Source organism: Desulfatibacillum alkenivorans DSM 16219 (assembly GCF_900142135.1).
GTDB lineage: Bacteria > Desulfobacterota > Desulfobacteria > Desulfobacterales > Desulfatibacillaceae > Desulfatibacillum > Desulfatibacillum alkenivorans.
The window spans coordinates 1-57,671 of sequence record NZ_FQZU01000015.1; the positions used below are offsets into that span (position 1 = coordinate 1).

At 55.7% G+C, this 57,671-nt stretch carries 37 protein-coding genes; 15 read left to right on the top strand and 22 right to left on the bottom strand.

The window, feature by feature from the left end:
• The 3 genes from BUE18_RS28775 to BUE18_RS13130 form a co-directional block, all read right to left on the bottom strand.
• A partial coding sequence (locus BUE18_RS28775) for a transposase (protein ID WP_170868360.1) occupies window positions 1–154 on the bottom strand: 154 nt, incomplete at its 3' end.
• Between the two features lie 144 nt (window positions 155–298).
• Complete coding sequence (locus BUE18_RS13125; protein WP_073476416.1) at window positions 299–2,929, bottom strand: amino acid permease; 2,631 nt, start codon at window positions 2,927–2,929, stop codon at window positions 299–301.
• A 33-nt stretch (window positions 2,930–2,962) separates the two neighbouring features.
• Complete coding sequence (locus BUE18_RS13130) at window positions 2,963–4,345, bottom strand: sigma-54 interaction domain-containing protein (RefSeq protein WP_073476418.1); 1,383 nt, start codon at window positions 4,343–4,345, stop codon at window positions 2,963–2,965.
• 586 nt (window positions 4,346–4,931) lie between these two features.
• Between BUE18_RS13130 and BUE18_RS13135 the strand changes: the two genes are divergently transcribed.
• The 8 genes from BUE18_RS13135 (at window position 4,932) to BUE18_RS13180 (ending at window position 15,170) form a co-directional block, all read left to right on the top strand.
• Window positions 4,932–5,804, top strand: a complete 873-nt coding sequence (locus BUE18_RS13135; RefSeq protein WP_073476420.1) for a 3-hydroxyacyl-CoA dehydrogenase family protein — start codon at window positions 4,932–4,934, stop codon at window positions 5,802–5,804.
• A 317-nt stretch (window positions 5,805–6,121) separates the two neighbouring features.
• Entirely contained in the window at window positions 6,122–7,909 is a 1,788-nt protein-coding gene (locus tag BUE18_RS13145) for an acyl-CoA dehydrogenase family protein (RefSeq protein WP_073476424.1), read from the top strand.
• A gap of 18 nt (window positions 7,910–7,927) precedes the next feature.
• Window positions 7,928–9,172, top strand: a complete 1,245-nt coding sequence (locus BUE18_RS13150; protein WP_073476425.1) for an acetyl-CoA C-acyltransferase — start codon at window positions 7,928–7,930, stop codon at window positions 9,170–9,172.
• 2 nt (window positions 9,173–9,174) lie between these two features.
• Window positions 9,175–10,365 (top strand): thiolase family protein, encoded by a 1,191-nt coding sequence (locus BUE18_RS13155; RefSeq protein ID WP_073476426.1) that lies wholly within the window; start codon window positions 9,175–9,177, stop codon window positions 10,363–10,365.
• Between the two features lie 45 nt (window positions 10,366–10,410).
• Window positions 10,411–11,574: a glutaryl-CoA dehydrogenase Acd gene (gene acd, locus BUE18_RS13160; RefSeq protein WP_073476427.1), complete on the top strand. Its 1,164-nt coding sequence runs from the start codon at window positions 10,411–10,413 to the stop codon at window positions 11,572–11,574.
• Between the two features lie 341 nt (window positions 11,575–11,915).
• Window positions 11,916–12,686 carry an enoyl-CoA hydratase/isomerase family protein gene (locus tag BUE18_RS13165; protein ID WP_073476429.1) on the top strand — a complete coding sequence of 257 codons (771 nt, stop codon included), beginning with the start codon at window positions 11,916–11,918 and terminating at the stop codon, window positions 12,684–12,686.
• Window positions 12,687–13,306: 620 nt separating this feature from the next.
• A complete protein-coding gene (locus BUE18_RS13175) occupies window positions 13,307–14,353 on the top strand; it encodes a CoA transferase subunit A (protein ID WP_073476433.1) in 1,047 nt (348 codons plus the stop codon).
• Window positions 14,346–15,170, top strand: coding sequence for a CoA-transferase subunit beta (locus tag BUE18_RS13180; protein WP_073476435.1), 825 nt, complete (start codon window positions 14,346–14,348; stop codon window positions 15,168–15,170). The genes BUE18_RS13175 and BUE18_RS13180 overlap by 8 nt, the downstream gene beginning before the upstream one ends.
• Window positions 15,171–15,246: 76 nt before the next feature.
• Here the strand turns inward: BUE18_RS13180 and BUE18_RS13185 are convergent, their stop codons facing one another.
• The 10 genes from BUE18_RS13185 to BUE18_RS13230 form a co-directional block, all read right to left on the bottom strand.
• Window positions 15,247–16,431, bottom strand: a complete 1,185-nt coding sequence (locus BUE18_RS13185; protein WP_073476437.1) for an ABC transporter substrate-binding protein — start codon at window positions 16,429–16,431, stop codon at window positions 15,247–15,249.
• 33 nt (window positions 16,432–16,464) lie between these two features.
• Window positions 16,465–18,282 carry an AMP-dependent synthetase/ligase gene (locus BUE18_RS13190; RefSeq protein ID WP_073476438.1) on the bottom strand — a complete coding sequence of 606 codons (1,818 nt, stop codon included), beginning with the start codon at window positions 18,280–18,282 and terminating at the stop codon, window positions 16,465–16,467.
• Window positions 18,283–18,356: 74 nt separating this feature from the next.
• A complete protein-coding gene (locus BUE18_RS13195; protein WP_073476440.1) occupies window positions 18,357–19,127 on the bottom strand; it encodes an ABC transporter ATP-binding protein in 771 nt (256 codons plus the stop codon).
• On the bottom strand, window positions 19,111–19,887 hold the full coding sequence (locus BUE18_RS13200) for an ABC transporter ATP-binding protein (RefSeq protein WP_073476442.1): 777 nt from the start codon (window positions 19,885–19,887) through the stop codon (window positions 19,111–19,113). The genes BUE18_RS13195 and BUE18_RS13200 overlap by 17 nt, the downstream gene beginning before the upstream one ends.
• Entirely contained in the window at window positions 19,888–20,961 is a 1,074-nt protein-coding gene (locus tag BUE18_RS13205) for a branched-chain amino acid ABC transporter permease (RefSeq protein ID WP_073476443.1), read from the bottom strand. It abuts the gene before it with no gap.
• A 5-nt stretch (window positions 20,962–20,966) separates the two neighbouring features.
• Window positions 20,967–21,854: a branched-chain amino acid ABC transporter permease gene (locus BUE18_RS13210; protein ID WP_073476445.1), complete on the bottom strand. Its 888-nt coding sequence runs from the start codon at window positions 21,852–21,854 to the stop codon at window positions 20,967–20,969.
• Between the two features lie 613 nt (window positions 21,855–22,467).
• Complete coding sequence (locus tag BUE18_RS13215) at window positions 22,468–24,273, bottom strand: DUF11 domain-containing protein (protein ID WP_139264733.1); 1,806 nt, start codon at window positions 24,271–24,273, stop codon at window positions 22,468–22,470.
• A gap of 40 nt (window positions 24,274–24,313) precedes the next feature.
• Complete coding sequence (locus BUE18_RS13220; RefSeq protein ID WP_083611001.1) at window positions 24,314–30,301, bottom strand: DUF7507 domain-containing protein; 5,988 nt, start codon at window positions 30,299–30,301, stop codon at window positions 24,314–24,316.
• 28 nt (window positions 30,302–30,329) lie between these two features.
• Window positions 30,330–32,087, bottom strand: a complete 1,758-nt coding sequence (locus BUE18_RS13225) for a DUF11 domain-containing protein (protein WP_073476451.1) — start codon at window positions 32,085–32,087, stop codon at window positions 30,330–30,332.
• 426 nt (window positions 32,088–32,513) lie between these two features.
• Window positions 32,514–32,750: a hypothetical protein gene (locus BUE18_RS13230; protein ID WP_139264734.1), complete on the bottom strand. Its 237-nt coding sequence runs from the start codon at window positions 32,748–32,750 to the stop codon at window positions 32,514–32,516.
• Window positions 32,751–33,146: 396 nt separating this feature from the next.
• Here BUE18_RS13230 and BUE18_RS13235 point away from each other — a divergent pair, with 396 nt between their 5' ends.
• Window positions 33,147–34,151: a peptidylprolyl isomerase gene (locus BUE18_RS13235; protein WP_073476455.1), complete on the top strand. Its 1,005-nt coding sequence runs from the start codon at window positions 33,147–33,149 to the stop codon at window positions 34,149–34,151.
• A gap of 63 nt (window positions 34,152–34,214) precedes the next feature.
• Here BUE18_RS13235 and BUE18_RS13240 read toward each other — a convergent pair whose 3' ends face one another.
• Window positions 34,215–34,916 (bottom strand): RCC1 domain-containing protein, encoded by a 702-nt coding sequence (locus BUE18_RS13240; RefSeq protein ID WP_073476457.1) that lies wholly within the window; start codon window positions 34,914–34,916, stop codon window positions 34,215–34,217.
• 344 nt (window positions 34,917–35,260) lie between these two features.
• A complete protein-coding gene (locus BUE18_RS13245) occupies window positions 35,261–35,542 on the bottom strand; it encodes a hypothetical protein (protein ID WP_073476458.1) in 282 nt (93 codons plus the stop codon).
• A gap of 533 nt (window positions 35,543–36,075) precedes the next feature.
• Here BUE18_RS13245 and BUE18_RS13250 point away from each other — a divergent pair.
• Entirely contained in the window at window positions 36,076–36,285 is a 210-nt protein-coding gene (locus BUE18_RS13250; RefSeq protein WP_012609228.1) for a hypothetical protein, read from the top strand.
• A gap of 205 nt (window positions 36,286–36,490) precedes the next feature.
• Entirely contained in the window at window positions 36,491–37,153 is a 663-nt protein-coding gene (locus BUE18_RS13255; protein WP_073476460.1) for a hypothetical protein, read from the top strand.
• Between the two features lie 116 nt (window positions 37,154–37,269).
• Here BUE18_RS13255 and BUE18_RS13260 read toward each other — a convergent pair whose 3' ends face one another.
• Complete coding sequence (locus tag BUE18_RS13260) at window positions 37,270–41,310, bottom strand: DUF7948 domain-containing protein (protein ID WP_170868361.1); 4,041 nt, start codon at window positions 41,308–41,310, stop codon at window positions 37,270–37,272.
• A gap of 857 nt (window positions 41,311–42,167) precedes the next feature.
• Here BUE18_RS13260 and BUE18_RS13270 point away from each other — a divergent pair.
• From BUE18_RS13270 to BUE18_RS13280, 3 genes are read left to right on the top strand one after another with little or no spacing between them, the layout of a single operon-like run.
• Complete coding sequence (locus tag BUE18_RS13270) at window positions 42,168–42,581, top strand: hypothetical protein (protein WP_073476465.1); 414 nt, start codon at window positions 42,168–42,170, stop codon at window positions 42,579–42,581.
• Window positions 42,520–43,527 (top strand): GNAT family N-acetyltransferase, encoded by a 1,008-nt coding sequence (locus BUE18_RS13275; protein WP_073476467.1) that lies wholly within the window; start codon window positions 42,520–42,522, stop codon window positions 43,525–43,527. The genes BUE18_RS13270 and BUE18_RS13275 overlap by 62 nt, the downstream gene beginning before the upstream one ends.
• Window positions 43,528–43,529: 2 nt before the next feature.
• Window positions 43,530–45,362, top strand: a complete 1,833-nt coding sequence (locus tag BUE18_RS13280; RefSeq protein ID WP_073476469.1) for a B12-binding domain-containing radical SAM protein — start codon at window positions 43,530–43,532, stop codon at window positions 45,360–45,362.
• Window positions 45,363–45,432: 70 nt separating this feature from the next.
• Here the strand turns inward: BUE18_RS13280 and BUE18_RS13285 are convergent, their stop codons facing one another.
• The 6 genes from BUE18_RS13285 to BUE18_RS27955 form a co-directional block, all read right to left on the bottom strand.
• Entirely contained in the window at window positions 45,433–47,781 is a 2,349-nt protein-coding gene (locus tag BUE18_RS13285; protein ID WP_073476471.1) for a hybrid sensor histidine kinase/response regulator, read from the bottom strand.
• A gap of 196 nt (window positions 47,782–47,977) precedes the next feature.
• Window positions 47,978–49,588, bottom strand: a complete 1,611-nt coding sequence (locus BUE18_RS13290) for a YncE family protein (protein ID WP_073476472.1) — start codon at window positions 49,586–49,588, stop codon at window positions 47,978–47,980.
• A 63-nt stretch (window positions 49,589–49,651) separates the two neighbouring features.
• Window positions 49,652–51,142, bottom strand: coding sequence for a B12-binding domain-containing radical SAM protein (locus BUE18_RS13295; protein WP_073476474.1), 1,491 nt, complete (start codon window positions 51,140–51,142; stop codon window positions 49,652–49,654).
• Between the two features lie 30 nt (window positions 51,143–51,172).
• Window positions 51,173–52,222 carry a radical SAM/SPASM domain-containing protein gene (locus BUE18_RS13300; protein WP_073476475.1) on the bottom strand — a complete coding sequence of 350 codons (1,050 nt, stop codon included), beginning with the start codon at window positions 52,220–52,222 and terminating at the stop codon, window positions 51,173–51,175.
• Between the two features lie 5 nt (window positions 52,223–52,227).
• The gene (locus BUE18_RS13305; protein WP_073476477.1) at window positions 52,228–53,712 is read right to left on the bottom strand and encodes a B12-binding domain-containing radical SAM protein; all 1,485 of its coding nucleotides are present in this window, start codon (window positions 53,710–53,712) and stop codon (window positions 52,228–52,230) included.
• Window positions 53,713–53,717: 5 nt separating this feature from the next.
• The gene (locus BUE18_RS27955; protein ID WP_170868362.1) at window positions 53,718–53,867 is read right to left on the bottom strand and encodes a hypothetical protein; all 150 of its coding nucleotides are present in this window, start codon (window positions 53,865–53,867) and stop codon (window positions 53,718–53,720) included.
• 627 nt (window positions 53,868–54,494) lie between these two features.
• Between BUE18_RS27955 and BUE18_RS13310 the strand changes: the two genes are divergently transcribed.
• The gene (locus tag BUE18_RS13310) at window positions 54,495–56,291 is read left to right on the top strand and encodes an RHS repeat domain-containing protein (RefSeq protein WP_073476479.1); all 1,797 of its coding nucleotides are present in this window, start codon (window positions 54,495–54,497) and stop codon (window positions 56,289–56,291) included.
• The last annotated feature ends 1,380 nt before the right edge of the window (window positions 56,292–57,671 follow it).

A 57,671-nucleotide genomic window follows, 5' to 3' on the forward strand; every position in this document is an offset into this window, starting at 1 on the left:
CTTCCGCCCCTTGTTGGGCGGAAAAGGCCCGGACGCAGTTTTCAACCTCATCGGCAATCTTGCCCTTGAGTATTTTGTAACGATACTTGGGCGTCCAAACTATGTGATACTGGCAATGCCAAATTGTTTGTGATAACTTCTTGAATCGACTCATTTGTTACTCCTTGGCTACGGTTGTGGGGACAACTCGGCCTCGGTTGTAGCAAATGAGTCGTTCAGATGGCAAAGCCACTGAACTCTGACCTTGCTCAGAGAGCAAGGTTTTTTATGTTGGAATAAACTATCCCCCGGCGGCTTTTTAATCTTCCGGTTCTATATTTTCATTCTCAGGCGTTTCGTTGTTTTCCGAATCTTCGGCCGGGGCCTCGCTTTGCTTCTTTTCCGTCTGGGGCGCCTGGGGCGCTTTGATCGTCAAGCCTAAGGACTCCATGATTCTAGCGGCTTCCTGCAGCCGGGCCTCGGCCTTGGCGGATTTTTTGAATGCTTTGGCGGCTTCGTCCCGGGCTTCCTGGGCCTGCTTGACCATGGCGGCGCGCTGGGCTGCGGCTTCCTCCGTGTTTTCCGTGGGGCAGTCAAGGAGCCGGGTTTCCGCCTTAAGAGCCTCTTCCCGGGCCATTTCCGCGTCATGCTCCAGGCTTTGGGCCTTTTTAAGGCATGCTTCATACTCGTCCATGGCTGCAGCCAGCTTGCCCGCCTCGCCTTCGTCGGGCTGGGCGGTCAGGTCCACGTCATGAGAGGCCAGGACCAGGGCGACAATGGGCAGTTTGTTGAGCAAATCCTCTATTTTACCGCCGAACTGGTTTTGCAGTTGATTGTAATGCAGCCTGAACGGGCTGAACACCAGGGCCGCGTCTCCGGACTCCTCCCGGACCGCCTGGGGATCCACCTTGGAAAGAACCACGGGTTCGGCCTTGATGCGGGCTTCCTGGAGAAAGTCCGACATGATCATGACGGCTTCCTTTTCGTCCTCTTTGCCGGCCTGGGCAAGCACCCGGATTTTGGCGTTCTCCCAGCCGGAATTCCGGGTTATCAGATAGGCCAATAAGAGCATAAGCCTGCCCGTGGCGTCGTCCTTCCACCACACGTCAATGCGCCGGTCCTCTTTGGGAATAGCGTCCAGAGCGGCCCATTCCTCCTCGCCCGCAGCTAACAGCACGATGTTCACCCCGGCCCGGAAGGCGATCCGCAGGTTGCGGCTGTAAGGGATTTCCCGGCCGCCCACGGTGCTGTACCGCTTTTCCTCAAACCAGTTCAGGACGGCGGTGTTCGCCTTGAAAGGCCCGATGCCAAAGCACTGGACCAGGGTTTCCAGCGAGGTCTGGACGTCCGAAGTGCGGATGGCCAGGGGAAAGATGGGCAGCTTTTGCTCGGCGATGGCCTGACGCAGCTCCTCCTCGGCCTCCTGCTTCATTTTGTATCCCACCGCCCCTGACTTTTCGATCACATGCACAGCAGTCACTGTGCCGCTTTTTCCTTCCAGCCAGGAGGAAAAGCGCAGCAGATTGGCCCGCCGGTCCGGCCTTTCCGTAAAGACCAAAATGTAAGGCCGCCAGTCCCGGTAATGCTCGGGTTCGTTCACCGTGGCCAGCAGATGCTTGCGCATTTCCTGCAAATGGTGGGAGCGCTGGCCGTCCGCCCAGCGTTCCGTATGGGCCGTGCGCAGCAGGTATTGATGGATGGCGAACAGCACGGCGATGGCCGCGGCGCCGGCCTTGGGGTCGATGGCCAGCATGGCGCCCAGGCAGGCCAGAAAGCCCAGCAGGCTGTAGTTTTTGTTGAAAAACTGGAACGTGGGCCGGAAGGACGGGCTGGACGCCTTGGCCTCGAAATAGGTGGCGTAATTCAACAATCCGTATGAAATCAGGAAGAACATGGAAACCACAGGGGCGATCAGGTTTAAATTACCTGTCAAGACCGTAATCAGGGCGATTCCAGCCGCCAATAACACCCCGCGCCGGGGATTGCCGCTGGCGCCCTCCCCCTTGGCGAAGGGCGTCAGAAAGGGAAAAATTTTGTCCTGCGCCAGGGATTGCAATATCCGGGGCGCTCCTAAAAAGGAGGCCATGGCTGAAGACAAGGTGGCGGCGACCACGCCGGCGTCGATCAAAACCGGCCACTTGGCGACTTTTTGCATGGCCGAATAGTCCTTGCTCAATACGTCCAGGGAACTGGTTGCAGCAAAGACCATGGCCGCGCCGAAATATACGGCGATGGAAAGAAAGACGGCCGCAAAGGTTCCCCGGGGCAGGCTCTTTATCGGGTCCTTCAGGTCCCCGGACATGCTCACCCCCTGGGTGAACCCGGTCACTGCCGGAAAAAATATGGCGAACAAAATCCAAAATCCCGGCCCGTTCGACGGCCCGGTCCAGTTTTGCGCCAGCGTGGACCCTTTCACCTGGGGCAGGCCGCCTATAAAAAAGGACGCCAGCGCCAGAACCAGCAGGGCCATGACCACAAACTGGAATTTGGTGGCCACGTCCGCGCCCAGCCAGGCGAACACAAAAAGCAGGCTCATGGCGATCAAGGCGATCATCCGGGGGGAAAGGGCGCTGCCTCCAGGCAGTATGCCTTCCAACGCCTCGCCGAAGCCGATGCAATAAAAGGCTATGGAAACCGACTGGGCCAGGAACAGCACCAGGCCTATGGCGCCGCCGAATTCCAGGCCCAAAGTCCGGGAGATCAAATAATAATCCCCGCCGCCTTTGACCTTCATGTTGGTGGCGACGGCCGACAGGCTGACGCTGGTCAATACGGATATGGCGTTGGCCAGGCCGATGATGATGAGCACCTTCCACAATCCGGCCTCGCCTACCACGTAGCCCAGACGCAGAAATAAAATGATGCCTAAAATAGTCAGGATGCTGGGGGTGAACACCCCGGCGAAGGTTCCCAACTTGCTCCCGTTTGGCTCGGCGGCTTTATTGTTCATTTCAGTTTTCCCATTTTTGGAAATTAAACTTTTTTATTCTATGCCGTGCTTTTTCATCTTTTGATACAGCCCGGTGCGATGGATGCCCAAATTCCTGGCCGCCCCGGCCCGGCTGGAAGCCTGGACCAATGCCTGCTCGATGATTTTTTTCTCCGCCTGATCCATCAGAGCCTTTAACGAGGCTTTTTCTTCAATAACCTGGGGCAAAACCTCCTGCTGGCTCAGGTCGGGCAGGTCGGCCGGCGACACCGCGTTGTCCCGGCAGACGATCAAGGCGCGCTCGGTCACGTTTCTCAACTCCCGCACATTGCCCGGCCAGGAATATTTTTCAAGGATTTCCTTGACCCCGGGCAAAATTTTCGGCGGCGTCTTCTCCCGGCCCAAAATCCGGGAAAAATGCTGGAACAGGGGAAAAATGTCGTCCCTGCAATCCCTCAGCGGCGGCAGCTTGAGGGTCATGACGTTGATGCGGTAATACAAGTCCTGGCGAAAAAGCCCCTGCCGCATGAGCCTGGCCAAATCCCGGTTGGTGGCGCAAATCAGCCGGAAGTCGATTTTTTTCGGCCGGTTGGCGCCCACGCGCTCCACTTCCCGCTCCTGGAGCACCCGCAATATTTTGATCTGCATGGGCAAAGGCATGTCTCCGATTTCGTCCAGAAAGATAGTCCCTCCGTGGGCCAGCTCGAACTTGCCGGCCTTGCCTTTTTTCCGGGCGCCGGTAAACGCCCCTTCCTCGTACCCGAACAATTCCGCCTCCAGCAATTCCCCGGGAATGGCCGCGCAATTCACCTTGACCAGGGCGCCCGAGTCCCGCTGGCTCAGTCCGTGGATGGCATGGGCGAAAAGTTCCTTGCCCGTGCCCGACTCCCCCATGATCAACACCGGAGAATCCGCCCCGGCCGCCTGTTCGGCAAGCCTCTTGGCCCGGATAATATCCGGCGAGTCTCCTAAAATGCTGTCCAGGGAATAGTTGGTGCGGTATATCTGCGCCAGTTCATCCTCGTATTTTTCCAGCCGCCGCTCCAGATGAGTGATGCGTTCGTACAACTCCTTCATCTTGCCCGGATCCATGAACAACAGCTTGCCCGCCGCGCCGATCACCTTGCCGTCCTTGCTCAGGGGAAAACGGGCCACCACCCTGGTCTTGTCGTCCAGAATCATGCTGCGTCCGATCTCCGCCTTGCCGGTGCGTATGGTCCGGTCCATGCGGCTCTTGGGCGAGACGTCATGGATGTGCCTGCCCACCGATTCCTGGGGCGTGAAAGGGTATATGCCCTCGTTGGCGCTGGACATATGGCGGATGATTCCCTGGTCGTCCACCAGAATCAGGCCTTCGTACGGGTTGTTCAAGAGGGCGTCCAGCAGATCCTGGGGGATTTTTTGGGGGGCGGCGGATTTTTTGCGGGATTGGCTCATGGGGTATTTTCTCCTGGTTTGGAGCGCCGTATAAGAAAATCTACATGTATAATATTATATACATGGACGCTATCTAGTGCAATTCCAAAATGCTAAACCATCATATTGGAAAATGTGTAGAGAAATCTATACAGATTGGTCCTGGTTTTTCACCGCAAAAATAGATAACGCAACTACATATTGTTCAAAAAATTCAACAATAAATCAAACAGTTATTTTATTATGTCGCCATTGATCCGGGTTTGGCAAGCCTTTTGCCTATTAACCAGCTGATGGGGCTCCCTATGGGGTCAAATCTACGTTTGACGTTTGAGCCATTACGGAGCGGTTTGAATGGCCAATCGGGAGCATCTAACGTTTTGTCGGGTTTGAAGTCCATCCGCGTTTTCGCCCATGTGAAGTGCAAAACCGGACTTTGCAACCCGGCGGCCAAACTTGACAGGCCGCAGGTTGGGTAGAGCTTGCGAAACCCAACAAAATCAGTCCGATAAGTTCTAACGGCAAGAGTTTTCAATCCGTAAGTTTTTTATAACAGGGAATTAACCTTTTACCTTTTTAATCAATCATCACCCTTCAGGAGGAAATCATGGCTATTAAATCAATGTTTGTGGTGGGTTCGGGACTCATGGGGGCGGGCATCGCCCAGGTGAGCGCCCAGGCCGGCATCGATGTGTTTCTGACCGACATGTCGGAAGCGGCTCTTGAAAAGGCCAAAAAAAACATCGCCTGGTCCGTGGGCAAGTTTGCGGAAAAAGGCAAGATTTCCGAAGACGTGGACACGGTCATGAAGCGCATCACGACCGTCACCGGCTATGAGGCCGCCAAGGACGTGGACCTGGCCATTGAGGTGGTTTTTGAAAACCTGGAAGTCAAGGAGGGAATCTTCAAGGCTTTGGACGAAGCCTGCGGCCCGGACGCGCTCATCGCCTCCAACACCTCGGCCATTCCCATCACCGAACTGGCCGCCGTCACCAAGCGGGAGGAACAGGTTCTGGGCATCCATTTTTTCTCTCCGGTCCCCATGATGATGGCCGTGGAGGTCATCAAGGGCGTGGCCACCACGGACGAAACCGCCCAGGCCGGCAGGGAGTATGTGCTTCAGATCGGCAAGGAGCCCATCATGGTCAACCGCGACATCGCCGGGTTTGTGATCAATCGCATCAATTTCCCTTCCAACATCGAGGCCATGCGCCTGGTGGAGCAGGGCGTGGCTTCCTGCGAAGACATTGACAAGGGCCTGCGCCTGGGTTCGGGCCGCAAGATGGGCATTTTCGAGACCGGCGACATGGTGGGCCTGGACGTGTCCTACGGCGCCATGATGGCCACCTACAAGGAAACCGGCGACCCCCGTTTTTATCCGCCCCTGCTGCTCAGGCGCAAGGTCAAGGCCGGGCACCTGGGCCGCAAGACCGGCAAGGGATGGTACGAATACAACGAAGACGGAACCCGTAAAAAATAAAACCAAATGGGGTCAAATCTACGTTTGACGTTTGAGCCAACACGAGGCGGGTTTTTATGAGTCGGCCGGGAGGAATGAACATTTTTTTGGGTGAAACTGCACAGCTTTATTGGGTTTTTAAAATTCGGAGGGAGAGCGGATGCCTTTGGATTCTACTATCCGATGTGCGGCAGAGCCGCCCAATCTGCGCCTTTTCTTATCGCGGCGCAGATTGGGTTGAGCTTGCGAAACCCAACAATAAACGTTTCTCAATGCGGATTGAACGCATACCCGCCCTCGATCAACCGCCCGCAAAAGCGGCGATAGGATGAAAAGCTATGAGCGATTTCAAAATCAATCAAAAGGATTTGTTCTTTATCCTTAAGGAGCAGTTGGGATACGGCAAGCTCTGCGAATTCGAGCGGTACGAATCCCTGAACGAAGATACTTTGGACATGCTGGTGAACGAAGCCATCCGCTTCGCCAAAGGCGTGGTCTCTCCGCTGAACGAGATCGGGGAGGAGCAGGGCGTGCATTGGGAAAACAATACGGTCACCTGCCCCAAGGAATTCAAGGCCGCCTTCAAGGCCTACGGCGAGGACGGCTGGACCGCCGCGGTGCGCGATCCCGAATTCGGCGGCCAGGGCTTCCCCACCATGATGCGCATTGTGGTCAACGATCTCATGTACGGCGCGTGCCAGTCCTTTAACATGGCGCCCAGCCTCACCCACGGCGCGGCGCACCTGATCGAGTCTTTCGGCACCGAGGAGCAGAAGCAGACCTACATTCCCAAGATGTACGGCGGCGAATGGGCGGGCACCATGGCCCTGACCGAGCCCAACGCGGGCTCCAACCTGGCGGCCCTGGAAACCATGGCCTATCCCGAAGGCGATCATTACAAAATCAAGGGAAACAAGATTTTCATCTCCTGGGGCGATCACGACCTGGCCGACAACATCGTGCATTTGGCTCTGGCCCGGATTGAAGGCGCTCCCGAGGGCGTGCGCGGCATTTCCCTGTTCATCGTGCCCAAGTACCGTGTGGACGAAAACGGAAACCCCGGCGAGTTCAACGACGTGGTTTGCACGGGCATCGAGAAAAAGCTGGGTCTCCACTCCTCGCCCACGGCCGCCCTGGCTTTCGGCAGCAAGGACGGCTGCATCGGCTATTTGTGCGGCAAGGCCAACATGGGCCTGGCCCATATGTTCCAGATGATGAACGCAGCGCGCATCAACACCGGCGTGTCCGGCATGTCCATGGCCAGTGCAGCCTACCAGCACGCCCTGGATTACACCAAAAGCCGGGTTCAGGGCCGGGATATCGCCAAACGCAAGGAAGGCTCCGTGCCCATCATCGACCATCCCGACGTCCGCCGCATGCTCTTGTGGATGAAGGGCGCCGTGGACGGCATGCGCTCCATGATTTACACCACCGCCTTCTGGGCCGACCTCGCCCAGGTGACGCCCGACCCGGAGGAAAAAGAGCGCTGCTCCATGCTCATGGAGTTCATGACCCCCATCGTCAAGGCCTATTGCTCGGACATCGGGTTCAAGGTCTGCGAGACGGCCATGCAATGCCTGGGCGGCTACGGTTTCTGCAAGGATTACCCCATTGAGCAATACCTCCGCGACTCCAAAATCATGAGCCTGTACGAAGGCACAAACGGCATTCAGTCCACCGACCTCATGGGCCGGAAGATGCACATGAACGAAGGCGCGCCCTACAAAGCCTTTCTTAAGGAGATCAACGACTTCTGCGAGAGGAACCACGCCCACCCCGGGCTGGGAAGCCAGGTGCGTTTTCTCAAGGACGTCATGGACGATCTCCAGGAGATGGCAAGGGAAATGAGCGCCCGCTATTCCGCCGATCCCCTGCAATGGGCTTCCTATACCTATCCGGCGCTCATGTGCTTTTCTGAGGTCATCATGGTTTGGCGCTTGGTGGATATGGCCATTATCGCGTATGATAGAGCCCAGAAATCCGGCAAGAAAAACGACTTTTTCCGCGGCAAGGTGGCCCAGGCGACCTTCTTCACGGACATCACCCTGCCTCACACCCAGGCCCGGGCCCGCACGTGCACGCGGGTGGACCGGGAGGTTGTGGAAATGGCCGACAACGCGTTCTAAATCCATGGAGGAAAAAGAATGACAAAGGAAATAGTGATTGTCAGCGGCGTCCGCACTCCCGTCGGGCGCTACATGGGCGCGCTCAAGACGATTGAGGCTTACGACCTGGCCGCCCTGGTTTTGAACGAAGCCATCAAAAAGGCGGGGATTAAACCGGATCAGGTGGACGAAGTGATCATGGGCCAATCCTACCAGAACGGCGAGTACGTGAACATCGCCCGCATGGGGCTGTTGAACGCAGGCTGGCCCGAGGAAATTCCCGGACTCACCATCGACCGCCGTTGCTGCACCGGCCTGGAAACCATCCGCCTTGCTTCGGCCCTGATTCAAAGCGGGCAGGCCGAGATCATCGTGGCAGGCGGCGTGGAAAGCATGTCCAACGCCGAGTTTTATTTGCCGGGAAATATCAAATGGGGCGTGGGCGGCCAAAAGGGCATGCCCCGCGGCCATGGCGATTTAGGCATCTGGGGCATGCCCATGTACGACCGCATTCAGCGGGCCAGGGTCATGAGCCAGCCCGAAAGCCGCTACGGCATATTGCCTTCCATGATGTCCTGGGCCGAGACCGGCGCCAAGGAGGAAGGCGTCACCCGGGAGGAATGCGACGAATGGGCTTTGGGCAGCCATCAAAAGGCCTGCGCCGCCCAGGAGGCGGGCAAGTTTGACGAGGAAATGATCCCCATAACCATTCCCCAGCGCAAAGGCGATCCCATTGTGGTGGACAAGGACGAAAACCCCAGGCCTGACTCGGCCATTGAAAAGCTGGCCAGGCTCAAGCCGGTTTTGGGCGGCGTTTGCACGGCGGGCAACTCCTCTACGGAAAACGACGGCGCCGCCGCCGTGGTGGTCATGACCGCCGAAAAAGCCAAGGAACTGGGCCTGGAGGTTCTGGCTTCGGTCAAGGCCGTGGCCGTGGCCGGCGCAGACCCCACCCGCACTTATCTTACCGTAGGCGCGGCCGCCCGCAAGGCATTGGCTCAGGCCGGGGTCAGCCTGGACCAGATGGAGCTGATTGAAATCCAGGAGGCCTTTGCGGCCCAGGTTCTGGCTGATCTCAAGGACATGGGCATTGGCAAGGAAGATTACGGCAAGATCAACGTCAACGGATCGGGAATATCACTGGGCCATCCCATCGCCGCCACCGGCGTGCGCGTGCTGGTTTCCCTGGTGTATGAAATGCGCCGCAGGGAGGCCAAAATGGCCCTGGAATGCATTTGCGGAGGCGGCGGCCTTGGAATTGCAGCCGTTCTCGAAAGGAAATAATCATGGCCGGAAAATTATCAGAAGTTGTCGCGGTGGACGCCGTGCGCACGGCATTCGGCAGGGCGGGGGAAAAGGGCATATTCTGGAACACCAGGGCGGAGGACCTGTGCATCCCCCTGCTGCATGCGCTTGTGGAACGCAATCCTCCGGCCAAGCCCGAAATGGTGGAAGACATCCTGTGGGGCGTCACCAATCAGATGAAAGAGCAGGGCGGAACCATAGGCCGTATGATCTCCATGCTGGCCGGCTGGGGCTGGAACGTCCCCGGCTGCAGCATTGACCGCATGTGCGCCTCCGGGCTCACCGCTCTCGGATTTGCATGCTCCATCATCGCCAGCGGCATGGTGGACTGTTTGGTGGCCGGCGGCGTGGAGCACATGGGGCACTTGCCCATGGGATTCATGCGGGATCCCCATCCCAGGGCGGAAGAGGCCATGGGGGACGCCAGCGCCTTCAATATGGGCCAGACCGCCGAAAACATCCACGACCGGTGGCCCGAGTTCACCAAGGAAATGGCCGACGCCTACGCCGTGGATTGCCAGGCCAAGGCCGCAAAAGCCATTGAAGCGGGCAAGATGAAAAGCATGATCATCCCCGTGGAAACATTGGACGCCGAAGGCAATAAGGTGGTCATCGATCGGGATCAGGCGCCGCGGCCCTCCACCACCATGGAAGGCCTGGCCAATCTCAAAACCCCGTTTCGGGAAAACGGACGGGTTACGCCGGGCAACGCCTCGGGTTTGAACGACGGCGCATCCGCAGTCCTCTTGATGGAAGCGGACAAAGCCTGGGACATGGGCCTGAAGCCGGTCATGCGGTTCGTCGCGTCCGCCGTGGCCGCCGTGGATCCCCGGGTCATGGGCATTGCGCCTGTGCCTGCTACGCAAAAAGCCTTGCAAAAAGCCGGGCTGACCATGGATGATATCGACATCATCGAGATTAACGAAGCCTTTGCCGTTCAGGCCCTGTATTGCCTGAATCGCCTGGGCGTGGAATGGAACGATCCCCGGGTGAATCCCTGGGGCGGGGCTTTGGCCTTCGGCCATCCCCTGGCGGCTTCCGGCCCTCGCTTGGCGGCCTTTATGGCGGCCCAGTTCCGCGAAAATCCCAAGGCCAGATACGGCCTGTGCACCATGTGCGTGGGAAGAGGGCAGGGCTATTCCATCATCTGGGAAAACATCGCGCAAAAATAACAAACTCAACGCCTGGGCCATAGCCCGGCATTATGGAGATAAACCATGATTTTTGAACTATCCAAAGAGCTGCAAATGCTCCAAAAGGCCGTCCGCGAGTTTGCCTCCAAGAACATCGCCCCCAATGCGGATCAATGGGACGCCGACCACTATCTGCCCATCAAGGAAGTCCTGAAGCCCATGGGCGAACTGGGCTTTTTCGGCGCCGTCGTTCCTGAAGAATACGGCGGAGAAGGCATGGGCTGGCTGGCCGCTTCCATCATCACCGAGGAAATAGCGCGGGCCTCCAGCTCCCTCCGGGTGCAGATCAACCTCTTGGGCCTGGGCTGCGCCTATCCCATCTACAAATACGGAACCGAAGAAGCCAAAAAGAAGTACGTGGAAAAACTCTGCCGCGCCGAATACCTGGGCGGCTTCGGCATTACCGAGCCCAACGCAGGATCGGACGTTTTGGCCATTGAGACGGAAGCCACGGACATGGGCGACCACTACGTGCTGAACGGCTCCAAAACCTGGATCTCCAACGCCCATCAGGCGGACGTGATCATCATCTACGCCTACACGGACAAGTCCGCCAAAACCAAGGGCCTGTCCGCGTTTATCGTGGAGCCCAGGAATTTTAACGGCATCAAGACCACGGACCTCTCCAAGATGGGCTCCCATTCCTCGCCCACCGGCGAGCTGTTCTTTGACAACACCCGGGTTCCCAAGGAAAACCTTCTGGGCAAGCCCGGCGACGGCGCCAGAATCGTGTTTTCGTCTTTGGCCAACACCCGCCTTTCCGCGGCCGCAGGCGCCGTGGGGTGCGCCCAGGCGTGCCTGGACATCGCCACAAAATACATCACCAAGCGGGAGCAGTTCGGCAAGTCCGTGGGAACCTTTCAGATGAACCAGGATTTGATCGCCCAGATGACCACGGAAATCGAGGCGGCCCGACTTTTGGTCTACAAAGCCTCGTGGCAGAAGGACCAGGGCCAGGAAAACAACGGCATGGCCGTGGCCCAGGCCAAGTACTTCGCCGGAGAAACCGCCATGAAGTGCGCCAACTACGGCATGCGGTTGATGGGCGCCTACGGGTACTCTACGGAATATCCCCTGGCCCGGTACTACCGTGACATCCCCACCTACGTGCTGGTGGAGGGTTCGGCCAACATCTGCAAGATGATCATCGCCATGGACCAGTTGGGATACCGCAAGGCCAACAGGTAGGAATGATTGGAAGGACTCAAAATCTTGTGAGTTGATTCTTGAAAGACGCTGGGTCCCCGCTTGCGGCCGATCCTGAAAAAACGGATCGGCCTTGCGGGGATGACGGGCGTTGAAGGAGCGGGCGAGATTAATCAGCGAAATAGATGTGCTGGTTGTTCAAGCGCATCCATATCCCATTTATTGCAACAACCTCAGCTCTCCGTCATCCCCGTGGAGGGATGCGGCGGGATGATTGCGGCAGTTTGCAATCATCATGACGCAATCCCGGAAACGGGGACCCAGTGTCGTGCTTTTTCGGATAGCAACCCGTTTGTTCGCACCTTGAAATAAAGGAGAAAACCATGAACCTGGAAAATATTATTTACGAGAAGAAGGGGCATATCGCCGTTATTACCTTCAACCATCCCCCGGCCAACGCCTGGAACCTGGCGGCCGTCACGGATTTCTTGGCCGCCGTGGACGAAGCGGAAAAAGATAAGGACGTGCGGGTGGTCATCCTGACCGGCGCGGGCGAAAAATGCTTTTCGGCCGGCATGGACGTTTCCGACGCCGCCAACCTGCCCAAAACCAGCCCCATGGCCAAGACCCTGTGGACCCGCATCGACCGGTTTGAAAAGCCCGTCATAGCGGCCATCAACGGCCACGCTTTGGGCGGAGGCCTGGAACTGGCCCTGTGCTGCACCTTCCGCATTATGGCCGACAATCCCAAGGCGAAAATCGGCCTGACCGAGCTGAATTTGGGCATCATCCCCGGTTGGGGCGGCACCCAGCGCCTTTCCCGGGTGGTCGGCGAAGCCAAAGCCCTGGACATGATTCTGTTTTCCAAACGCCTGGACGCCAATCAAGCCTTGGAAATAGGCTTGGTCAACCAGGTCAGCGCGCCGGAAATGCTTATGGAAGACGCCATGGCTTTCGCCGAAGCCCTGGCAAAGCGGCCTCCGGTGGCTGTGGCCATGGTGTTGAGATCCATGTCCGCCGGCGCTTACGAAGGCATTGAAAAAGGCCTGGAGGTCGAAGGGCAGGGCAGCGCAGTGGTTAAAGCCACCAAGGACAGCCAGGAGGGGTTCGCCGCATTCCTGGAAAAGCGTCCGCCCAATTTTATCGGCGAATAAATGGGGTCAAATCTACGTTTGACGTTTGAGCCTTGGCAAGGCGGGTTGTTATAAAACGCACTTGGCGACTTTTTGTTGGGTTTCGCAGGAAGAAAAAACAGTTGGATGCGATCCTTCAAAATGCAGGTTGCGGGCTTTCAATAGGTCTTTTCATCGCTCTACCCAATCTACGATCTGTCCATAAAGTTAGTAGGTTGGATAAGGCTTGCGTGGACTATCCGAACGCCAGGAACTCGTCGGGCCAATGCAGGAGACTGAGGCCTGAAGCGCCGGACGCGAAACCCAACAATCGGTTGGAGAAAATTCAAAACCGCAGGAATTTGACGGACCAAGGGGCGGAATTCGTCATGTAGCGGCGCCCCCCTGTGGGCGCCTTTGAAACGCGCAAAGCGCGTTTTGGTCAGGGAAACCCTGACCCTACGGATCGACGCCTCATTAAAATGATTACGCAGTGTAGCCGCAGGGCTTGCCCTGCTTTGGACGAAAGGATGTTCGTCCAAATCGCAACTTAAAACCCTTACCGTCCTTTGCGGGCGTCATAAAAACTCGCAGTATGAGTTTAAAAGCCTATCCCCCTTTTACCCCCACCCCTTACCCATTCACTCGAAGAGGAGACATACATGGAGGGAAAAAGATCCAAAGTCACCACCGCCCAGGAAGCCGTGCAACGGCTGATCCACGACGGCGATGAACTGGTGATCGGCAATTACACCGTAGGAACCTGCGCAGACCTTGTATGCGAAGTCATCCGCCAGGGGCGCCGCGGCCTCACCCTGTACTCCCAGTCCGGTATTTTCGACGCGGAAATTCTCACCGCCGCCGGCTGCCTGTCCCGCATGGTCAGCACCTATGTCATGCGCTCCGGCGGAAAGACCGGCGGCTCGTCCGTGGAAAGAGCCTTGCAGGACGGCAGCCTGGAACTGGAGGACTATAGCAATTTCAACTACAACGCCCGCATGGTCGCCGGCATGCACGGTTTTAGCTTCATGCAGGTGTTGGAGGGAATCCGCGAGACCGACCTTTTCACCAAACGCACTTTCATGGGCGAGGACAAATACCGGATTATCAAATGCCCCTACACGGGCAAGGAAATCCTCACCGTTCCGGCGGCCAACCCGGACGTTTGCATCGTGCACGTGCAGCGGGCCGACAAATTCGGCAACGCCCAGTACTGGGGCGCCTTGGGCAGCGTGGCCGCGGCCGCTCTCGCCAGCAAGAAGATCATCGTGTCCTGCGAGGAAATCGTGGACGAAAGCATTGTCCGCGCCAGTCCTCATTTCACCATCATCCCCGCCTACCGGGTGGACGCCGTGGTGGAAAGCCCGTGGGGCGCCCATCCCTGTGAGGTCCTGGGGTATTACAACCAGGACAAGCTCTTTTACGGCCTGATCATGGAGGCCATGAAAACCAGGGAGGGTATGGAAAAATGGCTGGATGAATGGGTTTACAACTGCCCCTCCAGGCAGGCCTATTTGGATCATTACGCCAAGGTTTTCCACATCAGCAGGCTGCAGGCATTGAAAGCCAAACCCCTGCCCAGCGCGCCCGCCAGCTACGGCGCGGCCTTCCACTCGGCCTGGGACGAAAACGGCCGCGACAGATACCTGGGAAAAACCCGGGAAGAACTGGAACTCTTGCTGGAACAAAGGGAGAAGCTCTATGGCTAAGCCGTTTACGCTCAACGAAATGCTGATCATCGCCGCGGCCCGGGAAATCAACGACGGGGAGAACATCATCCTGGGCGTAGGCCTGCCCATGACCGCCGGCGCTTTAGCCAAGGCTCTTCACGCGCCCAACGCCACCCTCATGCTGGAGTCCGGCATTGTGGATTTCGAGCCCCTGGTTCCCCTGAACCACATCGCCGACGCTCACGCCATGCGCGGCTATTCTTATAGCACAGACTTGTTTTCCATATTCACGGCCCTGTACCGGGGCTTTGTGGACGTTTGCTTTTTGGGAGTAGGGCAGGTGGACCGGTACGGCAACCTGAACACAACCACCATCGGCGACTACTACAAGCCCGATCTCCGGCTGCCAGGCTCAGGCGGCGCCGCGGACTTCATATCCTATTCCAAACGCACGGTTTTGACCATGCGCAGCGGCGAGTTCAAGGAAAAGCTGGACTACCTGACTTCCCCCGGCCATTTACGGGGCGGAAACTCCCGCAACGAAAGCGGGTATTTTCCCAAAGACAGCGGGCCTTGCGCCCTCATCACCACTCAGGGGATTTTTCATTTTGACGCGGAGACCAAGGAGATGTTTCTGGCCCGGATTCATCCGGGAGTTGAGGTGGAGGAAATCCAGGCCAAGGTTCCGTGGGAGATGAAAGTCGCCGAGGATCTGAAGGTTACGGAGCGCCCCTCGGACGAGGAAATCGCTTTTATCCGGCATTTCGCCCCCAACCAGACCATGAGCCGCGCCCTGGGCATTGAACTGGGCATCGAAAACGCCGTCGCGCAAATCAAGCAGATGCGGGGGGAGTAATTTTTTAAGGAAATAAAACGCCCGCTCTCTGCAGAAGAGGGCGGGCGTTTTGGAATGCCAAGGGTTTACGAGGCGCTTAGTCCCTGAAAGAGACGTCGGCGATTTTCACGAACTTGTTGTTCTTCACCTGGCTCAGGATGGCGTCAAAGGCGCCTTGATGCTGTTCCGAGGTGAATTCCACGTCCACGCCGCCGAAGATCGGATCTTTGTACACGCCATAGCTTTCAGCGGTATCGATCCATTTTTCCCGGGTCAGGTCCGGGCCGGCTTTTTCAGCCACCTTGATGAAATAATCCATTCCGCCCCAGCCCGCCGAGGTCGGAAGATCCGGATCCTTGCCGTACCATTCCTTATGCTTTTTGCAGAATTCGCGGATGGATTCCAACTCGCTGTCGGGATAGACGTAGTTGGACTGCCCGGTGGCGTAGAGGCCGTCCGGGGAGAAGCCGGCTTTCAGGCAAAGGCCCACCACGTAGCTGTTGTAGCCGGGGGAAAAACAGACCATGTCCACGTCCCAGTTGAGTTTTTTGGCTTCCTTGACGCCGCCCACGGTTTCGCGGATGACGGTGCCCAGGCATACCAGTTCCACGTCGGCTTTTTTCAGCTTGGCCATCTGCGAGCTGAAATCCGTGGCGCCGCGCTTGTAGGATTCGGCGGCAGCGACTTCAAGCCCGTGAACAGCCAGTTGGTCCTTCAGGCCCTTCATCATGATGTGGCCCATTTCGTCGTCCTGGTACATCATGCCGATTTTTGTATAACCTTTGTTTTCCACGAACCATTTGACGGCGGCGCGGACCTGGTCGTAATAGGGCACCCAGCCGCCGAAGCTGTACCTGTCGTAGGGGTCGAAGAACAGGGATGCCGCGGTGATGGGGAAGATCTGCGGGATTTTCTTTCCGGAGATCAGGGGTTTGGTGGCGCCCGCCGTGGGGGAGCCCATGTTGCCCACAAACATGAAAACCTTGTCGCGGGCGATGAGTTTATTGGTCACCATGATGGCCTTTTTGGGGTCGTAGGCGTTGTCTTCAATGACCAGCCTGATTTTCCGGCCATGGATGCCGCCTGCGTCGTTGCATTCCTTGGCGCGCATTTCCATGCCCAGTTTCGCCTGGGTTCCCCAGCCCGCGATGGGGCCGCTCAGGTCCAGATGGGAGCCGATGACGATTTCGTCGTCGGTAACGCCTACTTCGGCCGACGCCGTAAAAGCAAAGCCAGCTGCCATCAAAAGAGTTAATAACAGTACCACCCATTTGGTTTTCATTTTCCACCTCCACTATGGTTAGAGTTAAGGGGCTTAATACATGGATTCAATGACATCCTTGAACTTCTCGTTCACGAAATTGCGTTTGAGTTTTCCCGTGGGAGTGATTTCGTCATCGTCCGTGGTCAGCTGAATGTCGATCAAACGGAACTTCTTGATCGTCTCCACCCTTGCAAATTGTTTGTTCACTTCCTCCACTTCGTTTTGAATCAGGTCCACAACCTCCTGGGCCTTGGTAAGGCTTGCGTAAGTGGTAAAAGGCACTTTGTTTTCCTGGGCGAACTTCATGACGTTTTCGTCGTCCACCATAATGAGGGCCGTCAGGTATTTCCGGCCGTCGCCGATCACTACGGCGTCCGTGATGTAGGGGCTGAACTTGAGCTGGTTTTCGATTTCGGACGGCGTGATGTTCTTGCCTCCGGCCGTGATGATGATGTCCTTTTTCCGGTCCGTAATGATCAAATGGCCGTCTTCGTCGATTCTGCCCACGTCGCCGGTGTACAGCCATCCGTCGATGACCGTTTCGGCGGTTTTTTCAGGATCGTTGAAATAGCCCTTGAAGACATGGGGGCCTTTCAGCAAGATCTCGCCGTCCTCCGCAATCTTCACCTGGGCCCGGGGCAGGGGCTGGCCCACGGTGCCGAATTTCACCTGGCCCGAATAGTGCACCGTGGTGGGGCCGCAGTTTTCCGTCTGGCCGTACACCTCCCGAATGTCCAGGCCCAGGCCGTGGTAGAACTTCAACAGGTCCGGGGAAATGGGCGCCGCGCCGGACATGCAGTATCTGGCCCGGTTCAGGCCGATCACCTTTTTCAGGTTGCGCAAGACCGTCCAGTCCGCGAACTTGAACAGAACTTTCAGGTAGGCGGGCGGCTCCTGGCCGTGCAGGCGAATATCCGACAGTTTTTGGCCGATGCCCGTGGCCCACTTAAAGGCCAGCTTTTCGAACCGGGTGGATTCCTTCATGGTCAGAATCAGAGAGGAATAGAATTTTTCCCAGATTCGGGGCACGGCGAAGAATATGGTGGGGGACACCTCCTGCATGTTCTGGGGGATCGTGTCCATTTCCTCCACAAAGTTGATTCTGCCGCCCGTTAGCAAGGGCGCAAACACCGACACCGTTCTCTGGGCGATATGACACAGGGGCAGGAAGGAAAGGACTTCGTCCGTTTCATCCCCGGGATTCACCTCGTTTTGCATGTCCATGGTGTTCAGGATGTTGCTGTGGGTGATCATGGCCCCTTTGGGAGGCCCGGTGGTGCCGGAAGTGTAAATGAGAATGGCCGTGTCTTCCGGCTGGGGCTCGCGCAGGCGCTGTTCAAAGAGCAAGGGGTTTTCCTCGTCCATTTTCCTGCCCAGTTCCAGCAGATCGTCAAAGCTCAGGAACATGTCGTCTTCAAAATGGCGCAGGCCTTCCATGTCCATCACGATGATCTTTTTCAGGTGGGGGGTGCGCTCCCGCACTTCCAGGACCTTGTCCAACTGCTCTTCGTCTTCGGCGATGTAAAATTTCGCCTGGCAATGATTCAGGACGTACTCCACCTGTTGGGGGGAGTCCGTGGGATAAATCCCCACGGAGATGCCGCCGGCGCACATGGCGCCCATGTCGCTGAACAGCCATTCCGGGTTGTTTTCGCTGATGATCGTGACCCGATCCCCTTTTTCCAGGCCCAGGCTGATAAGGCCCAGGCCGGCGTACCTGGCTTTTTGCCCGTATTCCCTCCAGGTGATTTTTCTCCAGATGCCGTAAACCTTGGCGCGCAGGGCGGTGTTGTCCGCCCAGTCGTGTACGCGGCGCCAGAACAGGGTGGGGACCGTCTCGTTTTGGATATTGATTTGGGAAGGCGTCATTATTTTATTCCGTAAAGATAAAGATTGCGGGAAAAGCGGCTCATAGCCGCCGGACTGACTGGCCGCCGGTGGATTTAGCGCCATTTTTTCTTGCGCTTCCACCGTTTGGCGCCACGGACGCTGTCCTCCTTGATTCCCAGGTAAAACTCCTGCACGTCCTCGTTGGCCATGAGCGCCTGGCAGGTGTCGTCCATCACGATCCTGCCCAGCTCCAGAACGAATCCGTGGCTTGCAATGGACAAGGCCATGGGCGCGTTTTGCTCCACCAGCAGGATGGTGGTGTTATGCTCCTGGTTGATGCGCTCGATGATCTGGTAAATCTCCTTGACCAGCAAGGGCGAGAGGCCCAAAGACGGCTCGTCCAGCATGAGCAGCTTGGGGCGCGCCATGAGAGCGCGGCCGATGACCACCATCTGCTGCTGGCCGCCGCTCATGTCTCCGGCCAGCTGCGCTGTGCGGTCTTTCAGGATGGGAAAATAATCGTACACCATGTCGATGTCCCGTTTGATCCCGGCCCGGTCGTTGCGCAGGTAGGCGCCCATGAGCAGGTTTTCCTTGACCGTCAGGTCATGGAAAACCTCCCGGCCTTCCGGTACCTGGGAGATGCCCATGGCCACGATTTTTTCCGGAGGCAGCCCCTCGATGCGCTGGCCCATGAATTCAATGGTCCCTTTTTCCGGGTCCATGATGGAGGACAGGGTTTTTAAAATGGTGGTTTTGCCGGCGCCGTTGGCGCCCAGAATGGTGACCACCGCCCCTTCCAGTATGTCAAAGGAGACCCCCTTGATAGCCATGATGGGGCCGTAATAAGTTTCTATGTTGCGGACTTTAAGCATTACAGACATTTTCTTCCCCCAGGTAGGCTCTCATCACGTCAGGGTGGTTCAAGACTTCGTTGGTTTCTCCCTCGATAATGGTCTGCCCGAAATCAATGGCAAGCACCCGGTCCGTGGTTTGCTTGACGAACCGCATGTTGTGCTCCACCATCAGGACCGTGATGCCCAACTCCTCCTTCATGTCGTCCAGCCAAAAGGCCAGATCCTCGGATTCCTCCATGTTCAGGCCCGAGGTGGGCTCGTCCAGAAGCAAAAGCGTGGGCTCCATGGCCAGGGCCCGGCCCAGCTCCACGGTTTTCTGGACGCCGTAGGGAAGATTGACGACCAACTGGTCCCGGTGGGCTTCCAGGTCCAGGAAATCGATGATCTCCTCGGCCTTTTCCCGGCTGTTTATCTCCTGCCGTTGCACGGGCTTGAAAAAGAACATCTCCGTCAGGATGTTGGAGCGCCTTTTCCGATGCCTGCCCAGAATCAGGTTGTCCAGGACCGTCATGTTCTTGAACAACTCGATGTTCTGGAAGGTGCGGGCGATTCCCATATCGGCGATCTGGTGGGTCTTGGCGGAGCTAAGGCTTTTCCCGTCCAGCAAGAACACGCCCTCGTCCAGGTCGTAAAACCGGTTTATGCAATTGAAGATGGTGGTCTTGCCGGCGCCGTTGGGGCCTATGATGGAAAAAATCTCCCCCTTGTTGACCGTAAAGCTCACCCGGTCCAGGGCCTTTAGGCCGCCGAAGCTGATGGATATTTCCTGTGCTTGAAAAAACGCCATTTAGTGCCTCTCTGCTTTCTGGTATTTTTTCTCTCGTTTGAAGGAGTCCTTCTTGTACAAGGGAAACCACTCAAAGTAGAATTTTGTCTTAAGCCACCTGCCGTAAATGCCCATGGGCTCGAAAAGCATGACCAGGATGATCAGCAAGCCGAACAAGGCGGGCTGCAGCCCGGTCTGGTCCTGGACGAAGGACGGCAGGTAATCCTTGCTTATGATGATCAACTGGGGCAGAAATATGAAGAATATGGAGCCGTACACCGCGCCGTGGAGGCTGCCCAGCCCGCCGATGATGACAATGGCCAAAAGCTCGATGGACTGCATGATGGTGTAGCTCTCCGGGTTGATGAAAAAGATCTTGTGGGCGTACAGGCTGCCGGCTATCCCCGTAAAGAACGCGCTGATGGCGAAGGACTGGGTTTTGAAGCTGGCCAGGTTGATGCCCATGGCTTCGGCGGCGATTTCGCTGTCCCGGATGGCGATGAAAGCCCGGCCGGTGGGAGACCGGAGAATGTTTTTTGCTAGCAGTAAAACCAGTATTAGGACCACTAGTGAAAGGTAGAAAAAACGGATCTCGGTGTCAAAGCCGAACCCGAATATGGTGGGCGTATCCACCATCATGCCCATGTTGCCGTTGGTGACGCTTTCCCACCTCACCAGGATTTCCTCGATGATAAAGGCGGCGCCCATGGTGGCGATGGCCAGATACAACCCCGTCAAGTGGAGGATGGGCCTGCCGATGACGATTCCGACCAGAGCGGCCGTTACGCCGGAAGCGGGGAGCGCCAGCAAAAAGGGAACTCCCTTGGCGGTCAACACGGCCGAGGTGTACGAACCGATGGCCAGAAAGGCCGCATGCCCCATGGAGATTTGCCCGGTGAACCCGGTGAGCAGCATGAGCCCCACTCCGGCCACGGCGTAGATGCAAATAAAGGTCAACTGGGAGAGCATGTATTCGTCTATGATTTTGGGCAGCAGCACGCATCCCAGAACCAGGGCCAGATACCAGAAGAACGTGCTTCTGTACTTGAACAGCCTGATATCCTGATAATAATCCGTCTTCATTAAAAAACGCATAGTCGTTACACCTTTTTCTTTTCCTGGATGCCGAACAGGCCCTGGGGCCTAATAATGAGTACCGCAATCAAAATGATCCAAGCCGCAATGTCCTTCCAACCCTCCTCCAAATACACGCCGGCCAGGCTTTCCGTAATGCCGATGATCAGGCCGCCCACAATGGCCCCGGGAGGACTGGTGAATCCCCCCAAAACCGCGGCCGGCACGGCCTTAAGGCCGATGAAGCCCATGTTCATGTGAACAAAGGTGATGGGCGCCAGCAAGATGCCGCCGATCCCCCCCAGGGCCGCCGCAATGGTCCAGGTGAGGGAAAAAACCCGCGTCACGCTGATGCCCATGTAAACCGCAGCCAACTGGTTCTGGGAGGTCGCCCTCATGGCCGTGCCCATGCGGCTGTAGCCGAAAAAGACGAAAACCGCGGCGATCAATACCAAAGCCAAAACGACGATGGAAAGATACTCATAAGAGATGACCACGTCCCCCCAGCGGAGGAACTTATCCGTGAACGGAGTGCGGAACCCGTAGGTGTCGGTCCCCCAGCCCGGTATCATGCTTACAATGCTTCGGATAAAATAAGAAATTCCGATTGTTACAATGACAATAGCGTAGGTGGGCTCCCCCACAAGAGAGCGAAGCACAACCCGCTCCAGGATCGCGCCCACGATTCCCATGGCCAGGATGGTGACCACCAGCGCCGTCCAATAGGATAGGTGAAGCTGCGTGATTAAACTGTAGCTGATGAAGGCGCCCAGCATGAGAAGTTCCCCCTGGGCGAAGTTGATGACTTCCGTGCTTTTGTAAATAAGCACGAAGCCTAGAGCCACCATCCCGTAAATACACCCGATGGCGACCCCGTTTAAGATGGTCTGGGTGAGCTCGTTGAAAAATTCCATTCCTGTTAAACCCCTTGTGGATCAAAGTGTAACAACCGGAATCAACCGCAGCATAAACTGGAGTTGTCGCTTATAGGTGGGCCAGTTGTTGTTAAACTACAAAGACTCAACCTGCAATTTTTACAGCAACCTGCAATATGGAAAAACAAATGATACGGGTTTTTCAAGAAGCTGACGACAATGGCCGCTTTTACCCCGATAGTGCGCTATGTGTTTTGAAAGTGCGGCGCTTAGCCGCTATATGAAAATGAGTAGTCATTCTTACGATTGGAGCCCAAGTTTCACGGACGGATAAATGATACCATCAGGCATGATCTCAGTGCAATAAAGAAATAACGTTTTTTTGGAAAAATTGCATTTAATGCAAGTAAAACTTACTTTCTATTTGAAATCAATACGATCTAACCCATTAATTTGGAATCGAAAAATAAAGTTCGTCCAGGTGTTGAAAAAAATGACTGCCCGTTTTTCCCCTTGGTTTTATTGGGAAAACAACTGCGGCATGGCCTTTAAAATGTCTAATCATAGGCAAAAAACCAACCATATCTGCATATTTAAACTGATAAAAATGACACTTTAAACAGAAAACCGGCTTGCGGCGCCAGCTTGATCCTTAGTCGATGAGCACTTTGAAGTAGGCTTTTCCTTCATCCGGGCCGCTTCCGGGAACCCCGTCGTCCGCTCCCGTCAGGGGGATGACAAAGACGATATTGGGGGCTATGACGGTTCCTTCATCCCCATCCCCCGCATCCGTAACCGGGGTCGCCGAGGCGTAGTCGCCGTCCGCCGGTCCTATTCTCAGGCTGCCGGGGAGAAAAGCGGTGAATGCGGGAATTTCGTCCGTAATCACAATGTCGTGGGCGGCGTCGGAGCCGATATTGTGGTAGTGGATGGAGTAAATCAGCTCCTCCCCGGGCTTGGCGTTGGTTTTGTCCACGTTTTTTACTATTTCCAGCAAGGGGGCGATTACCGTGACCGGGGCGGCGTCTCCCGTGGAAACCTGATTGAAGTTGGCGCCTGAAACGCTGGCGTTGTTATAGAACACGCCGGAAGCGGTTCCTGCATAAACCTGGAAGCTCAAGTTCACATTGGAGTATGGCGGCACGCTCCAGGACCCGTTCCAGGTGAGCACCTGCCCCGATAAGGCCGGGTCCGCCGCGGCGAGCCCCTGGGTGGAGCCGGCTTGGTAGGTAAAATTGCCGGGAAGCACGTCTTGTATTTGGGTGATTGTTCCTGCTCCGCAGCCGGAGTTGGTCACGGTAATGGTGTATTCCGCGCAGCCTCCCGAAGTAACCAATGGCGTGGGCGTGGTTTTGGCGATGGAAATTGCGGGCAATCCCATGACCAGCGAATCCGTCCTGGCGATGTTTACGCTTCCGCCGGCGGTTATTTCGTCCATGTAAGTCACGGTCGCCGTTTCCCCCGGGAAGACCTGCAAGGTTCCGTCGCCGGGATTGGAGGCCGCCGCCGCCGTGGGGATGGAGCCCGTAAACCAGCTTGTATTCACCCCGGTCTCCGTCAACACAATGGTTTCCGAATCCCCGGACGGAACCGTCAGCGTGACCTCCAGGGTTTGGGCCGAGGCGTCCACATAGTTTTTATCCCCGTCTATGACGCGGACGAATAATGCGTCGCCGGGGCATGCCGCTGTCATGTCGCCGGTTCCCGCCAGGTTTTCCACAAACTTTACGGACCCGTCCGTGGGAGTGGTTCCCGTGGGGGTGATGATGTCCGTAAAGCCTCCCGAAAGGGTGGAGGCCCCCAAGAGGTCGGCCCCGCGTTCCGTCAAAGCGTTGGTGCTGGAGGACGATCCGCCGAACACCCGGATGGGGGAGGAATCGTCTAGCCCGGTCATTTGCAGAAAGGTGGAATAGGGAAAGCGGTAGTCCAGAAAATAGTCCTGGTCGCCGTTGAACGAGGTGTCCGCCAGGTTTATTTGATAATTGCCGGAAACGGAAATGGCGTAAGCATCAATTTCCGAGGAGTCTGACGGGTCGTCGATGCTCTGCTGCACCGTGTTTTGCTCCAGGATGATATTCTCCGTCTTGGAAATGCCGTCCAGGATCAGCAGCCATTCATAGGAGGTGGGGTCGGAGTCCGTATCGAATTCAAAGCCCCAGCCATAAGGCTGCAACAACCCTTGGCCGCCCGTGCCCTGGGGGTTTTGGTCCAGGCGCATCCTGAAGTAGATGTAGGTTCCGTCGTTATAGATGTAAGCGGCCGCATGGGTTGCATCCGACACAATGTTCCGGGACCCCTGGGCGTCGTTGTTGGGATCCAGCAGAAATGCCCCGTTTTTGAGCAGGGGATTCCACTCGGAGGCTGCAGGCCACGCCAGGGCGGAGGCGGGCGCCAGCAATGCCGTCAGCAGGATCGCCGTAATCATTCGGATTACCATGTATGCGGCCGGTTTTTTCATGAAGCAGCCTGTTTCCTTTTCAACGGTTCGCTTTTTGGCGTCATTTTTTTGCAAACAGGTTCTCGTCGAACTTGAACCGTATCCGAATATACGGCCCCTGGCCCTGGAAGCTGTCCCCGGTCAGGTCCGTGTCAAAGTCGTCAAAGCAATATCCGCCCGAAATCCATAAATTCTTGAACGCCCGCACGCCCAGTTCGGCGAATCCGCCCTGGCGCATGCTTCCGTTGGCCGTGTGGGCGGTCAACACCCTGTAGCCTGCACTGGCGTCAAAGCGGTCCGTGATGTCATAGATAATCCTGCCCGACCACAGGTCGGTATAGGCCTCAAGATCGCCGTCCGTTTGGAATTTGGCGGCGTACTTGCCTATGAACTGGGTTTTGTGCGAGGCCTGATACACTCCCTCAATGGATGGAATGACGCTATGGGATTCGTATTTCGGCGTGGACTTTTGGTTGTCCTCGTATTTGTACTCCGTCTTGGCCAGCATGTGAAAGGCGTCCGATTGAATGGGCCTGAAGGCCAGCCCGGCCATGGTCCGGCTGTAAACCTGATCCCCGTCCTGTTCCGAGAGGTCCCAGAATCCCCTGGCCCTGGCCAGCAGCGAATAATCCGGATGCATCTTGTAAATCAGGCCGGCTTCCCCCAGGTAGGTCCTGCGGGTTTGCCACGCCGAGTCCTCCATGGTGTATTCCGCCCGGGTTGTGACCTTCAGCAGATCGTCCGGGATGTAGCGCAAGGCTCCGCCTAGTGCGAATCCGTCGGGAATGGAGCTGTCCGCTTCGCCTGCAATGGTCTGGGCGTATTCCATGGAGGCGTCTCCGGTCAGGGCGCTTGTGAAGCGCAGCCGGTGCTTTAGCCCGACTATCTGGTGGTTCCGCTCTCCCGAAGCGCCGCCTTCCAGGCGCATTTCATTGTACGCCGTGGTGTTTTCCCCCACTTGCGATTCCAGGCCGGCCGTGGTGTGCATGTCGTCGTATTCCGAATACTCCGCATATTCCTGGCGGATGTAGCCCGTGGTTTTGTCCGTCAGGGCGGCGTTGACGCCTGCGTCCGTCAGGTGATACCCGGAGCCCGTAACGCTGTGATGATGCCTGGCCTTAAACGAGAGTTTTTCCGAGTAATCATATCCCGCCCCGGCCATGACCGAGGTTTCGTGATCCAGGGCCGGCCGGTCCGTTTCAAAGGTGCGCAAATAATCCGGGCGTTTGGACGCATTGGCGCCTTCCGTGATGTTTTCGTAGACGACTCCGGCCTCCACCTGGGTTTTGGCAAACTTCTTGGCGACCGCCGCCGCCCCGGTCTGGCTCACCCGATTGTTCAGCCTGTCGTCGTCCTCATAATATTGCGCCGAAAAGGACAGGCCCGAGTCCAGGGCGTACTGCGCCTTTCCGCCCAGGCTTTCCACGCCCCTTTGGGCGCCTATGGCGGACGGGTTGGAAAAGAATTCGGACAGGTTCTGATAATACCCCGACAGGCTCAGTTTATCAACCGGCCTGGATTCCAGGTCAAAACGCCAGCCTTCTCCGTTTTCCGGCCCCAGAGCTCCCAATTCATCAAAGATGGCGCGGGTCTGGGCGTATTCCGCTCTCAGGTCCGTCCGCCACGGCAGGTGCAAAGCCATGTCCCCGCCTGTCAGATTATAATTGGCTAAGTCGTTTTCCTCCACCACGCCGGTGGCGCCCACGTCCAGCCACGAGAACACGGCAGCCTGGCTGCGGCCTCCGTAAGCGTAATAATCCAGGTGCGGAGAGCGGGATTCGTAATTGACCACAATAAAGATCGGGTTGAAGTTGATATCGTAGCTGGGCGCGGGCTCCATGAACAGGACGGCGCCCAGGTCGTATTCCATGTTGTAGTCCGATCCCCTGGAGAGCGTTTTCCGCGATAAAACCCGTTCCACCTGATTCCTGTCCCGCACTTCGATCACCACCCGCTCCGAGCCTTCCACCAAATCCATTTCGGACAAGTAATAATAGCCCGAACTCCCCTTGGCGCGCAGCACGTCCACAATCAGAGCCTGGTCCGACTTGGTGGCCATGCCCTGGAGGCGGAAGCGTTTCAGGTTCAGGTCTCCGTAGCCGCCCGTAAAGGACCGGTTGTACTCGGCCAGGCGGGAGCCGGTGAAGGCGGTTTCAAAATCCCCGTACATGAGGGACGATTTATCCCGTTCGATTTTTGCGTAGACTTTTTCCCTGGACTGGGCCAGGTACTCGCTTTCCGACTCGTCTCCGTATATGGGGTATTTGTCCGGCGAGTCCAGGGTCTGCTCCTGGGAGTTGAAAATATTGTCGTCCCGGCGATCCCTGTCTTTGGCTGTGTCCACGCCGATGGTCAGGAGGTTCTTATCAAAGACCCTGCCTTGGGCGAATACGGCGGCGCGGCCGTCGGCGTAACCGTTTTCGTCAAAGGAGCGCTCCTTTTTCAAGACGGTGTAATCCCCGCCCGAATCCCCCAGGCCTAAAACCACTTCGCCCAAGCCAACGATCATCATGTCCCGCAGATGAGGCGTAAAATAGACTTCCTGCTCCTTGCTCAAGCCTTCGGATCTTACACGGATCACGGCCTGGCCGGTTTCTCCCGGAGGCTGGATGTGAAGCGCGGCCCTGCCGGATTCGTAGGCAATCTGCAGGCCGTCTTCGTCCGGGTTTGCGTCCGGATTCAGGATTTTGCCCATGGAGGCTTCAACTTCCATCAGCCCGTTATGGCCCACGACTCTTTCCTTGTTGTCCACAAGGCTCACCGGGATTTCCACGGGAGCGGACGGATTGGCCGGAAAGCCCTTGTCGTCCGCGTCAATCTTGATCTTCGCCGGCTTGCCAGTGCATTCCACGGTAATGGAAACCGCGCCCCGCTGATTTCCATATGGGTCCAGCAGTCTGGCTTCCAGGGTGTTGCTTTCGCCGGCCTGCAGGGAAACGCCCAGGAATTCATAGGCGGACACCTTGGTGCGGCTGTCGGCGACAACCGTGGCCAGCCGGTCCCTGGACGCCTCGCGGCCGTTGACGAAAAGTTTGATGCTTCCCCCTGAATGCCCTTTTAGGATGACGTCCACGGTGTCCTTGGGCAGGACGGCCTTGTCGGCCGGGCTGATAAAGGCAAGGGCGTTATCCATGCCCGGAATTTGTTCTTCCAGGGGGATTTTTGGGGATTCCTCCGGCGCCTGAACATCCTTCTCATTTAAGAGCCCGGCTTCCGGCGGCCAGGCATGCCCTGGCCTGACCCTGACTCCGAAATTCGCCTTGACCAGCCCGTGGGGATGCATGTCCACGAACTGGGACCGGTCGTCCCCCATGAATCGATTATGCAGGGAGACCAGCCTGAGGGACGGCGGCAAAGAGGTCTCATCCAGCCTCAGGACGTGGGTTCCCGGCTTGACGGAGAAGACGGAGTATTTTCCATCCTTGTCCGTGCGAATGCGCAGCCCGTATTCCGTAAAGATGACCGCGCCGGGAACGCCCGGCTCTAAAAATTTTCCCTCCGGCCCCGGAGGGTCCTGAATCCCGTTGCCGTTCCGGTCTAAAAACACCTTTCCGATGATGGTTCCGTCCGTAGTGAACACGCCCTGGACGATTTTCAACTGATGCGAGGCCGCGTTGGAATGCACCATGCCGCCTGTGGTGACGCCCTGGGCGGCCACGGTGTTGCGTCCGTCGCCCAGGTGGCTGTCCGGGCCGATGACAACCCGGTAGGAAAGCGTCATGATTGTGCTGGGGGCAAGCACGGGAATGGTCCATTCCATGGTTCGGCCGGAGCTGGCAACCGGGTCTTCCGCCTTTTTTCCGTCAATGGTTGTGGATCCGTCCTTATATAAAAATCCGTGGGGCAGGACGTCCTGGATCTTAAGATCCGTAATGGCCGAGTACCCCTGATTGCTCAGGGTCAACTCATAAAGCACGATGTCGCCTATCTCGGCCCTTTCCTTGCTGCACGTTTTGGAAACGGACAACACTCCCGGTGAGGGGTCCAGGGGAATGTCCATGTTAACCGACGGGTTCTGAACGCTTAGGGTGAAGATCTCCCCCCTGGAGCCCGTCTCTACTGAGAATCCCGGAGGCAATTCCCCGTCCGGCTTCTGGCTGGGAAACTGGAATTCCACCCCCGGGACGACGCTGAAGAAGTAGCTTCCATAAGGCACGTTCCGGAATGAAAAAGCCCCGTCGGCGCCAGTGGTGGTGACGTCCGGCATGCCCGCAGGCCAGTCCGGAAGCGTGGACGCCCTTTGTCCTGAATTGGTGAAAAGAATAACCTGAACCCCGGCTACGGGGGCGCCGGTCGTAGCGTCGAAGACCACGCCGCCCGGCTCCACCAGAATGGACGCCTGGGATTGTCCGGGCAGCCCGCACAAGGGGTCCAGGGGATCTTCGTACAGCGCGTCAATCACAATGTCCTGGGAAAGCTGGAGCGTTCCGTCCTGAGGCGATGCCGGGTCCCCGCTGCTTGGCAGGCCGCCGAAGAAGAGGCCGGAGTCTACGGCGGGCGCTTTGTTGAACATGCTTTCGGTCAGAATAATGGTTTCGGCGTCTCCCGTGCCCGGAACCGAAAGCGTCACCGTAACGGTTTCCGCCGTCAGGGGGTCCAGGTTGCGGTCCGGGTCCTGCACCGTCAGATAAATCTGATCCCCAATGGAGAAATCCCTTACAGCCTCCCCGCCGGGCCCCACAAAGGAGACCACGCCTTGGCTTCGGCAGGTGAGCGCCGCCGTGGCCGACGCGGAAATGGGATTCAGTCCCGGAGCCCGGGCCGTGGCTGTGTTTTCCATTGCATTCTGCCCCTGGTCGATGGCGTCGGTCTTCACCTCAAGCGTTAAGGTCTGCGTCTGGCCGGGCGCCAGGGCGTCTATGGACCAGGTTACTGTTTGAGCGTCCAGCACGCCGCCGTTATCCGCGCTTACAAAAGTAGCGCCATGAGGCAGGGGATCGGCAACCGTGATTCCGCTCAGGGCGATGGCCCCGTTGTTTTCCGCCAGGATTGAAAACACAAGGTTTTCCCCCGCTCTGACGCTTGCCGGGGAAACGGTTTTTTTCAGGGCCAGGGAAAAGGCGCCGGATACGGTTATCAGAACCTCGTTGGATAGCACGCCGCCGGTTTCGTTGCTTAGCAGAACGCCGGTGTTGGCTATGACCGCCCCTTCCTTTGCCAGGACGGAGACTTGCGCCTTGTAGGCGACCTGGCCCGAAGCTCCCGGCGCCAGATTGCCCAGGCTCCAGGATAAGGTTCTGGCATTTAACGCTCCGCCTCCAGTGGCGGAGTTTTCCACGTAGCTTGTCTGGTCCGGCAGATCGTCCTGAATCCGCACGTTTGTTGCGGCCGCATTCCCAAGGTTTTTGTAGCTCAGGGTGTATTGAATCTCGCCGCCGGGCGCCGCGGAGTTGGATTGCACCGATTTGGTCAGCACGAGGTTGGGGCCTGATCCGACGGTGCTAATGATGGTTTCCTCTTCGTCAATTTCGTTGGATTCGATTTTGGCCGTGTTGTATATCAGGCTGCCCGCCGCAATGGCGTCAGGATCGCCCGGAGCGTAGTCGCCGGAAGTTTTCACCAGCGCCCTGATGGTGAGCGAGCCGGAGGCGCCCGCGGCCAGATCGGGCGGGCTCCATGTCACCCGGCCTCCGCCCGGAGGCCCGGGGGCGTATACGCCTCCGTCCGAGGCTTCCTGGAACGTGAGGAAGCCGGACAAGTTATCCGTAATAATCACCCCAGTCGCCGGGGCGTTGCCCTGGTTGGAGTAGAGGATGGTGTAAACGATTTCCGAGCCCATGGCTATGGGATCGCTGCTTGCCGTTTTGGTGATTTTCAGCACAGGGGCTCCGCCAACCTCCGTGCTGACCGAAGCGCTGAGCTCCGGCATATCGTTGCCATTGGCGTCGGCGTACGCCGCCTCCGCCGTATTGGTTATTTGGGTTCCAACAGGAGGACTAAGGGCCAGGGCCGGGTAAGCCTGCGCCAGCACGCACCATAGCAGCAGCAAACAGGCGCCCGCCATGCGCTTTATACAGTGCTCAGGTTGTTTTCCCGGCGTCCGGTGCATACCGCAGCCCTCGTCCCTCAGGTTCCGGCTAATCGATGGTTACCGAAAAACGCACAATCCACTGGCCGTTCTGCCCCAGGCTCAGGGTTCCTCCGTCAGGAGCGACCACGGAATTCACGCCCTGGCTGTACCCGGCGCCGTCGCCGTCAATGGCGTCGCTTCTCGACGCCAGGCTGGCCACGGTGGAGCCTGTGTGGATAGAGCCGGGCACAAAGGTCGTGTACGTGGGAACCTGGTCCGTCACGCTCACTTCCGTGGCTGCGCCCGTCCCCGTATTGGTGGCGGTGATGGTGTAGACCAGCACCGTGCCGGGGTTTTGGGGTCCTGTGGGGTTCACTGTTTTGGTGATGTTCAGCACCGGAGCGGTGACGGTGGTAATCAGGGTTACCGAATCGGTCACCGTGGGATCGACAGAGGACGCCACGGTGATTATGGTCGTGTCCTGGGACTGGTCCGCACTGCCCGCCGGTATGGTCACCAGAGCCAGAATGGTCCTGCAGGCGCCCACGGGCAGAGAGCCTGTGTCCACCTTGCCGTCTCCGTCCGTATCCGTCAGGATGTAATCGCCGTCGTCCTCCACTATGCCGTCCAGGTCCAGGTCCAGCCACAGGGTCCAGGTCCATCCCTGAGAGGACTGGACGGTCAGGTCTATGACGTCCGCGGCGTTGCCGTAGTTGCAGACCTCGATGGGATAGACCATTTCGTCACTGGGATCGCCCGAAAGGGACTGGTCTGTGGTGATGGATACATCCGGCTGGCTGTCCACCGTATTCTGGGCCTTGGTGGAGTTGTCCGTGGGCTGGGAAACTCCTCCGACTTCGTAGTCGATGTCTGCGGTGTTTTCTATGTGCACTCCCGCCTGGACGTTTGCATTGACCGTAACTTGAAAATAGATGATTCCCGAATCGCCGGCGGGCGCGTCTCCCCAGAACACCGTGACCTTCCCGGGATTGGAGATGTTGTAGTCCGCCCTGTCGCCGCCAACCTGCCCATTGTCAGCAAGGTCCGTCTGCGGAGTCGCTGTTCCGTACGTGCCGCCTGCCGGGCCGATGCGGATGCTGTTGGCCACATAGGTGGTGTTGGCGGGGATGGGATCCGTGATAATCACATTTTCCGCCGTGGCCGTGCCAGTGTTGGAGCCTTCAATGGCGTAGGTCAGGACGGCCCCGGGATCCACGCCTCCCGAAGGGTTCACGGTCTTGTTGACCGTCAGTTCTGCATCCTGCACCACGTAAGTGAATGTCCCCATATCATACACGGTTCCGTTAAATTGACTGGTCGCCGTCAAATCCGTGTCGCAGGCGTCTCCGTTGCTGGCGCCGGCCGGGGAGGTGACCTGGACCACCACCCAATAAGACTCGTCCGGGTCCAGGGTGGCCGTGGCCGCCACCTCCGTATCCTCTCCCGCGTCCCGGATGCCGTTTTCGTTATTGTCCAGATAGATGACGGCGGTCCAGCCTGCACAGGTTGCAACGCTCAGCGTGAATGTATCCTGGCCGTTGCCTGTGTTGAGGATTTCAGCCCCGAAGTTGACCGTGGTCCCTTTGGCCTTGGACTTGGTCGCCGTGGGCGGGGAGAGATCCACCGCCGCAACCTGCCCCACCAAGGTGGTGACAGGCGTTGCATAAACCCTGGGCAGGGAATTTCCGTTGGCGTCCTTGTAATCTGCATGCGCCTGATTGGAAATCACCGTGCCGGCCGGCGTCAGGGCCGCATAAACCGGCCCAGACCAGACCAGACAGGCTGCAATGAGGCATAACAATACCAAGGTTCTGAAATTTTTCATGGCGCTCCTCCTGTTGGAATATTTTCGGCGGAATTTAAGGCGAGTCATTATATAATTAGTTCTTATTATCAGTATGGAAAGCGGCGGACCGGAAACGCCGCAGGTTATTGAGCCGCGGTAAAACAGGGTAAAATGTCTTGAAATTAAGTCGATTGAAGCATATGCAAAAGCCGTTCCATTGGCGGAAAAACAATGTTAGCGTGTAAATATGCAATGTACCGCCCCATCATTATACGGTTTATTAGTGTTATTTCTGTCGCGGCATGGGCGCTGCCGTTTTGTTGGCGGCCCGGAAGGGTTGGCAGCCCGGCTATCCTTTGTGTTTTTATTTCCGAAATAACCCTGCTAATGCGGATGATTCCTGTTAAACAGGCCAGTCCTGAAAAAAGGGACTGGCCTAAGAGGGGAGAGAGAGGGGTTAGAGGGTTAAAGTTCCGCGCCCATGCCGGGCCCGGTTACGCGGAATACCAGGTTGGGGGAGACCTGGGTCCGCTTGGCGAATCCTTGATTGACCAGGCTTTCCATGTCTTCCACGGAAAAGCCTCCCATGCGGGGAGCGCCTTCCTCGGAGTGCACAGCCCCTTCCATGCGGCGCCAGATGATCCGGCCGTAACTTTGCAAGGCGGTCAACGCCTTTCTTTCTCCGTAACTTAGTCGTTCCATAATCACCTCACTGGCCCTGAATAGTGCAACCCTCATACCAGACGGACCTGATTTTTCGCCCGGGGCTGGTTTCAAGGCAAGAGGTTGGAGGCGCCCTTGGATGATATTAAAATCATATCAAGAGGCTACCTTCGTGAGTTAGAAGTTCAATAAAAATAAATTATTTAAAAAATAACTGGATAGCCCATAACTAATTAAACTTATTTCATAAACATGATATGACTTGCATATTCAAGGGGTTTGAAGGATTTATTAAGGCCATGATGCACGGGTTTCTCCTGGAAAATTTGACAACGCCAAAAAAATGTCGTGGACAAGGACGCCTTGTCCTGCTTTATCTCTTGTCAGAGGGGAATATTTTTTGACAATCCAAATAAAATTCGCTGGAGTCTGAGCATGATCGGTTTTTTCAAAGGGACCGCCATTCTATGTGTATCTCTCTGCTTTTGGTGCGCGTCTCTGCCTGCAGCTTACGCCGACGACCTTACGGAGGACTACTCCCGGGTGGTCTTGCGCGTGAACGGCATGGATTTTCACAAATGGGAAATGAATCTGGCGGAAATCCTGACTCAAGACCAGATGTTCCGGGAGGGCGCCTATTTCAGGCCTTCGGAAATTCCCGCGTTTCGCCAGGCTATGATGGAGAGCACCATCTGGGCCATGCTGATCTATCAGGAAGCCAGGGCCGCCGGCGAGAAAGCCGATCCAGCCAAGGTGGATGAGTTCATCTGGAGCTTTCAGAAGCGCTTCCCCAGCCTGGAGGCCTATAAAAAAGGCTTGGAAGCCCTGCATGTCTCTTCGGAGCAGTTTCGCGGGATCGCGGAGCGCTATGTCATGACCCAGGATTATCTGGACAAGAAATTCGACCCCCTTTCCAAGGTCTCGGAGGCCGAGGCCAGGGAGTATTACGACGGCCATCAGGAGAATTTTTACCAGGAGGAAATGGTGCGGGCCAGCCACATTCTGGTGGAATTCAAGGAGGAGGACGGCGACAGGGCCGATGAAAAGGCCTTGATAACAGCCAAACGCATTGTGCGAGAGCTGAAAAAGGGCCGGAACTTCGCCGCCGCCGCCCGGGAGTATTCCGACTGCGAATCCAAAAAACGGGGCGGCGACCTGGGCTACGTTCAAAAAGGCGATTTGCCCAAAGCTCAGCTAAAACCCCTGGAGGAAGTCGTGTTCGGCATGGACGTGGGGGAAATCAGCGACCCGGTGGAAAGCGTTTTCGGCTATCACATCCTGTATGTGGAGGACAAAAAACCCCGGACCCTATTGCGCTTTGACGAGATTAAAGACAAGCTAATCGCCAAGATGACCGAGGACAGAAAAGCCGCGTTGATCCTGGAATACGGCGTCGGGCTGAAGGAATCCGCCGAGATAGAACGCCTGGAAGAGCCTTGAGCAGGCTCATGCCGTTTCTCAGGATCGGGCGCAAGCATGGACCCTGCGTCTTAAATTTTTGTATTATTTCAAAATATTAAAAGAGCCTACGCCGTCTGTCCCGGGAACCGCTTTGGCGGGGCAGTCCGTTTTTCCTTCGCCGCCCCCATTACAATTCCATTCATACACGCCCCCGTCTTTTCTGATTCCAATCAAACGCCGCCCTTTGAAGAAAATTTGGACGATATCCTGCAAGCCCTGGATTTGAAGCGGCTCCAAAATAATGGGATATTTGCATTCAAAAGGGCAGGGGGGGACCGCGTACCAGGTCCACACGGTTCCGTCATCCTTCAGTGCAATGGAATGCAGCCTTCCCGAGGCTATGGCGATTACATGATCCAGGCCTTCAACCCTGACCGGAGACTCAAAACTCATTGCTATGGATTTTTCCATGTGGGCGTCCGGGAGATATCCCCAAAACCAGACCGTTCCGTTTTTTTCCATCGCCACGGAATGGCCATGCCCGGCTGCAACGGCCGTGATGTCCGTCAGCCCGGGGATCATCACCGGCAATGTGGTGTCCTCCCTGCCGCCGTCTCCCAATTGCCCATGTTCATTGCCGCCCCAGGCCCACACCCTGCCGTCGGCCTTCAAGGCCAGGGTATGATCCTCCCCTGCGGCGACCATGGGCGCGGCGGACAGGGCGCTTTCCTGTCCAAGGTGCATCATGGATAAAACGAGTAAAACAAACAGGAATCCAAACCGGCGGAGGCTGTATAAACTCATGTTAAATCCTTTAATGATAAGAAGTGATTAATTAGCATTGAATAGAAGATAGAGTAATATTAGCAGAATTTCACGCCAAATGAAAATGCCATGTTACTGATGCGGTGTTGAAAGAATTGTTCGAGAAAAAAAGAAAGGCCCGAAATCTTGTCAAAATTTCGGGCCGGGTTTTTAAGGTTGGGAAATTGGCAGGATGCGGTTTTACTTTCGTTCCCATGCTTTGCGTGGTAATGCATATAAAACTATTTGAAATTAAAGATGATAGCTTTAAAAATCTGCAAGATCGCCGAAGAGGCGCAACCTACATCAAGCTCAGCAGAATCCCCAGGAATCAGGACCAGGAATCAATAATTCTCCGAATCGTCCCGGGTCTGATCCACGCCGTCCAGGATTTCCTCAGCGAAAGCTCCCACTTCCTGGTTGATCTTGCGAATCAGGTTGTACACCCCGCCCACGGTTTGATGATGGAACTGCCGGGCCGACTCCGCGGCGTCCGCGCCGGGGTCGATTTTCTTCAGGGCGTCAAAGGGCATGTCCGCCACCGCCTTGTGGATTTCCTCCACCGTGGTAGCCCCTTTGTCCACTAAATTCTGCACCAGGTCTTTGATTTGCATCAGCTTGCTCATGGTCATCCCCCTTTTTCGCTGCGTCCGGCTGATCGCCGCACCTTTTCACTGTGTTCAATGTCCTCCGGCCCCTCGACTTTGATTGGAAGATAACCCTGACAAAATCATTTGTCAAATGTAAAACAAATTAATATGGCAAAAAATTATGACAAAAATAATGCTTCCTTCTTGACTCTAAGGAATGCGTGTCCTATAAGACACAATAGCAATTGGGTTTGAAGTCCCAAAGCGCCTTAGCCTCCGTTCCGTGGATCGGGCTCCAAGGAATGGTTAAGATAATTTTTGTTGGGTTCGAAGTCCAAAGGCGTTATTGGAGGCCTGAAGAGCCATAGCCGGACTTCTTAACCCAACCTACGGCTCAGCATGGAGCGATGCAGGTTGGGTAGAGCTTGCGAAACCCAACGAAAAGCACCGTTGGGGCCTCGCCAAACCCGCTGCTAATGGTTTTTTTTTCGTTCCCATGCTGTTGGGAATGCATACTTGAGACCCATAGAACCTGAGGCGCACTGATTCATAAAACTGGAGAAAAACATATGGCCGTAAAAAGATTGGACGACAAAGACGCCAGCAAAACCGCCATCCTTCGCGTGACCGTTCCCAAACGGTTGCTGAACGAAATCCGGGAGACCAAGAAAAAGTGCAAGGAAAAAGGGTTTTCGTTCGACATCAAGCCGGACGTGGCCCGGGCCATTGAAAACGCCATTTCGGAGGCCAAAAAGGTCTTGGCCGAAGAAGGGGATTAAATCTTCCTTTTCCCTTTATTGCGGCGCCGGCAAATATAATTATCATCTGAATTCCTTTAAATATTGACGTTTTCCCTCCAATAACTTTATACTCGTCCCATACAGATTTTCATCTTTGTTTTTTCATCTTCACCACTTTGAGGCGCCGGCGCCATGGGGGCCTTGACCAGCTGTTTTTGCAGGATTGTCCATCAAGGAGGCGGTCATGAAAAAATTGGGAATGGTTGTGTTGTTTGTGTTGGCTATGGTCCTGGCTTGCGGCGCCATGGCGGCGGGCGAGACGGAGCAAAATGTCAGGCAAGGTCTCGCCGTTCAAACTGCCGGCCAGGGAGGCGATGCCGATGCCTCTGACAAAGGATCGGTGGTCAAGGTAAACGCGGACTGGGAGCAGATGGGAAATGTTCTCGCTCTGTTTCTGGTCTTATCCCTGATATTTGAAACCGCCATGACTCCCATATTCAACTGGACGTATTTCGCCAGGTTTTGCGAGGGCAAGGGCGTAAAAACCCCTCTGGTAATCATTCTCGCCTACGCGATTTTTTCCAAATACAACCTGGATATAATCGCCAACTCCGTGCAAGCCTTCACCACCTATGAGGGGACTTTCTGGGGAGGCAAGATCTTGAGCGCGATGCTGATCGCAGGCGGCAGCGACGGGATTTTTCGCATATTCACCAAACTGGGCATCAGAAATCCCCAGGAGCGGAAGGATAAATCCGAAAGCGTCCGGCGTCAGGCGCAAGAGGCTAAGGCGGTTGAGGAAGCGAAAAAGGCCGAAGCGGCCAAAGGCGGCGCCCAGGCGCCCAAGCCGGGAACGCCAGGTCCCGCGGCTGGCGCCTCGCAGAGCGGCGACATTGTCCAGCCATAGGCGCATGGGCTTTTTGAGCCAATCAGTTTTTCCGGACCAACATGATCGCTTATCCCTCAGGCCGGCGCAGAAAGGCTGCCGGCCGGAGGGCGCTCCAGCGCCTGCTTTCCTTGGTTTTACCGCATTTCAAGGAGACTCTGCATAATATAGATGGCTTCCGCCAGGTCAATGACCCCATCGTCATTGATATCCTTGATCCTGGAGGTCATGGACCTTTCCTGCATGGTCAGGATTTGAAGCACGGCGACGGCGTCCACCAAATAGAAATCTTTCGCCCCTCCCCGCACGGGCCAGACATAATTGTAGTTGGAGGGATCTTCCCCGTAAAAATCGCCTTCCCGCATATTCAGGCGAAGCCTCCAGGCCGCGGTGTATGCTGTGGACGTCCAATACTTTCGTTGAACATTGGAAAAGGGATGATCCGAGGGCAGAGTTGGGTCTGAATTGCCGTGGTCCAGCAGGCTTGCCATCTCCTCCGAGTTAGGGAGCCTCCAATCCGTGTAGCCCAGGTAGGACGAGGCGTTAAGCTCCTGAATCCGGGCCAGGGCGCTCGTCCAGGTTCTTTCCCCCTGGGAAGATGCGTTTTGCAGCCACATGAGGTGCGTCATGAAGTCGGTCACCGTCCCGTCCTTGTGATCAATAAACCGGGGCGAGGGCGGAGCAACGCCGCTGTTCAACTCTCCATCCTGGCCGGAGCCGAGGCAGCTTATTTCCGTGTTTGCGGCGTCGTAGCATTGGGTCTGGCCGGTCCGGGCCACGGCGCAAATAGGCGCGACGCCGGCGTCGCGCACGGGCCAGGCTTGCGTATAGCTTGTGGAGTAGGGGCCTGGATCTTTAGCGCGGATTTTAATTGGATAAAGCCGCACGGCGCCGTACAACCCCGCTGTAGAGTAATAGGAAACGTCGCTGGTGGAGGTCCACCATCTCTGCTCGCCTCCTATGGGCGAATGCCAGGGGATGAAGCCCCAGGACGTGAGCAGGTCGGAGCCGCTCACCGTGGGTTCTCCGCAAAACAGGGTCTTCATTTCGTTGGCGTTAGGCAGGCGCCAATCCGTATAATCGGCCGTATATCCGCCGCAGGCGCTGATGTCATAAGTTCCGTCGTTGATGCCGGCCACGAAGTCAAGGGCTTGCTGCCATGTTAACTCGCCGTAATAAAAGGTCCCGATGCCGATGGCCGCCGAACAGGTGCTGTGTTTGAGCCACATAAGGCCGGTCAAAAGATCCGTCACCGTGCCGTCGCCATTGTCCTGAAAGCGCGGCTCGGGCCAATCCATGCCTTTTTGAAGATCCCCGTCGTCGCCCGTTGCATAGCTGGTGGTCTGTCCTGTTTTTCGCAGCACTATGGAAGGGGGACCCAGCACAAAGCCTTCTCCGCTCACGGGTATTTCCACCACCGGGAAGGCCGGATCGTCGGAGGGGATGTTCAACAGAGCTTCCTTATCCCCGGAGTTAATGGGCGCCAAGGCCGCGACGATACTGCACTGGGCGCCGGGGGACAGGGTTTCTCCCGAACACGCGTCGCCGTCTATTATAAACTCGCCTGCATTGGCTCCGGAAAAATTGACCTGCCCAATGCTCCGGTTAACGGAGGCGCTGTTGGTTATGGTGAATGTTTGAAGTTTGGAGCGCCCGCCTGTTTCCGTGGCAGGGAAAACCATGAATGTGGGGTCCGGGATTAAATCCGAGGCCGGGGTGAAATCCGTCTCTTCGCTGACGAAATTGTTGTCGGTGTTGGATTCCCCCGAGTCGCTGAAGGCAAAGGCTTCCACGCCGCCCGTCCCTATGCGGGCCGGAGTGGCCGTGAGCGTCACGGTGGCTGTAGACGCCGGGTCAATGTCGCCTAGGTCGCAGTTGAAGGATTCCCCTCCCGTACAGGTCCCGGAGGACGGGGTTAAAACCACCGAGTCGAAGACCCCGGAAAGCTCCCCCGTCAGGGTTGCGTCCGTTGCCATGTCCGGGCCCTTGTTTTCCACGGTAAAAGTGTATGTCAGAGTTTGCCCCACTTTAACCGGGTCGGCTTCCTCCTCAAGCCTAAGTTCCATATCGCTGAAGACGGGAGTCCCTAAAGAGATTTTCGCCACGATTCCGTCGTAGGTTCCCTGCAGGGAGTCCTGGGTGGGAAAGGCCCCTCCCGGAAAGGCTATGGCGCCCAGAACCGGATAGGTTTGAGAGGTTGTGTTGCCCCCCACGTAAACGTCGCCCAAGGCGTCCACGGCTATGGCGGTTAATGAATCCCAATTGTTTCCGCCCAGATAGGTGGAAAAATCAAGGGCCGCGCCTCCCGGCGTGTAGATTGATACAAAGCCGTCCCACCAATTGTTGTTGGGATCGCCGCCCAAGGCGTAACTGGACTGGATGGCGTCAACCAAGGGAAAGGCGTCGCCGCCGGCGCCGTCGGAACTGGTTTGGCCGGCGGCATAAATGTATCCTGACGGGTCCAGGGTGAGGGCGTAGCCGTAATCCGCATCCGCTCCCCCCAGATACGTGGAAAAGACAAGCTCGCTTCCCGACGCCGAGAACTCCGTGACAAAGGCGTCCGCCCCCCCTCCGCAGGCGTTTTGGACGGCGTTCAAGGTGGGAAAGGAAGTCGACGTGGTCACGCCGGTCACATAGGCCCTGTTGCTGGAATCCAGGACGATGGCCGTGCATCGTTCCGAGGCCGAGCCCGACCCTGTTTCATCCGATCCCAGATAGGTGGAATACTCCAGCGCCGAGCCGTTGGCCGTAAGTTTGGCCACAAATCCGTCGTAAGAGCCTCCCCCATGCGCCCCTTGATAGGCGCTGACCGTGGGGAAATCCGTTGACATGGTTTCGCCGGCCACATAAATGCATCCGTTCCCGTCCACGGCCACGCCCCTTCCCCAGTCTGTCTTGCTTCCCCCCAGATAGCTGGAATAAAGCAGCATGCTTGCTGTGGGATTGATTTTTATGACAAAGGCGTCGTCTGCGAACTGGGCTTCGTCCACATTCAATGCGCTTTGATAAGCGCCGGCCGTTACCGGAAAGTCCTCCGCGGTTGTATGGCCTGTAATGCAGATATTGCCGCTGGAATCCACGGCTACGGCCGAGGCCTCCCCGCCGCCGCTTCCTCTGAATCGGGTGGAGAACATCAGGCTGGCGCCGTCGCCGCTGATCTGCGCGGCAAAAAACTCTCCTTCTGAAAACAAAGGCGACATTTCGGGGAAATTGGAGGAAGCTTTTCCTACAACCACCACATCGCCGTTGGAATTCAAGGCAAGGGCGTTCACCTTGTCCTGCCCCGAGCCGCCCAGGAGGGTGCTCCACTCCAGAAAGGCGCCGGAACGATGCACTTTCGCCACCCAGGCGTCGTACTTTTTGCTCATCGTGGAGGTGTAGACCGCTCCCGATATCTGGCTGATTGCGGGAAAGTCCGAGGCCGTGGTTATTCCGCCTATATAAACGCCCCCGTTTGCGTCCACGGCGATCCCGTCCACCCTGTCCGCATTTATAATGTCCTCATCCGTACCCCCGATATACGAGGAAAATTGCAGGGCCGGATCAATGATCAGGGGCCGCGCGGCGTCATAGGATGCCAGTTCAAACCCATAAAGGCCCGGGCCCAGCTTTTGGCAGCCGCCTTCCACCGGCTGACGCAAGCCTCCGTTCTCCTGGTAGATAACCGGCTTGTGCTGCAACATCCGCTGGCCCCCGGGGGCGGAAAATTCCAGGGCGCCATTCGGCGTTGCGCTGTCTGCTTTTGCGCCTTCAAAGGCGATGCGTATTTGGGACGGATCAGCCCCGGGGCGGACGATAAAATCGTATTCAAGCATCCGGGGATTTCCGTAAAACACCAGATCAATCCCCGGATACACGGAATGGTACTTTACCTTCCGATAGGTGGAGATGCCGGTTTTCCATTGGGCGGGATCATTTCCCGTAAAGTAATTGGCCTTGCCCGGAAGCCTGCCCACGGCTTCAATTTGCGGAGACGGCCTGGCCCCGTCCAGGCGCATGCGAATTCGATCCGTCCGACGAATCCCGGAGGTATTGCCTCCCTGATTCCCCAAGGCCCCGGTCCCGCCTTCCACGCAAAAATCCACGGCATTGTCGTAAAAATGGAGTACGGCGCCAGGGCAGCGGGCGATAAAACGCACCTGATCCTGGGCCTGGCCTGCATTGGGCTCAAAGGTCATGGGCAGGCGCCGAACAGCGTCGTAGGCCCATTTTGGCTGCGCCGGCGGATCCGGGGCAATTTGCGCCGTTGAATGGGCGAAAACCGGAAAGACGCACGTTAAAAGAAATGCAGCCCAAAAAAGCCGCAAGAAAGGCCTAACGCAATTCGTCATGCGTCTGCCGGGTAGTAGGGACGTATTCGCACACATCGCGCACCTCTCACATAGTGTTCATGCAGGGTCGTTAAGTGGATCGGCTAAAGGACCGCTGCAACGCCGGATAACCATGCCATCGCCCAGGCATCCTCCTCCCGCAACAGGCATTAACCGGATAACCGCAGGGGCCGGATAGCCAGAATAACGGAAAAGCGCCTTTTCCCTTCATATTGCGGCGTGAAAAGATTGGGCTTTGTGATCTGTCAGCAACAAATTGGATGTCCCGTGTATACGATCATTAAACACTAGTATTTCATGAATTGCAAGAGGGGAAAAACTGCCTCAAACCGCCGTATCCGGGGCTTTTGAAAATCGGGCCTTTAAGACAAAAGAACTCCTTGGTTTTCCTATCCGGGGGGCTTTGGAGCGATCTTTTTTTTCGGCCAGGGCGATTTTTGGGGGAAAAATTCAACCAAAAATTGCCGCCTCTTTTCATTTAACAATTCTTCTCTGGGTCAAAAGAGTGTGTCAAGGCCTGATGAACGCCATTTTTTATTCAAATACTTTCGGTTTCAAATGCATAAAAATAGCATGTTTGTAAAAAATTGACGTAATAAACAAGACAATATATTCTTTTATGTGCATAAGAAAATCGGTTTCTTATGTAGTAATTGTATAATGTTTTGCAATATTTTTCAGGACTTTAGTGAAAGGAGATGCGTATGAAACTGGATTATTTCATTGTGCTCGTGGCGCCCGACGCCGAGAGCCTGGTGGGCAGGCATCAGTTTTTTCAGGCCATGGTCCAGAGCGGAAGGTTGAACGACATCGTTCGCCTGAGGACCGGCCAGAACAGCATCCAGGGAAACCTCTCCCTGGCGCGAACCGCGCAGGAGGCGGTGGAAACCATTGACAGAAACTACAAGTATACGGAGGACGCCGTGCAAATTGTATGCGCAGACTATAGGGTCAATCCCGCTTTGGGGGATTACGGCTCAGACCTAACCGGCCGGAACATTCAAAACGGTCTTGACTTAACGGATTACCTGAGATGGAACTTCGTGGGAAAAAAAAATGGGCTCTGTGGTTTTCGGCGAGGACGAGGCCCGTTTACCCCTTCAAGCCTTCCGCAATAAGGGCGCATACGACGCCATCCCGGAACCCCTGAACACGGACATTGTCCTGACTTCCTTTGACCGGCTTTTAGAAGCCATCTTCTCCAAACAAGTTCACGCCAAACAGGAAGTTCAATCGGTTTTTACGGCCAGGATCATCGATAATTATCAAGACTTCCTCGCCTCATGCCGCCTGAGCTACGGCGTGTACGACCATTTGCATTATCTCAACCAGCACAACAGGCTGCGGATCGATCTGGACAAGTTTTCACCCTACAGCATTCCCTTCGGCGTGTTTGAACGAACCGGGTCCGGCGACGTCCTGGTGGGAACCACCCGCCTCATATTCAGGGAGCGCCAGGAGCCCTTCGCCTCCTACATCGACGCCCTTCTGGATCACGACAATCCGTCCCTGGAGGACCATCCCGGCCTTACCCTGGCCGATTACGTGCGCCAGCCGTTGCGGGCTTTTTCGCCCATGGCCGAAAGCGTGGATCTAACGCACTTGCTGACCGAGTGGGACGCCGGCGGCGTGCAATACGCCGAAAGCAGCCGCAACGTGGTGCATCCCGATTATCGGGGCTTCGGCGTCAGCAGGCTGGTCATGGCTTCGTCCCTGACTTACGCCTGCCGCTCCGGCCTGGATTTGCTCATCGGCCAGAGCGACGTGAACCACGTGCCCATGTATCAGAAATACGGCGTCACCCCCATTCCCGGCATGTCCCTGTATATGGAGCAAACCGTGCGAAACATCACCGCGGCCCTGATTATCGATTTCAGGAAGCCCCTGGCCGGGCCGGCGGAGCATATGATCAAAAAGGTTTACCGCGACAAATGGGACAAGGACGGCTTTCTTTGCCTGTGCCCCAACAGGGCGTGCACGGCCAAGGGCGCGTCATACATCGCCAACAAAACCATTGAGTGCCCCATGGAAAATGACCAACTCAACGCCGAAGGGAGGAATTAACCATGAAGCAAGTAAAAATATACCTGTGGAACTCCATGATGGGGCAAGTGTACTCCGCCAGCGACAGTTTTCTGGATAACGGCCTGGCGTATTTGCAGGCCGCCTGCGAAGCCAAGGGCATGGACGTGGAACTGGACGATCCGGCCAACATGGATTTTATGACCGGTTTCGTGCAAAGCGTTCCCGGCGTAAGAAGCCTTTCCGCCAAGCTCTCCCTGCTGGCGCCCAGGGTTTTCCGGCCTAATCCGGATGCCGGCGACATGCAGTCCTGGTACGCCTTGCAGGAGGAGGCGAGCCAAATCATTGCCGGAAAAATGGAGGAGTACCTTTTGGATCTGGCCAAAAAAATCCAAAAAGGGCGCTATCACATCCTGGGGATTAAAACCTGGCTGGGCAAACGCCATATTTACTCCGAGAGGCTGGCGGCTTTGGTTCAGGAGCACGCCCCCGAGACCATCATCATATCCGGCGGTCCCCAGATGAACCAATTCCAGGAGGATTGCCTGACGGACAATCAGTTTGACCTGGGCGTGTATTCGGAGGGGGAAAAGGCTCTTGTCCGGGTTGCGGAGATTGCGGCTGACAAGCGCGCCCAGGGCTGGAAAAAGGGGCAAATCCTTTCCTTCATCGCCTCCCTGGCCGACCGGGACCTGATTCCCAACCTGGTCTACCGGAAAGACGGGGCGATCCGGAAAACCCGCGCAAAATTCGCCTCCCTGGACGATCTTCCCCTGCCTCTGTATTCCTGCGGGGAAGGCAAGGTGAACGTGGGCGTGGTCGTGGACGATCTGGGTTGCTATTACAAAAAAGGCTGCGCTTTTTGCGCCCACAAAACAAGCCTGGGCGGCTACCGTCCCCGCAAGATCATCCGGACCATGGCTGAAATCGAGCACCTCATCACTCAGGACATCGGCCTTTTCCGATTTTCCAGCTCCGCCACCCCAGCCAACAAAGGCTATAAAATCGCCCTCAAAGCCCTGTCCCGCGGCGTGAACATGGAGTTTTCCATGTTCACCCGGGGAGAGCACAGCGCGTTAAAGCGCTACCCGGAGCTTGTGCACAAATACCAGGTTATGGCCAAGGCCGGATTGCGGGCCGTGTTCCTGGGCGTGGAAGCGGCTAACCAGCGGGTTTTGGACGAAATCGTGGAAAAGGGCAATACCGTGGACGACCTGTTTTATACGGTCGCCGCCATCAAAGAGGCCTCCATGCTGGAAAAGACTCACGTGGACGTGGGCCTTAGCTTTATCCATCCCGTTCCTCTTCCCAAGGGCCTGGACGCGGAGGAAATTATGCATGATAACCTGTCGTTTTTGCAAAAACTGGAAGAACGCAACTGCCGCGTGGATTCCGTGCTGGTGACTCCGGCCGGGCCTTTGCCCGGCGCCCGGTGGTTCGAGGAGCAGGTGCGTTACGGCTTTGCTCTGCCGGAGGACTTTTTGTCCACCTATATGCGGTACAATTTTGAACTGGGCAAAGATCCTAAAACCTGGCCGGACATCGGCATTAACCTGAACGGACGCTCCTTTAAGGAAATGCTGGAGGAGGCCGGACGTTTTTCCCAGATTCTGGCGGACAAGGGCTATGCCGTGAATCTTACGGACGAGCATTGCCTGTGCGCCCGGGCCTGCGGCTTTCTCGGACATGAAGGTTTGCTGGAGTTCAAACAAAAAAGCGATCAGGCCATTTTATGCCTGGATTACGCCTTTTTAAACAAAATGGCCGGGACTATCAACAAGCACAGCCGCCTGATAGCCCGGAAAAACGCCTTTCACCCCCTGAACAGGAGGAACGCGGGATTGGAAGCGCAAAAACGTAAAGCCGTCCATGGGTAGCAACGCCAAGTTGCTGTGAAACAAGTCCGTAATGACGCTGGGTCCCCGTTTCCGGGACCCGGCGTCATCCTCAAATTTTGCCGTCCAGCACTTTGCGGATTTTACTTAGGAAATCGTTGACGGAAAACGGCTTCTGGATGTACCGGACTCCCCGGTCCAGTACGCCGTGATGGGCGATGACATTGGATGTGTAGCCTGACATAAACAAGTGCTTCAGGCCGGGCCGGATTTCCTCCAGCCTGCTTTTCATGGCGCTGCCGTTCATTTCCGGCATGACCACGTCGGTGATCACAAGATCCAGAGGACCGTCCCATTGGCGAACTATTTCCAAAGCTTCGTGGGGAGTGCTTGAGGCGAGAACCTGGTATCCGTTGCGTTTCAAAATTGCCGTGCACATGTTCAAAATGGCCTTTTCATCCTCAACCACCAAAATGGTTTCGGTTCCCGGAGCAGGGGCGGGCGATGCTTTGCGGAGGGCGGTTTCGTTTTTTAAAGACCGGGGCAGATAAATCCGGAAAACAGTCCCCTGGCCCGGCTCGCTCTCCACTTTGATGAAACCTTTGTTCTGACGCACAATGCCGTACACGGTGGCAAGGCCCAATCCGGTGCCTTCCCCCACGCCTTTGGTGGTGAAAAAGGGTTCGAAAATCATGTGCATGGTTTCTTCATCCATGCCTTTTCCGTTGTCTCCGACTTCCAGCACCACGTAGTCGCCGGGGGTGAAATCCGCACTCTCCTGGCTTTTCCTATTGTTTAAAGAGGCGTTGTATGTGGCGATTGTCATGCGCCCCACGCCTTGGATGGCGTCTTTGACGTTTACGGCCAGATTGGCCAGGATTTGATCCACCTGGCTGGGATCCATCTCAACGGGCCAAACGTCCGGGCTTGGGCTCCAATTCAACGCGATGTTTTCTCCGATGAGCCTGCGGAGCATCTTGAGCATGGAGTCGACGGAATCATTGAGATTCATGACAATGGGCCTGGCGATCTGTTTGCGGGCGAAGCCGAGCAATTGCCGGGTCAGGTTGGCGGAGCGCTTGGCGGCATCCAGGATTTCGGTAAGGTCCTCCCGGATTTTCGCATCCATGGCCGTGGCATCCAGAGCCATTTCCGCGTGCCCTACGATGACCCCCAGCATATTATTGAAGTCATGGGCCACCCCGCCCGCCAGACGCCCTACGGATTCCATTTTTTGAGCTTGGAGCAACTGCCTTTGAAGCCGCTGCTTCTCCTCCTCCGCCCTTTGACGCTGCGTGATGTCCAGGTTGACCACCACGGCGGCTTCCACCTCTCCCTTGTGGTCCAGAACCGGAGCGGTGTAGTTGAGGATCACCCTTTTTTCTCCGTCAAAGGCTTCGATCTCCAAAATTTCATCCAGTATTGTGACGCCCTCGTTCACCGTCTTGGCCAGAGCCCAGTCTTCGGGGCCGACTTCTTCACCGGATGGCAGCTTCCGGGCTTTAAACACGCCGTATTCCTCCTGGCCCACCTTAGGCTCTCCTCCCCATATTTTTTGGCCCATGGGGTTGCCCCGGAGCAATCGCCCCTTTTTGTCGGCGAACCAGAGGCCCACGGGGAGAATGTCAAAAACCCGGCTCATGAGGTTTTCCCTCCGCCGCAACTCCTGCTCCATGATTTTCCGGTCTGTAATGTCGTTGGTGTAACCCAAAAAACGGGTCTCGGACAGCTTGGTTGCGAACACGGACCACCACCGGACTTCTCCGTCCTTTCGGATTAAGGGAAGCTCCCCATATGCCTTGCCGTTTTTGACTAATTGCTGAAAATGAGCCTTGCCCTCCTCGTGGCTTTCCGGCGGAACAAGGCTGAGGATGCTCATGGAAAGCAGCTCCTCCTCGCTGTACCCGGTCTGCCGGCGCGCCTCGCTGTTTACCTCCAGGTATTCCCCGTGCTCATTGGTCACGAACACCCCGTAGGGGGCGTGTGATATGTAATCATGATACTTCTGCTCGCTGGAGCGCAGGTCGATTTCCGCCTGCTTGCGGGAGGTGATGTCCTGAAAGGTTCCCCGCACTTTTCGGGGGACGCCTTCTTCAAAGACGGCCTCGCCCGTCAACCGGCACCATATTTCTCGGTTGCTCCACGTTTTTCGGTTGACCTCCAGGTCAAAGGGCTTCCCTGTTTCCAGGCATTCGGCAATAGCCGATTCCAAAGCCAGGCGGCCATCCTCAGAGTAATAGTGCATGTGCTCCAGAGGCGAGACGGGCTCCGTACCGTCGAATTCCAGGATGTCGTAAAGAGATCGGGTCCATGCCGCCTTTCCCGTTTCCAGATCAAACTCCCAGCCTCCGATTTTCGCCATGCGGCCTGTTTCATCCAAAATATCTGCGCTGCTGGACAACTGCCTCCGGAGCTTGATCACGGTTTTTTCAAGATCTTCATAGCTGGGTTTGGCTTGCATGCATAACCTCTGTGATGAACAAATGCAGCGGGTCCACGCCCTTATAAATCAAGGGCATCATGGATTTTTTGCGGGTTAAATGTACGTGTAACGGGAAAATTACTTGGCCGCGAATAACGAATTGATAATAGACCACAAAGCCCATTTAGCGCAAGAAAATTAGGCCGCAATCCAGGAGGCGCGGCCAGGGGGGATGCTACTTGTCTTTCCAGACCGCGGCCAGGTCTATGCGAAAAACTCCTGACATGGAGTGAATCCACAACCGGTCCCGGGAGTCCAACTGCATGCCGTGGGGCCTGCCTCCCACCCGGATTTCCCAGAGCCGTTTTCCGCTTTCCAGGTCAATGGCGAAAACCTTGCCCGAACAATACCCCAGGACGTAGATGACATTGCGCTTCGGGTCCAGGCTAAGATACCTGGCGTGGCGTTCGCCTTCATACACCCTTTCGATGGCGAAATCCCTCACACGCACCTTGGTCAGGCCGTCCCATACATTGGACTGGCAATATAAGGCGTCCTCCTCCGGGGTGAGGGCCATGGAGGTCAGGGAAAACAAGTCCCATTGTTGGGTGCGCAGGATTTTCAAGGAGTCCGGGTCGATTTCCGAAATGTCCCTTCCCTGCCAGGTGGCGACCACCATGTATAACAGCCGGGTTTCCCTGGACTGGGAAATGCACCAGGCCCAGCCCCCCTCGCCCAGGGTTCCGGGCTCGTACAGCGGCATGACCTTTACCTGCCGGTTGGCCTCCAGGTCCACCACCGCTATGCTGGGATACATGGACGTGGCGATGTACAGGGCCTTTCCGTTCACGTCCAAAGCCATGTCCATAGGCTCCCACAGCATGGGGGGGACGTAGCCTCCCACCGGGATGGACCGGACGATGGACAGGTCTTTCTTGGAGATTTCGTAAAGATGGTTGTCGTGCCAGGGCGCCACAAACATGCCGTCCCTGGTCATCTCCACCCGGCGCACGTTGTGCTCCGTCAGCAAATAGGAGATTTCTCCGGTGTCCAGGTCCTTTTTTACGATGGCGGGAATAGTGGTGCTTCCGTAGGCGTAATAGGTCCCTCCGTAAAAGGCGAATAAGGCGTTCAACTTTTCATCGAAAAACACCTCCCGCACCTTGTTGGAGGCTCTAATCTCGCCGCGGGTTTTGAATCCCGTCCCCGGGGGGGTCAGGTAGGCGAGGTTGTCCGGGTAATCCCTAAGCAAAGCCTGGGCGACTTCCCCCACGTCCATGATTTTGACCACGCCCGCCTGGGATAGGATTGTTTCGTCCGAGGCTGCTCCGGCGCCCCCGATTTTCCATTGCACGATAAAAATTATCGTTGTAATGGCCAAGGGCAGAAACACCGCGCAAATCATCCTGAATCTTCCCGCCCGGACCGCCAGCAGGTAATATATGACTATCCAATAAGCCAGCGCAACCCAGGCCCATCCCATAACGGAGCGCCACATCAGGAAATTGTTGACCAGAAAAAAACTCCAGTAAATTTTAAACCCCGGAGTCGCCTGGAGCTTGATCAAAATATAGACCACAAAGATCCCGTAAAACATGGCCCACATGACTACGTTGCACAGCCAGTAATAAAAACGCCTTCGGCCGGAAGGGGCCGAGCCTTGGGATCGGGGATGCAGGTCTGTAAATGTTTTGGTCGCCCGCCATTCAAAGAGCATTACGGGAGTAAACAGGAGCACCACTGCGGACAGGCTGGTTACGGTTTCGGTGCAGCACAGGATCAGGACGCCGTGCATATACAGAAAAACCGCCCAGGCCGTCCAAATCGGAAAAAACCAACGGTTCATGAATACGCCTCGTGCGTAGGCAGCTAATGTTCCGCCCTTGTCCATTTACGTCCCAATCATCCTTTAGATTTTTTGCCCGGCGCCTTGCCCGAAACGCGCTGCGGCCGCCCCCCAAACCTGTTTGGCCAGGCTTTTGAGCTTATGCAGAAAAAGATAATCCAAAAAACGGAAAAGAGTTCCTGAAATTCGGCCTCCGTTTTTGGAGACATGCCGGTATATGGCCCACAACCGCCTTGGACTGCATAAAAACAGAAGATAGGCCAGGGATTGATACATCCGTAATTCCGTTGCGCCTACATGGGCCAAGCTGTCCTTGACGTTAAAATATAAAGAGCTTCCCGCTTTCGGGCCGCCGGGTGTCTTGCTGCAATATTCCCGGGCCAGTTCCGTCCCTTCCTGAGGAATCACGATGAAAAAAAAAGCGCCATGCATCGGACTTCTCCACGCCCAGAACAGGGTTTTCAGGATTTCACGCCGGGTCTCCGTGGGAAAGCCCAACATAAAAAATCCCCAGCAAAAAATCCCCAGCTCCGAAGCAATCGCCGCGTTTTCCTCCAGTTTTTCCAGGTTGATATTTTTTTTGGCCAGTTTTTGAATGCGCGGCGATGCGGACTCTACGGCTATATCGATGTGGTAGGTCCCCACCGAAGCCAGGGCCTCCAAAACCTCCCGGTCCAAAATGTCCGACCGGAGCCCGTTGGGAAAAGTGAAAGCCGTTTTCAGCCCCCGCCTTTTGATCTCACTGCAAATTTTCAGAACGCGCTTTTTGTTCAGGTTAAATACATCATCAATTATTTCAAATTCATGAATTCCAAAATCCGTTATCAGCCGCTCAATTTCGTCCACCACCTGTAAGGCGTCCATAGGCCTGAATTTTTTTGAAAAGATGTCATGGCAGTATATGCAGTGATACGGGCATCCCCGGGACGTCATTATGTACGCGTAGGGCTCTTTCGTGCTCATGGGGGTCATTCGGGGCTGATGCTGGTATTCCATGAGATCAATCAGATCATAGGCGGGGAACGGCATGCTTTTGATGTCAATCAGATCTTTGTTTTTAGGCCGGCAAACCGTTTTACCGTCCGGGTCTGAAAAGGCCAGGCCGCTGATTTCCCTGCCGGGATGGGAGAGCCCCTGTTCGAACATTTCCAAAAGGCTTACAAACGCCTTTTCCCCTTCTCCCATGACCAGATAGTCCGCGGGAATGTGCTTTATCAGGTCAGGGCCCGCGGATGATGCAAGGGGGCCGCCCAGGACGACGGGAATATTCGGGAAGTTCTTTTTCAGGAAAGGAATCAGCGCGTCAACCCGGCCGGCGTCGGCGCTCATGGCGCTGACGCCGATGCAATCCGGCCTCAGCTCCTCAATATAGGCAATCCACTCCTTTTGGGTTTTTGGATGAATCCGTTCATCCAGGATAGTGAACTGATCCTTTCCCGGACGCACTTTGTTTGCATAGGCGGCCAGGCACAACAATCCCAGGGGAGGGGCGACGGAGTCTCCGGTTTCCAGAACCGCCTTTCTCATGGCTTTAATCAATAAAACGCGGGACATGCAATACCCCTCTTTGTTGCATTGGGACTCTCAAGGCCTGTTAACCGGGCAGTCGTGAAATCGCCGGTAGCTTCGGGTGAGATCGGACCGCCACATTCTCAGGACTATATCGGACAACGGCTCGTTTGTCACGGCGCCGAACTTTTCCTCCATGTAGCAGCAGGGCTGCACGTCGCCGAAGGCCGTCACGTGAAACATGAGCCTGTCCAGGGCCGCGCACGAAAACACCGCTTTTGGATGGTTAATCCAGTCCGACTCCCAATAGACCCTGCCGGGCTTTAGCAGCTTGCGCATTTGAGCGATTTCGTCCCGGGAAAGCACCACGCGTGTTTTTCCCTCCCAGCCTCCGCACATGATGGAAGTGAGCATGCGCACCCGGGCGCCCAGGCCGCCCGCCAGGTCCAGGATGGCCTGCAAATCTCCATTGTCCAGATTTTTCTTGGTTGCCACCGCAGACACATCGCAGCGAATGCCGTTTTCCAGGCATAGCCTGACGCCCTGCACTGCTCGGGCGTGAAGCCCTTCCACCCCGCGAAAGGCGTCATGGAGCCTGGGCCGGGCGTGGTCCAGGCTCACCCTGACGTGATCCGTCCCAAGGGCCGCCAGGCTTTTCACCCTGTCCGAATCCAGCAGATACCCGTTGGTGTCCAGGCTCACCCGCATGCCAAGGCCTTTGGCCGTTCTGACGAAATCGTCCAGGTTGGGGTGCAGCAGGGGCTCCCCTCCGAACAGGTACAGGTTCGCGGTCCCGGCTTTGCTGCATTGTTTTATGAGGTCGATGATCTGGCCCCTGGAAAGTTCCGGCCGGTTTTTTTGCTGATTGGTTCGGGATCCGCAATGGGGGCACTGGCACTGGCATTGATAGGTCAGGGAAATCATGGCCGTGGCCCCGAACAAAGGCGCGGACATCATCCTCATGGAGGGCATGAGCGCGTCTTTGTACGCAGCCAGAATCAATCGGGACAGGGGATCGTCGAACCGGGAAAATCGTTCGGCCAGCCTGCTCCGGGCCTTGTTCAGGCCCTGAGAAGCGCCTGCTCGCAAGCCGGCCCGGACCGATGAAGTCTTTTCCTTTCCCATAATCCCTACGCAGTCCTGGGGGTGATGCGGAATTTAAAAACCTTTCGGGCCTTGGTTTTTAGCGTATAAAAGACTTTATCCACCGCAATGTAACGTACAAGGCCCAAAGCCAGGGAAACCAAACGGCGGAACGGCGCCACTCCGCTGGTGTATATCAAATACACCCGCCAGGGGTTGAAAAAAAAGAGGAAAAAAGCCAGGGAATGCATGATGGCCAGTTCCCGCGGGCCTACAGCGCCTAACGCGCCTTCCGGCGAAAAATAATCCCACAGGCGTTTTTCCCCATCGCTTTCGATGGCCTCTTCATATTTTTGGGCCAGCTCCGTGCCTTCAAAGGGAACCACCGGAAAAAAATACGCCCCGTGCAGTTTGGAGGAGGCCGCAAACCAGATGGTTTTCCACAACTCCCGCCGGCTTTCCTGGGGCAGCCCCATCATGAGAAAGCCCCAGGTGAAAATTTTCAGGTCCGCGGCGATGGAGATGTTCTCGCGGATTTTTTTCAGGTTGATGTTCTTTCGTAAAACCTTCTGGATGCGGGGCGACGCCGTCTCGATGGCGAAAGCCATGTGCACGGTCCCCATGTCCTTCAATGCTTCCAGTGTTTCCCGGTCCAAAATGTCGCCCCGAACTCCGTTGGGAAAGGTGAAGCAGGTTTCCAGCCCCCGTTTTTTGATCTCCGCACTAATGTCTTTGACCCGTTGTTTGTCCAGGTTGAAAATGTCGTCGTAAACCTCGAACTCATGCACTCCGTACGCGTTGATCATGTGCTCGATTTCGTCCACCACCCGCATGGCGCTCATGGCCCGGAACTTTCCTGAAAATATGTCGTGGCAGTATATGCAATGATACGGGCAGCCCCGGGACGTGAACAAAGGCGCATATAACTGGGAGGTGCGCACGGGCGTCATGCGGTCCCGGCCCACGTAATCCTGCAGGTTGATGAGGTCGTAGGCCGGATAGGGCAGGGCGTCCAGGTCGGCCCGGTTTTTGGAAGGGGGATTGTCGATGATGCTTCCCGAATCGTCCCGAAAAGCCAGCCCGGCAATCCGATCCAGGGGATAATCCTCGTTCCCGTCCAGGGCCTCCAGCAAGCCCGTAAAGGGGATTTCCCCCTCGCCCTTGACCACAAAATCAATGTTTGCCTCGTCCAGAAGCCCGGCCCCGGAGGACGACGCCAAAGGCCCGCCTATGACGATTTTCGCCTGCGGCAAGGCGCGTTTGAAAACCGGCAGCAAATAATCCACCTGATCCTGCTCGATGGACATGCTGCTGAAGCCGATGACGTCCGGCCGGAGGTCTTTCAGATAAGCCTCCCACTCCCTGGAAGTCTTGGCGTAAACCCGCTCGTCGACAATGGTGAAAACGTCCTTGCCGGGGCGCTTATCCCTTGCGTAAGCCGCCAGATACAAGACTCCCAAAGGCGGAGAAACAGCCAAAAAATGGTCCGTATACTCCCGTTTTCGATTTTTTATGAGCAGGATATTCGCCATACAACTCACACGCCCCATGATCGGGGCGCGCCTCCCTTTTCATCAGGCTGCGGGGCGGACGTCTCGGAAAAATGCAGGGGCGGCGGGGCGTAAAAATCCTCCCGGCGTGCGCAAACAAAAATGCGGCCGCAATTCCCATGCTGTTTTCGTTGCATAATCCCCCCCCTCAGGAGTCATTTACACCGTCGATTTCATATCCCTAATACCATTCCTGGCGCGTCAATTAAAGGCTAAAAAAACTTCCGGCCAACGGCGCAGCTGAATAAATATATAATTGCAAGACGATACAACCACACAACTGCAGACCGAGCGCCTTCGGCGGCTAACTACATACCTTCAAAACTGCATAACAGCACGCCTCCGGCGGCAAACTTTTAAAAAAGTTTGATCAAAACTTTAAAATGGCGCTTCGCGCAAGAGCGCAGACAGGTTTGCCATTCCCGAGCGTCCCTGTCGGGAATCCAGCGCCCCGGCACTTGTCTTGTGAAAAACAACGCGTCGCGCCTAATATTGTCGATACAGGGAACCTATGCTACTATAAATTCTCAGCCGTGAATGAAATGTTTCCCCGGTTTCTCTTGCGGGAACCGGATTTCCGACCCCGTACTCGTATTGCAGCAAACATGGCGAATTATTGCCAGGCTCTTTGACATTTCGAGAACAATCTAAAAACCAGGGTCACGCCCAAAAATGCAATTTTAAAGATAACTATTCAATATTGATTGGGATTGATTGCCTGATCCCAGAACGGCGGGAACTACGAATACGCACCCCATGGGCGCGTGAAAAAATGGGAAATCAGCCAGTCCCGCTCGAAGATCCTGTTTCAATACGGATATGGCTACGACGCCCTCGGCAGGAGAACCAGCGTCACAAACAGCGGGACAGCGTTTGACGAGCCTGCGTTTAATATCTACGGGTATAACTCAAGGAACGAGCTTAGAGCCTCTAACCACTACCTTGGGACCAGCATCCTTGATACAGCCAGTCCAGTTGATGATGAGGAAAGGGCTTATAACTACGACCCAATAGGCAACCGCATCAATGCACAGCAGGATTACGACATCAGCGCCAGTGCGCCCATTACGTCCACTTATGTGACCAACAGCCTGAACCAATACGAATCTGTGACATCTGGCGGGGAGAGCATCTCTTTAGACTACGACGATGACGGCAACCTCATCCACAAGGACGGCGTACAGTACGTCTTCAATTGCGAGAACAGGCTGGTGGAAGTATCGCCCCTGGCTCCCGTGATAGGAGACACCAAGGTTGCCTTCGCCTACGATTACATGGGCCGCAGGTATTTGAAGCAGAGCTACGTCTACTCAGCAGGGGAGTGGTCCCTTGTGTCCACCTCGACCTCCATTTGGGAAGGCTGGAACCGCATCCAAGAGAAAGTCGTGTTGGCCGCTGATTCTTCCAATGAAGAAGTGACATCCTATGTGTGGGGCCTCGATCTATCCCAATCTTTGCAGGGCGCAGGAGGAGTGGGCGGTTTGCTTGCCGTGGTGGATGCTGACTCTGACGTGGACTTCTACCTCTACGACGCCAATGGCAACGTGGGGCAATTGATAAGTGCAACTGACGGTACGCTCCATGCCACATATGAATATGGCCCCTTTGGACGCCTCTTGAAGTCCACTGGTTCTAAAGCCAATGAGAACCCCTACCGCTTCTCCACCAAGCCCATGGACGCTGAGACGGGCCTCTATTATTACGGTTACAGGTATCTTGACGTCGATCTTGGCAGGTGGGTCAGTCGTGATCCTATTGGGGAACGTGGGGGGTGGAACCTGTATGGGTTTGTGGGGAATATCCCCATCGGTCTCGTTGATTTCCTGGGAAACAAATACTATCCAAATTCTAGCTCTACTAGTACCTATGACATAGACTATGGTGGGCCAACATATGGCCCGGAACCAAGTCCGGGGGGAGAAATTGGCGATATTATCGATTCCATAAAGGGGCAGAGCAGAAATCTTGCAGATTGGGCATATGACCAGATTAAGGATTTAGGTTCTTCTGTTGGAGACATGCTTACTTGGACTGAAACCTATGATAGTAATAGCAATCCAGTTCCTGCTGTTTATGATACAAACAGCATCCTGAGTCATGATACAGGTTGGGCAGATGCAGAGAACTATGATAAAGCCATGTTTGCCGCATTTAAAGGTCTTGTGGGATTTTTAGCGACTTATAAAGCTGGCATTGAGGTAGCCGTTGTCGGCGCATTGGTCTCAGGGGCAGCTAGTGATTTTTTTGTAAAACAATTCCGTATTACAGGAAAATCAATGATTAGAAGGGAATGGTATGGTAGTATTACGTATAGACTGAGCACTGAGGGAATTGAGCAGTTTTATGACTATCATTCAAGTGGTCCGGATGAAAGAGTAGTTATAGAGTTATATGTGTATGAACGATTTAAGTGCGGCTCTAAAGTAATAGCAGAGAAAGAGCCATATTTATGGCCAGGATTTATAGAAGTAAATAAGTTTTTGCAAAATTTAAGGGATCCTTTCTATGAAAAGGATATTACAACGTTCTATCCATTTGGCGCGGATACTCTCACTTATTAAGGCTATTCAGAATAAATGAAGGCCATTTTTTCAATATTTTAAAGCATAAGGAATTGGCATGGAAAAATTGTTAAAGAAAATGTTTAGTCGTTCATGCCTTTCAATTTTCTGTTTGGTTGGATCGCTGGGCATTTTTATTATTGGTTTTGTTTTCTGTTTTCCATTAGGGAAAATAATTGCTCATGAACTCACGCATAAAACAGTTATTGTATCGAAATCATACTATATACGATATATGTTCTACGTGTATTTGGTTACACATTGTATAGGAGGGTTGTTGTTCATTAAGGGAGTGTTTTTATATGATCAACTTAAATCATACTCGTTGAGATTTTCAAATTTCACTTATTTGATTTTTAACTGTGCTTTTATAGTTTTATGGTTCATATTTTGTTTAAGTACACTTGAAATGTTACTTGGAAAGAGTATCAGTATTTCAATAGAGCATTTAGGTATTCTATTTACAATTATGTATATAGTAGGCGGCGCTGATGGCCCAAAGTACTCGAAGCGAGGGCGAAAACAGTGACTCTTGGACTTTAGGGGACGCCTTTAAGAAGTTAATAAACTCTGTAGCATGTTGATTTTGTACGATATTTGAGGCGGTTGGACTGGTTGGCAAGCCCCCATAGAGGGGCCTGAAACATAAAATTTCGGTTTTCGCCCGCACGCAGGGGAAGCGGTTTTTTTCCCGATCCCTGTAGGGAAGGTGCGGAGAAGGATGAGGCGGAGGCATGCATTCCCACGTGCAACATGGGAGCGAGTCCGAAAAGCATGAACAAAAAAAAACATAAACCACGGAAAACACGGAAGTCACGGAAGCGTTAAATTCTGTGTTTTCCGTGTCTTCCGTGGTTAATACGGCAGTTTTTGGGGGCGTTCGGGAATGACGATCCCCCCCATCCTGACCTTCCCCCGCCAGTGGGGAAGGGATTTTATAGGATGCCGCTTCGCGCCGGAATTTGTTGGGTTTCGCAGGCTCTGCCCAACCTACGATGTCAATGGGGCGCCATGGGGACGTAAAATATTTTTGGCGTTGGGAAAGAGTTCCGGTCGCGCCTTTTGTGCTTCGCACCCAGGCAGGATACTGCTCTGCCTGGGCCACCCAAACGAATAAGGATGCCGCTTCGCGTCTGCATTTGTTGGGCTTCGCAAGCTCTACCCAACCTACGATGTCGGCGCGGCCAGGGATAGGGACGCTGGATTCCCGACAGGGACGCTAGGGAATGACGATCCCCCCCCATCCTGACCTTCCCCCGCCGGTGGGGAAGGGACGTAGGGGCAGGGTTCCCCTGCCCAAGGGTTGGGAGACCCAACCCCTACGCGGGCGAAGCAAGCGGCGCCCTTACATGATCCAGGGAGTTGGGGAGCGCCGGATAT

What these genes read in the sequence shown, in the direction of transcription:
- BUE18_RS13125 (WP_073476416.1), bottom strand. Translation starts at nt 2,929, where the DNA reads ATGAACAATAAAGCCGCCGAGCCAAACGGGAGCAAGTTGGGAACCTTC.
- BUE18_RS13270 (WP_073476465.1), top strand. Translation starts at nt 42,168, where the DNA reads ATGAAACTGGATTATTTCATTGTGCTCGTGGCGCCCGACGCCGAGAGC.
- BUE18_RS13260 (WP_170868361.1), bottom strand. Translation starts at nt 41,310, where the DNA reads ATGACCTTTGAGCCCAATGCAGGCCAGGCCCAGGATCAGGTGCGTTTT.
- BUE18_RS13250 (WP_012609228.1), top strand. Translation starts at nt 36,076, where the DNA reads ATGGCCGTAAAAAGATTGGACGACAAAGACGCCAGCAAAACCGCCATC.
- BUE18_RS13190 (WP_073476438.1), bottom strand. Translation starts at nt 18,282, where the DNA reads ATGACGCCTTCCCAAATCAATATCCAAAACGAGACGGTCCCCACCCTG.
- BUE18_RS13230 (WP_139264734.1), bottom strand. Translation starts at nt 32,750, where the DNA reads ATGGAACGACTAAGTTACGGAGAAAGAAAGGCGTTGACCGCCTTGCAA.
- BUE18_RS13220 (WP_083611001.1), bottom strand. Translation starts at nt 30,301, where the DNA reads ATGCACCGGACGCCGGGAAAACAACCTGAGCACTGTATAAAGCGCATG.
- BUE18_RS13180 (WP_073476435.1), top strand. Translation starts at nt 14,346, where the DNA reads ATGGCTAAGCCGTTTACGCTCAACGAAATGCTGATCATCGCCGCGGCC.
- BUE18_RS13145 (WP_073476424.1), top strand. Translation starts at nt 6,122, where the DNA reads ATGAGCGATTTCAAAATCAATCAAAAGGATTTGTTCTTTATCCTTAAG.
- BUE18_RS13290 (WP_073476472.1), bottom strand. Translation starts at nt 49,588, where the DNA reads ATGAACCGTTGGTTTTTTCCGATTTGGACGGCCTGGGCGGTTTTTCTG.
- BUE18_RS13300 (WP_073476475.1), bottom strand. Translation starts at nt 52,222, where the DNA reads ATGGGAAAGGAAAAGACTTCATCGGTCCGGGCCGGCTTGCGAGCAGGC.
- BUE18_RS13305 (WP_073476477.1), bottom strand. Translation starts at nt 53,712, where the DNA reads ATGGCGAATATCCTGCTCATAAAAAATCGAAAACGGGAGTATACGGAC.
- BUE18_RS13295 (WP_073476474.1), bottom strand. Translation starts at nt 51,142, where the DNA reads ATGTCCCGCGTTTTATTGATTAAAGCCATGAGAAAGGCGGTTCTGGAA.
- BUE18_RS13185 (WP_073476437.1), bottom strand. Translation starts at nt 16,431, where the DNA reads ATGAAAACCAAATGGGTGGTACTGTTATTAACTCTTTTGATGGCAGCT.
- BUE18_RS27955 (WP_170868362.1), bottom strand. Translation starts at nt 53,867, where the DNA reads ATGCAACGAAAACAGCATGGGAATTGCGGCCGCATTTTTGTTTGCGCA.
- BUE18_RS13240 (WP_073476457.1), bottom strand. Translation starts at nt 34,916, where the DNA reads ATGAGTTTATACAGCCTCCGCCGGTTTGGATTCCTGTTTGTTTTACTC.
- BUE18_RS13275 (WP_073476467.1), top strand. Translation starts at nt 42,520, where the DNA reads ATGGGCTCTGTGGTTTTCGGCGAGGACGAGGCCCGTTTACCCCTTCAA.
- BUE18_RS13235 (WP_073476455.1), top strand. Translation starts at nt 33,147, where the DNA reads ATGATCGGTTTTTTCAAAGGGACCGCCATTCTATGTGTATCTCTCTGC.
- BUE18_RS13200 (WP_073476442.1), bottom strand. Translation starts at nt 19,887, where the DNA reads ATGGCGTTTTTTCAAGCACAGGAAATATCCATCAGCTTCGGCGGCCTA.
- BUE18_RS13225 (WP_073476451.1), bottom strand. Translation starts at nt 32,087, where the DNA reads ATGAAAAATTTCAGAACCTTGGTATTGTTATGCCTCATTGCAGCCTGT.
- BUE18_RS13165 (WP_073476429.1), top strand. Translation starts at nt 11,916, where the DNA reads ATGAACCTGGAAAATATTATTTACGAGAAGAAGGGGCATATCGCCGTT.
- BUE18_RS13255 (WP_073476460.1), top strand. Translation starts at nt 36,491, where the DNA reads ATGAAAAAATTGGGAATGGTTGTGTTGTTTGTGTTGGCTATGGTCCTG.
- BUE18_RS13205 (WP_073476443.1), bottom strand. Translation starts at nt 20,961, where the DNA reads ATGCGTTTTTTAATGAAGACGGATTATTATCAGGATATCAGGCTGTTC.
- BUE18_RS13210 (WP_073476445.1), bottom strand. Translation starts at nt 21,854, where the DNA reads ATGGAATTTTTCAACGAGCTCACCCAGACCATCTTAAACGGGGTCGCC.
- BUE18_RS13130 (WP_073476418.1), bottom strand. Translation starts at nt 4,345, where the DNA reads ATGAGCCAATCCCGCAAAAAATCCGCCGCCCCCCAAAAAATCCCCCAG.
- BUE18_RS13215 (WP_139264733.1), bottom strand. Translation starts at nt 24,273, where the DNA reads ATGAAAAAACCGGCCGCATACATGGTAATCCGAATGATTACGGCGATC.
- BUE18_RS13175 (WP_073476433.1), top strand. Translation starts at nt 13,307, where the DNA reads ATGGAGGGAAAAAGATCCAAAGTCACCACCGCCCAGGAAGCCGTGCAA.
- BUE18_RS13245 (WP_073476458.1), bottom strand. Translation starts at nt 35,542, where the DNA reads ATGAGCAAGCTGATGCAAATCAAAGACCTGGTGCAGAATTTAGTGGAC.
- BUE18_RS13135 (WP_073476420.1), top strand. Translation starts at nt 4,932, where the DNA reads ATGGCTATTAAATCAATGTTTGTGGTGGGTTCGGGACTCATGGGGGCG.
- BUE18_RS13280 (WP_073476469.1), top strand. Translation starts at nt 43,530, where the DNA reads ATGAAGCAAGTAAAAATATACCTGTGGAACTCCATGATGGGGCAAGTG.
- BUE18_RS13150 (WP_073476425.1), top strand. Translation starts at nt 7,928, where the DNA reads ATGACAAAGGAAATAGTGATTGTCAGCGGCGTCCGCACTCCCGTCGGG.
- BUE18_RS13155 (WP_073476426.1), top strand. Translation starts at nt 9,175, where the DNA reads ATGGCCGGAAAATTATCAGAAGTTGTCGCGGTGGACGCCGTGCGCACG.
- acd (WP_073476427.1), top strand. Translation starts at nt 10,411, where the DNA reads ATGATTTTTGAACTATCCAAAGAGCTGCAAATGCTCCAAAAGGCCGTC.
- BUE18_RS13285 (WP_073476471.1), bottom strand. Translation starts at nt 47,781, where the DNA reads ATGCAAGCCAAACCCAGCTATGAAGATCTTGAAAAAACCGTGATCAAG.
- BUE18_RS13195 (WP_073476440.1), bottom strand. Translation starts at nt 19,127, where the DNA reads ATGTCTGTAATGCTTAAAGTCCGCAACATAGAAACTTATTACGGCCCC.